General features: G+C 67.5%; 49 protein-coding genes and 1 pseudogene (1 of these 50 running past the window's edge). 19 read left to right on the top strand and 31 right to left on the bottom strand.

The window, feature by feature from the left end; translation table 11 throughout:
- Nucleotides 1–268: 268 nt before the first annotated feature.
- The 5 genes from KF941_RS04685 to KF941_RS04665 form a co-directional block, all read right to left on the bottom strand.
- The gene (locus tag KF941_RS04685; protein WP_240540218.1) at nucleotides 269–1888 is read right to left on the bottom strand and encodes a GMC family oxidoreductase N-terminal domain-containing protein; all 1620 of its coding nucleotides are present in this window, start codon (nucleotides 1886–1888) and stop codon (nucleotides 269–271) included.
- Between the two features lie 131 nt (nucleotides 1889–2019).
- Entirely contained in the window at nucleotides 2020–2991 is a 972-nt protein-coding gene (dctP, locus tag KF941_RS04680; RefSeq protein WP_214272678.1) for a TRAP transporter substrate-binding protein DctP, read from the bottom strand.
- A 129-nt stretch (nucleotides 2992–3120) separates the two neighbouring features.
- Nucleotides 3121–4587, bottom strand: coding sequence for an aldehyde dehydrogenase (locus KF941_RS04675; RefSeq protein WP_214272677.1), 1467 nt, complete (start codon nucleotides 4585–4587; stop codon nucleotides 3121–3123).
- Nucleotides 4588–4695: 108 nt separating this feature from the next.
- The gene (locus tag KF941_RS04670; protein WP_214272676.1) at nucleotides 4696–5535 is read right to left on the bottom strand and encodes an SDR family NAD(P)-dependent oxidoreductase; all 840 of its coding nucleotides are present in this window, start codon (nucleotides 5533–5535) and stop codon (nucleotides 4696–4698) included.
- A gap of 450 nt (nucleotides 5536–5985) precedes the next feature.
- On the bottom strand, nucleotides 5986–6987 hold the full coding sequence (locus tag KF941_RS04665; protein ID WP_214272675.1) for a LysR family transcriptional regulator: 1002 nt from the start codon (nucleotides 6985–6987) through the stop codon (nucleotides 5986–5988).
- A gap of 399 nt (nucleotides 6988–7386) precedes the next feature.
- Here KF941_RS04665 and KF941_RS04660 point away from each other — a divergent pair, with 399 nt between their 5' ends.
- Complete coding sequence (locus tag KF941_RS04660; RefSeq protein WP_214272674.1) at nucleotides 7387–8295, top strand: LysR family transcriptional regulator; 909 nt, start codon at nucleotides 7387–7389, stop codon at nucleotides 8293–8295.
- A 264-nt stretch (nucleotides 8296–8559) separates the two neighbouring features.
- On the top strand, nucleotides 8560–9216 hold the full coding sequence (locus KF941_RS04655) for a hypothetical protein (protein ID WP_214272673.1): 657 nt from the start codon (nucleotides 8560–8562) through the stop codon (nucleotides 9214–9216).
- On the opposite strand, the gene KF941_RS04650 is transcribed toward KF941_RS04655, so the two are convergent.
- From KF941_RS04650 to KF941_RS04615, 9 genes and pseudogenes are all read right to left on the bottom strand, one after another.
- Entirely contained in the window at nucleotides 9143–10789 is a 1647-nt protein-coding gene (locus KF941_RS04650) for an electron transfer flavoprotein-ubiquinone oxidoreductase (protein ID WP_214272672.1), read from the bottom strand. The genes KF941_RS04655 and KF941_RS04650 overlap by 74 nt on opposite strands.
- 129 nt (nucleotides 10790–10918) lie before the next feature.
- Nucleotides 10919–11074, bottom strand: coding sequence for a hypothetical protein (locus KF941_RS04645; protein ID WP_214272671.1), 156 nt, complete (start codon nucleotides 11072–11074; stop codon nucleotides 10919–10921).
- Between the two features lie 255 nt (nucleotides 11075–11329).
- On the bottom strand, nucleotides 11330–12796 hold the full coding sequence (locus KF941_RS04640; RefSeq protein WP_214272670.1) for an aldehyde dehydrogenase: 1467 nt from the start codon (nucleotides 12794–12796) through the stop codon (nucleotides 11330–11332).
- 16 nt (nucleotides 12797–12812) lie between these two features.
- Nucleotides 12813–13583: an SDR family NAD(P)-dependent oxidoreductase gene (locus tag KF941_RS04635; protein ID WP_214272669.1), complete on the bottom strand. Its 771-nt coding sequence runs from the start codon at nucleotides 13581–13583 to the stop codon at nucleotides 12813–12815.
- Nucleotides 13584–13599: 16 nt separating this feature from the next.
- Nucleotides 13600–15099, bottom strand: a complete 1500-nt coding sequence (locus tag KF941_RS04630) for an aldehyde dehydrogenase family protein (protein WP_214272668.1) — start codon at nucleotides 15097–15099, stop codon at nucleotides 13600–13602.
- Nucleotides 15100–15228: 129 nt separating this feature from the next.
- A complete protein-coding gene (locus KF941_RS27815) occupies nucleotides 15229–15546 on the bottom strand; it encodes an acyl-CoA dehydrogenase family protein (protein WP_240540217.1) in 318 nt (105 codons plus the stop codon).
- Nucleotides 15547–15671: 125 nt separating this feature from the next.
- A pseudogene (locus tag KF941_RS28510) lies at nucleotides 15672–15718 on the bottom strand (hypothetical protein); the annotation flags it as partial.
- Between the two features lie 193 nt (nucleotides 15719–15911).
- The gene (locus KF941_RS04620) at nucleotides 15912–17165 is read right to left on the bottom strand and encodes a CoA transferase (protein WP_214272667.1); all 1254 of its coding nucleotides are present in this window, start codon (nucleotides 17163–17165) and stop codon (nucleotides 15912–15914) included.
- Nucleotides 17166–17234: 69 nt separating this feature from the next.
- Nucleotides 17235–18323, bottom strand: a complete 1089-nt coding sequence (locus tag KF941_RS04615; protein WP_036759969.1) for a nitronate monooxygenase — start codon at nucleotides 18321–18323, stop codon at nucleotides 17235–17237.
- A gap of 323 nt (nucleotides 18324–18646) precedes the next feature.
- Between KF941_RS04615 and KF941_RS04610 the strand changes: the two genes are divergently transcribed.
- Nucleotides 18647–19861 (top strand): acetyl-CoA C-acetyltransferase, encoded by a 1215-nt coding sequence (locus tag KF941_RS04610; protein ID WP_036759970.1) that lies wholly within the window; start codon nucleotides 18647–18649, stop codon nucleotides 19859–19861.
- Nucleotides 19862–20390: 529 nt separating this feature from the next.
- The gene (gene leuA, locus KF941_RS04605; RefSeq protein WP_346428989.1) at nucleotides 20391–22070 is read left to right on the top strand and encodes a 2-isopropylmalate synthase; all 1680 of its coding nucleotides are present in this window, start codon (nucleotides 20391–20393) and stop codon (nucleotides 22068–22070) included.
- A gap of 33 nt (nucleotides 22071–22103) precedes the next feature.
- Here the strand turns inward: leuA and KF941_RS04600 are convergent, their stop codons facing one another.
- The 7 genes from KF941_RS04600 to KF941_RS04570 are packed head-to-tail and all read right to left on the bottom strand — an operon-like array spanning nucleotide 22104 to nucleotide 29015.
- Entirely contained in the window at nucleotides 22104–23288 is a 1185-nt protein-coding gene (locus KF941_RS04600) for a CoA transferase (protein WP_214272665.1), read from the bottom strand.
- 45 nt (nucleotides 23289–23333) lie between these two features.
- Nucleotides 23334–24524, bottom strand: a complete 1191-nt coding sequence (locus KF941_RS04595) for an MFS transporter (protein WP_214272664.1) — start codon at nucleotides 24522–24524, stop codon at nucleotides 23334–23336.
- 17 nt (nucleotides 24525–24541) lie between these two features.
- Complete coding sequence (locus KF941_RS04590; RefSeq protein WP_214272663.1) at nucleotides 24542–25333, bottom strand: enoyl-CoA hydratase-related protein; 792 nt, start codon at nucleotides 25331–25333, stop codon at nucleotides 24542–24544.
- A 1-nt stretch (nucleotide 25334) separates the two neighbouring features.
- The gene (locus KF941_RS04585; protein WP_052096235.1) at nucleotides 25335–25826 is read right to left on the bottom strand and encodes a MaoC family dehydratase; all 492 of its coding nucleotides are present in this window, start codon (nucleotides 25824–25826) and stop codon (nucleotides 25335–25337) included.
- A gap of 20 nt (nucleotides 25827–25846) precedes the next feature.
- Nucleotides 25847–26719: a CoA ester lyase gene (locus KF941_RS04580; protein WP_036759974.1), complete on the bottom strand. Its 873-nt coding sequence runs from the start codon at nucleotides 26717–26719 to the stop codon at nucleotides 25847–25849.
- 24 nt (nucleotides 26720–26743) lie between these two features.
- Nucleotides 26744–28234: a 3-hydroxyacyl-CoA dehydrogenase gene (locus KF941_RS04575; RefSeq protein WP_214272662.1), complete on the bottom strand. Its 1491-nt coding sequence runs from the start codon at nucleotides 28232–28234 to the stop codon at nucleotides 26744–26746.
- Nucleotides 28235–28244: 10 nt separating this feature from the next.
- The gene (locus KF941_RS04570; RefSeq protein WP_214272661.1) at nucleotides 28245–29015 is read right to left on the bottom strand and encodes an enoyl-CoA hydratase-related protein; all 771 of its coding nucleotides are present in this window, start codon (nucleotides 29013–29015) and stop codon (nucleotides 28245–28247) included.
- Between the two features lie 463 nt (nucleotides 29016–29478).
- On the opposite strand from KF941_RS04570, the gene KF941_RS04565 reads away from it, so the two are divergent.
- The 10 genes from KF941_RS04565 to KF941_RS04520 all read left to right on the top strand — a co-directional run bounded on the left by KF941_RS04565 (nucleotide 29479) and on the right by KF941_RS04520 (nucleotide 40505).
- The gene (locus KF941_RS04565; RefSeq protein WP_240540216.1) at nucleotides 29479–30984 is read left to right on the top strand and encodes an aldehyde dehydrogenase family protein; all 1506 of its coding nucleotides are present in this window, start codon (nucleotides 29479–29481) and stop codon (nucleotides 30982–30984) included.
- Between the two features lie 64 nt (nucleotides 30985–31048).
- Nucleotides 31049–32302, top strand: coding sequence for a CoA transferase (locus tag KF941_RS04560; protein ID WP_214272660.1), 1254 nt, complete (start codon nucleotides 31049–31051; stop codon nucleotides 32300–32302).
- A gap of 45 nt (nucleotides 32303–32347) precedes the next feature.
- On the top strand, nucleotides 32348–33502 hold the full coding sequence (locus KF941_RS04555) for a CaiB/BaiF CoA-transferase family protein (RefSeq protein ID WP_214272659.1): 1155 nt from the start codon (nucleotides 32348–32350) through the stop codon (nucleotides 33500–33502).
- Nucleotides 33503–33814: 312 nt separating this feature from the next.
- On the top strand, nucleotides 33815–34330 hold the full coding sequence (locus KF941_RS04550) for a TRAP transporter small permease (RefSeq protein WP_214272658.1): 516 nt from the start codon (nucleotides 33815–33817) through the stop codon (nucleotides 34328–34330).
- Nucleotides 34327–35616, top strand: coding sequence for a TRAP transporter large permease (locus KF941_RS04545; RefSeq protein ID WP_214272657.1), 1290 nt, complete (start codon nucleotides 34327–34329; stop codon nucleotides 35614–35616). Before KF941_RS04550 ends, KF941_RS04545 begins: the two co-directional genes overlap by 4 nt.
- Nucleotides 35617–35711: 95 nt before the next feature.
- Nucleotides 35712–36545, top strand: coding sequence for a thioesterase family protein (locus tag KF941_RS04540; protein WP_036761335.1), 834 nt, complete (start codon nucleotides 35712–35714; stop codon nucleotides 36543–36545).
- Nucleotides 36546–36624: 79 nt separating this feature from the next.
- Nucleotides 36625–36852: a hypothetical protein gene (locus KF941_RS04535; RefSeq protein ID WP_214272656.1), complete on the top strand. Its 228-nt coding sequence runs from the start codon at nucleotides 36625–36627 to the stop codon at nucleotides 36850–36852.
- Nucleotides 36853–37242: 390 nt separating this feature from the next.
- Nucleotides 37243–38073, top strand: a complete 831-nt coding sequence (locus KF941_RS04530; RefSeq protein ID WP_214272655.1) for an oxidoreductase — start codon at nucleotides 37243–37245, stop codon at nucleotides 38071–38073.
- Between the two features lie 36 nt (nucleotides 38074–38109).
- Nucleotides 38110–39126, top strand: coding sequence for a TRAP transporter substrate-binding protein DctP (gene dctP, locus KF941_RS04525; protein ID WP_214272654.1), 1017 nt, complete (start codon nucleotides 38110–38112; stop codon nucleotides 39124–39126).
- A gap of 254 nt (nucleotides 39127–39380) precedes the next feature.
- Nucleotides 39381–40505 (top strand): DcaP family trimeric outer membrane transporter, encoded by a 1125-nt coding sequence (locus KF941_RS04520; protein ID WP_214272653.1) that lies wholly within the window; start codon nucleotides 39381–39383, stop codon nucleotides 40503–40505.
- Between the two features lie 179 nt (nucleotides 40506–40684).
- On the opposite strand, the gene dctP (KF941_RS04515) is transcribed toward KF941_RS04520, so the two are convergent.
- The 10 genes from dctP (KF941_RS04515) to KF941_RS04470 form a co-directional block, all read right to left on the bottom strand.
- Nucleotides 40685–41704: a TRAP transporter substrate-binding protein DctP gene (gene dctP / locus KF941_RS04515; protein WP_214272652.1), complete on the bottom strand. Its 1020-nt coding sequence runs from the start codon at nucleotides 41702–41704 to the stop codon at nucleotides 40685–40687.
- A 44-nt stretch (nucleotides 41705–41748) separates the two neighbouring features.
- Entirely contained in the window at nucleotides 41749–43401 is a 1653-nt protein-coding gene (locus KF941_RS04510) for an acyl-CoA dehydrogenase family protein (protein ID WP_214272651.1), read from the bottom strand.
- A 10-nt stretch (nucleotides 43402–43411) separates the two neighbouring features.
- Nucleotides 43412–44638, bottom strand: coding sequence for a CoA transferase (locus KF941_RS04505; RefSeq protein WP_214272650.1), 1227 nt, complete (start codon nucleotides 44636–44638; stop codon nucleotides 43412–43414).
- Entirely contained in the window at nucleotides 44631–45452 is an 822-nt protein-coding gene (locus tag KF941_RS04500; protein ID WP_214272649.1) for a CoA ester lyase, read from the bottom strand. Before KF941_RS04500 ends, KF941_RS04505 begins: the two co-directional genes overlap by 8 nt.
- Nucleotides 45446–46300, bottom strand: a complete 855-nt coding sequence (locus KF941_RS04495; RefSeq protein WP_214272648.1) for a MaoC family dehydratase N-terminal domain-containing protein — start codon at nucleotides 46298–46300, stop codon at nucleotides 45446–45448. Before KF941_RS04495 ends, KF941_RS04500 begins: the two co-directional genes overlap by 7 nt.
- 15 nt (nucleotides 46301–46315) lie before the next feature.
- Complete coding sequence (locus KF941_RS04490; protein ID WP_214272647.1) at nucleotides 46316–47260, bottom strand: FAD-binding protein; 945 nt, start codon at nucleotides 47258–47260, stop codon at nucleotides 46316–46318.
- Entirely contained in the window at nucleotides 47260–48006 is a 747-nt protein-coding gene (locus KF941_RS04485; RefSeq protein ID WP_214272646.1) for an electron transfer flavoprotein subunit beta/FixA family protein, read from the bottom strand. Before KF941_RS04485 ends, KF941_RS04490 begins: the two co-directional genes overlap by 1 nt.
- A gap of 67 nt (nucleotides 48007–48073) precedes the next feature.
- Nucleotides 48074–49699 carry a class I adenylate-forming enzyme family protein gene (locus KF941_RS04480; protein ID WP_072464242.1) on the bottom strand — a complete coding sequence of 542 codons (1626 nt, stop codon included), beginning with the start codon at nucleotides 49697–49699 and terminating at the stop codon, nucleotides 48074–48076.
- A gap of 78 nt (nucleotides 49700–49777) precedes the next feature.
- Nucleotides 49778–50929 carry an acyl-CoA dehydrogenase family protein gene (locus KF941_RS04475; RefSeq protein ID WP_214272645.1) on the bottom strand — a complete coding sequence of 384 codons (1152 nt, stop codon included), beginning with the start codon at nucleotides 50927–50929 and terminating at the stop codon, nucleotides 49778–49780.
- Nucleotides 50919–52067, bottom strand: a complete 1149-nt coding sequence (locus KF941_RS04470) for an acyl-CoA dehydrogenase family protein (protein ID WP_214272644.1) — start codon at nucleotides 52065–52067, stop codon at nucleotides 50919–50921. The genes KF941_RS04475 and KF941_RS04470 overlap by 11 nt, the downstream gene beginning before the upstream one ends.
- Before the next feature lie 196 nt (nucleotides 52068–52263).
- On the opposite strand from KF941_RS04470, the gene KF941_RS04465 reads away from it, so the two are divergent.
- The 5 genes from KF941_RS04465 to KF941_RS04445 all read left to right on the top strand — a co-directional run.
- Complete coding sequence (locus tag KF941_RS04465; protein WP_052096306.1) at nucleotides 52264–53088, top strand: IclR family transcriptional regulator; 825 nt, start codon at nucleotides 52264–52266, stop codon at nucleotides 53086–53088.
- A gap of 143 nt (nucleotides 53089–53231) precedes the next feature.
- Nucleotides 53232–54137, top strand: coding sequence for an alpha/beta hydrolase (locus KF941_RS04460; RefSeq protein WP_036760689.1), 906 nt, complete (start codon nucleotides 53232–53234; stop codon nucleotides 54135–54137).
- A gap of 607 nt (nucleotides 54138–54744) precedes the next feature.
- Entirely contained in the window at nucleotides 54745–55890 is a 1146-nt protein-coding gene (locus KF941_RS04455) for an acyl-CoA dehydrogenase family protein (RefSeq protein ID WP_116222638.1), read from the top strand.
- Nucleotides 55891–55976: 86 nt separating this feature from the next.
- The gene (locus tag KF941_RS04450; RefSeq protein ID WP_214272643.1) at nucleotides 55977–56471 is read left to right on the top strand and encodes a MaoC/PaaZ C-terminal domain-containing protein; all 495 of its coding nucleotides are present in this window, start codon (nucleotides 55977–55979) and stop codon (nucleotides 56469–56471) included.
- A gap of 4 nt (nucleotides 56472–56475) precedes the next feature.
- On the top strand, nucleotides 56476–57671 hold the 5' portion of the coding sequence (locus KF941_RS04445; RefSeq protein WP_036761366.1) for a thiolase family protein. 28 nt of this gene lie beyond the right edge of the window; 1196 of the gene's 1224 nt are visible here — the first part of the coding sequence; the start codon lies at nucleotides 56476–56478; its stop codon lies off the right edge, out of view.

The following is a 57671-nucleotide window of genomic DNA, read 5'->3' as shown; positions in this document are numbered from 1 at the left end:
CGGGGCCTCGGTCCGATCTGCGTGACCATGGATGGCACAGATGCAGGATCTGTTCCGCCGGTTCGTCGGGCAGAGTGCATGCTGGCTTTGGCCGACATGGTATTCCGCGAGGATCTGGCGCCTGAATTCATGCAGAAGTTTCGGTGGCGTCCTGGCAGGGGATTTCTTCCTCTCGAAACCTGGTGGAGGTCGGTTCAACCGCCCAGTCCTGCGCGGTCTCCCGTCCCGGATGGGTGAATTCTGCCGTCATCCTGGTCCCTCCCGATGTTCAGCTTGCGTCGCGGCGCGGCAGGGCGTCCTGCCGGATCATGTCCGCCGCCTTTTCCCCGATCATGATGCAGGGCGCGTTGGTATTGCCCGAGGTGATCGTGGGCATGACCGAGCCGTCCGCCACACGCAGCCGCCCGATGCCATGCACCCGCAGCCGCGGATCCACCACCGACAGCGCGTCGCGCCCCATCCGGCAGGTGCCGACCTGGTGCCAGCCGCAATTGCCGTGGGCCCTGATGTGCTCGAGCAGCGCCTCGTCCTCCTGCACCGCCGGCCCCGGCAGCCGCTCGGCCACCACGCGGGCCGCCACCGGGTCGCGGGACATGATCTCGCGCATCCGCCGCAGGCCCAGGACCGTGCGCCGCCCGTCGTCGGGGTCGGAAAGGTAGTTCGGCTGGAAGGCCGGCGCCGCCAGAGGGTCGGGCGATCTCAGCGACACATGCCCGCGCGAGCCGGGGTTGAGCAGCACCACCCCGGCGCTGACGCCGGGAAAGCCGTCCACCATCACCGCCCCCTTGGGATGGAAGGTGTAGGACACCGGCCGCAGCACCATCTGCAGGTCCGGCTGCGCCAGCGCGTCCGAGCTGCGCACAAACACCGCCGAGGCCGAGACCGACAGGGCCAGCAGCCCGCGCCGCGCCAGCAGGTATTTGACCCCCTCGACGTATTTCCCCAGCCCGCGCAGGGCGTCGTTGCAGGAACTGCCCCGCGTCACCTCCCAGATCATCGGGCCGAACCAGTGGTCCTGCAGGTTCCGGCCCACGCCCGGCAGGTCGCGCGCGACCGCGATGCCCTGCGCCGCCAGCATCCGCCCCTCGCCGATCCCCGACAGCATCAGCAGATGCGGCGAATTCAGCGACCCGGCCGAGACCACGATCTCGCGCCGGGCGCGGATCACATGGCGCCGGTCGCCCTGCAGGATCTCGACGCCCGTCGCCTCGCCCCGCTCGACCAGGATGCGCAGCACGCGGGTCTTGCGCATCACGGTCAGGTTGCGCCGGTGCAGGACCGGCTTGACGAAGGCGGTGTAGCTGGTCTCGCGCCGGCCGTCGCGGATGGTGTGCTGGTGGAAATCCGCGCCCTCGTAGGGCGGGGCGTTCAGGTCGCCGACGCGCGGGACGCCGGCATTCTCGGCGGCGCGCAGGTAGTCCTCGATCGTGGGGTGCTTCTGGCGCGGGTCGCTGACCCGCAGCGGGCCGTCGCCGCCGTGGAACGCGCTGGCGCCGCGGCTGTTCGATTCGGACTTGATGAAATAGGGCAGCACCTCGTCCCAGCCCCAGCCCTCGGCGCCCAGCGCGGCCCAGCGGTCGAAGTCCAGCGGGTGGCCGCGCATGTAGACCATGCCGTTGACGGCGCCGGTGCCGCCTTCGGTCTTGCCGCGCGGCCAGTAGATGCTGCGGCCGTTGATCTCGGCGCCCGGCTCGGTGAAATAGGCCCAGTTGATCGCCTTTTCCAGGAACAGCCGCCCCATCCCGGCCGGCGCATGCACCCAGAAGCGGTCGGCATGGCCCCCAGCCTCCAGCAGCAGAACCTGGTTGCGACCATCCTCCGACAGACGGCTCGCAACCACGCTCCCAGACGAACCAGAGCCAATCACGATGTAGTCGAAACTCTCCATGGATTTTCAATACCTTGCTGCCAGCCGCTCGCGGCTATCGGCTTTTCAGGATGGATGTCGGTCCGCCGAAGCTTTCCATCGAACGACGAAGGAACCGGCATCTGGAGAGATGCCGCTCCGATGCGCCGTGCCTATTCGGCGCTGTCCCGGAAGGCTTGCAGCACCTGCGTGCCCGCCTGCCCATTGTCCTCGATTTCCTTGGCCCAGGAAACGGTGACGTCGTTGATCAGCGCCTGCCATTGTTCCATCTCCTCCGCCGGCGGGGTGGAAATCTGCCAGTCGTGGTTGGCAGCCAGGTCGTCGCGCACCCGGCTTTCCTCGGCGTCCAGCCATTCGCAAAGCGCGGTCTGCGCATCTGCGGCAGCGGTGGCGAAAATTTCCTGGTCCTCGGGGTTCAGCCGATCCCAGGCCGTCGTGCTGATGGTGTAAAGCAACGTGCCGCCGCCAAGTTCGACCCCTTCGACCGCGTTGTTCAGCACATCCTCGAGCCCGAATGTCGGCGTCGAATGATAATACCACAAGGCGCCATCGACGGTGCCTCGCGACAGGCTGTCGAACATTTCGCCGGCGGTCAGCTGGATCGGCGTCGCCCCCAATGCACGAACCGTCTTGTTCATGGCCGACCCAGCCGCGCGGAGCTTCAACCCTTTCAGGTCCGCGAGCCCCCCCACCGGCCTGTTCTTGGTCGCGATCTTGAGCGGCGGAATGGTCGAGGCGAAAAGGACGCGCATTCCCTGCCCCTTCAGTTCCAGCTCGTCCAGGATCGCGCCCGGCTTGGCCACATTCCAGAACATCCGCGTTCCCTGGCAGGCGGAGGCATACATCCCCGGCAGTTCGGCCACCGAGGAAAGCGGCAGCTTGTCGGGCGAATAGGCCGGGATCACCATGGCCAGTTCCGCCAGGCCCGACCGCTGCACCGCAATGACATCCTTGCCCAGTTGACCGGCAGGATAGACTTCGAAGGCGATCCGGCCTTCGGATGCCTTGGTGACCGCTTCCGCGAAAACCTTGCCGCCCTGCGTCCACAGATAATGATCTGCGGGAAAGACATGCGCGAACTTCAGCGTTTCCGCCTGTGCGGTGGCCGCCAGGGCAGAGGTCATCAGACCTGCTGCCAGAAGCCGGCAAATTCCATGGACCATTCCTTCCTCCCGATTTTGAAGACCGATGTGCGGTCATTATGTCCCCCTGGGCCAAGATGGCCGGGTGGGCTTTCCTTTTTGATTGCGCCGCTATTTCTCCAGCGCATCCACCATTTCGCGCGGCATGCCGATGGAGCGGCATTCGACATAGGCGTCGAAAGCCTCGAGCCCGGCCTCGCGGCCGATGCCGCTGCACTTCCAGCCGCCGATCGGGGCATGGAAACCAACCAGATTGCCGTTCAGCTCGACCACGCCGCTGCGGATGCGGCTGGCGACACCAAGCGCCCGGTCTAAATCGCCGCTGAAGACCGCACCGTTCAGCCCATAGGCCGAATCGTTGGCGATCGCGATCGCGTCCTCGTCGTCCTTGTAGGTCAGCACCGTCAGCACCGGGCCGAAGATCTCCTCCTGCGCGATCCGCATCTTGCGGTCGACATCGACGAACAGCGTGGAGTCGATGAACCAGCCCCGATCCAGCCCAAGGGGGCGGTCGCCGCCGCGAGCGATCCGGGCACCCTCGGCCTGCCCGATGGCGAGATAGTCCGCGACCCTGTCCCTTTGCCGCTTGCTGACCAAGGGCCCGATCTGCGTGGCCGGATCCAGCGGATCGCCGATCGGCATCGAATCCATCAGGGCGACGATCCGGTCGATCAGTTCGGAGGCGTGGCGTTCGGGCACCACTATCCGCGTCTTGCCGCTGCACACCTGCCCGTTGTTGCGCAGCGAGGCCGTGCGCAGCATCTCGACCGCCTGGTCGAAATCGGCATCGTCCAGGATGATCGCCGCCGATTTCCCTCCCAGTTCCAGCGAAACCCGGCGCAGATCCTGGCCACACAGGCTGGCGATCCGCCGCCCCGCCGCGGTCGAGCCGGTAAAGGAAACCTTGTCCACCGAAGGATGGGTGACGAGGTATTCGCCGATCTCGCGCCCCGCAGGGACGATGTTGATCACACCCGCGGGAAAGCCTGCCGCCGCGGCCATCTCTGCCAGCAGATAGGCATCGAAGGGCGTCTCGGGCGCCGGCTTCAGAACCACCGTGCAGCCCGCAAGCAGCGCCGGGATGATCTTGATCATCGTCACCAGCTGCGGGGCGTTCCAGGGCACGACCGCCGCCACCACGCCGATCGGCTCGCGGGTGACCAGCGCATTGCCGGTCCCCGAACGGCGGAAGCTGCGGAACGGGTAGTCGTCCACGATCTCGAGATAGCTGTCGATCAACAGCCGCGCACCGATGGACTGCATCCCTTTCGACATGGTGATCGGGCAACCCATTTCGGTGGAGACAAGTTCGGCCAGCGTATCTTCATGGGCCCGGAACTGCGCTCCCAGCCTGGCGACGGCGGCCTTGCGCTCGGCCAGCGGCATGCGGGGCCAGGGACCGTGGTCGAAAGCCTCGCGGGCCGCGGCGATGGCGCGGTCCATATCCTCGCGGGTTCCGTCGGGCACCGAACCAAGGGCATCTTCGGTGAAGGGCGAGATCACTTCGATGCGCCCGTCCGATGCGGGCTTGATCCACTGGCCACCGATATAAAGCTGATCGTATCGACCTTGCCACATGGCGTTTGCTCCTGTTTGGGATTGCCGCAGCACGGCGGATCGGCAGCGATCCGGGCACATGCTTCGGTAGACGGGAAATGATGCGGCGGGCCTTGCCTGCCGCCGCTCTCAATTGGCGAATGTGGTTGAACGGGACAGGTCGAGCCAGGCCTGCAACTCGTCCCCTACCGCGGCCAGCGTGGTGCGGCGGGCTTCGACCGCGTCCTCGCCCAAGGGCAGGCGCAATGGCGGTTTCTCTTGCGCGACGATCTTGCACAACACCGCGCCGAATTTTTCCGGATCGTTGGGTTGCCGCCCGCTTGCCTGCGACACGCCGGCCAGGGCACGGTTCAGATCGGCATAGTCCGACGCTGGATTGATCGCGCTGACCAGGGATGGGCCACGGAAATCCGTGCGGAAGGCGCCCGGCTCGACGATGGTCACCTTGACGCCGAAGGGGGCCACCTCCTTGGAAAGCGCCTCCGAATAGCCCTCGACCGCGAATTTCACGGCACTGTAGAAGGCAAAGCCCGGATATGCGCTGAAACCGGCGATAGAGGACAGGTTGATGATGTGGCCTGCGCGTTGACGCCGCATGATCGACAACACCGCGCGCGTCATCTCGACAAGCGAGAAGAAGCCCACCTCGAACAAGGCGCGATAGGTGTCGGCGGGCGTTTCCTCGGCCGGCGCAGCCACGCCATAGCCGGCGTTGTTCACCAATACGTCGATGCGATCGAAGAACGACAGGGCGCGGGCGACCACATCAGCGGTGCGGTGGATATCGCGCGCATCAAGGTGCAGCGACCGCATCCGGTCTGGAAATTCCGCGGCAAGGCCGTGATCGCCATCCTTCGCAAGGACCGTCACGACGACATTGTCGCCTTGGGCCAGGGCTACGCGTGCCGCCGCCGCCCCCAGACCCTTGTCGGCCCCGGTGATCAGCCAGGTGCGGGCCTCTTTGTCCATGTCCAGTCCTCCCCCCTTTTCATGCTCCCCTTCATCAGGCTAGTCCGGGTCAGGCGCTGGCTGTAGTCGGTTATGCAAATACAGATTGTCTCGCAAATCGTTCCAATCCCGATCAAGGACAGGCCCGATCAAGGACAGGGACGTCACGCCTTGGGCAGCTTCGATCTTGTCGGCCGGCATGGCAGGTTCTCGGCAACCGGGCGAACGCAGGGGCGAAGTTCAGCAGTTACAATCTGAAGGCCAACTGCCTAGCCTATTCGACCCGCAACCTGTGCCTGGCCAAGGCGGACCCGACGATCCAAAGATGCCGACAAGAGCGCCCAGGAGGGGGCGTCTTTCCGAAAACCCCACAAGCCGGTCCTTTTCTCTGCACGATCTGTCCGCCGCAAAGGGCGCATTCCAGGCATTGATCCAGAGCCCTTCAACGAGGCCGGATTGCCTGCAATTGCGTCAGTTGCGGCTATCCGCCGCTTCCAGCACGTGGCGGCTAGTGGAAATCACGTTGCGGATGACGTCCTCCTGCAGCCGGCCTTTGCGACAGGCGGCAATGATCCTGACCTGCTGCAGGGGCTCTTCCAGCGGTATGCAGACCAGCCTGTCCCCCTGGTAGGTGATCGCATTATGCGGCTGGAACATGCTGAAGGTGAAACCAAGGCCCTTGCCGACCGCAGACCGGACCAGCTCATAGGACGAGGACGAAAACGCTATTGGCGGCTTGATCCCCCTTGCGTAAAGCAGATCCAGCATCGTCCGTCCGGGAATTTCCCGGTCCAGCCGCACATAGGACAGCCCCTCCAGATCCCCCAGCGCAAGCCGTTTCCTGCCCGCCAAGGGACTGGAGGCGGGCAAGACCACCTTGGCCTCGACCTTGGCCAGATCGACCACGTCATAGCCCTCACGCTCGAAGCAGAGATCGTAGAGCATCATGATGTCGATATGGCCCTTGTTCAGCTGCTCCAAAAGATTGGGGTGGCTGCTCTCGACAAAGTCCAGTTCGACCTTGGGCCAGATTTCCCGGTTCCGCATCAGGATCGGAATGGCGAAGACATAGACGAGCGCGAGATAGGCTCCGATCCGGACCTTGCCGCCGGCATCGGTGCGCAAGTTGCGTGCACCCTGCGCCCATTTCTCGGCCTCGGCCAATACGCCGCGTGCCATCTGCTCAAGGATTTCGCCGGAAGGGGTCAGCTTGACGCCATGCGCGGGAAATCGGTTGAACAGCCTGGTGCCGGCGATCGCTTCGAGATTGTCGATCGCGGCAGAGATCGCCGCAGTCGAAACGCCCAGTTCCTTTGCCGCGCTGGCAATGCTGCCCAGTGCGGCCGTCGCGCGGAAATAGGAAAGTTGTCTCAAGGTGAACCGAAGCAAGGCAATCTCCCAATGTGCGGTGAAAATGCAGAACGCCGGTCGGTCGGAGCGGCCAAGGCCCCGGTCCGACGACAGCCGCAGCATCCAGCAGACAGACCGGCTTCGTCGCGTCCGGGGCAGGTTATGCCAGCGGACGCGGAGGGTTCAAGCGCAACATCCGGTAGAACGGCGTTCCCGCTCGATAAGACAGGACAGGGGCGGCGGATGTGGATTGCTGGCCCCCTGCGGCGCGACCCGCAAGCTGGAGCGATGAAAGGCGCCCGTTCGACGAAACGACCGCGGTCCCGTCGGATGGCCGTCTGCCCCCCGCAAACGATGCGCGCACCTTCGGCGCTGACATCCTGGGTGACGATCTGCATGGCGGGATCCCGCAGGTCGCTCACCGGCATCGAAACCGTCAAAGCGACGGGGCGCCGTCGTCCTCTCCGCGCAACCCGGAAGATGCATATTGTTTCATAAATGGTTCCAATTTATGCTGCGGAAATGAATTTCGAGGATCTGCGCAGCTTTGGCATGGTCGTGCAGCATGGCGGCTTTACCGCTGCCGAACGCGCCACGGGCGAGCGCAAGGCCAAGCTCAGCCGCCATATCCAGCGGCTGGAAAGCGACCTGGAAACCCAGCTGCTTTTCCGTTCGACCCGCAGCCTGCGCCTGACCGAAGCCGGCCGGGCGATCTATGAGCAATGGCAGATCGTCGAGAGCAGCCTCGAAGACGCCGAAGCCATCGCCGTCGAGTTCAGGTCGCGCGTGTCGGGCGATCTGCGGGTCAGTTGCCTGCCGGGGCTAGCGCGCTATCTTGGCCCGAAATTCGTGACGGACTTCCTCCGCGACTACCCCGAGGTGCGGCTGGAACTGCACGTGACGACGGAAAAGGTTGACCTGATCAACAAGCGTTTCGATCTGGCGATCATGGCCGAGGTCAATGAACGCAGCAATCCCTCGCTTCTGACGCGCAAGCTGGGCGAGACGCGCAGCATCCTCGTGGCCTCGCCGGCGTTCCTTGCCCGCCATCCCGGAATCACGCTGGAGGGCATAAAGCAGCTGCCGACCGTCAGCGTCGGCGGCGACTATCTTTCGGCCGGCTGGGCGGGCAGTTGGAAGCTGCGCAACGACAAGGGGGAAAGCTACACGCTGCGGCACCGGCCGGTGCTGGTGAGCAATGATTCGGCAATGATCCGGGACGCGGTCATAGAAGGCGGCGGCGTCGGCCTGCTGTCGCTCCAGACCTGCGAAACGGCCCTGGCGCAAGGCACCTTGAAGCAGATCCTGCCGGAATGGCATTCCCTCTGGGGCCGCATCAGCATCCTGTTTCCCGACAACAGGCGCATGTCCCCCGCCGCCCGAGCCTTCATCGAGCATATGTCCAACTCTGCGCGGCAGAAAATCGGCTGAGGACTCGGGGCCGCCGGAAGTCGATGCGCTGATTTCCAGCCGGATCCAGCAGGAAATCAAAGCTAAATTTTTCTTATCATATAGCAAGATATAATAATCTTTTCCTATCAATTGAAGCCCGTTAGCAATGTGATTGTGCGGGCGGGAGGGCTTTGCGAGCCATTCACCCGACGGCCGGGGACGAACAATCTGAACAACCCGACGATGCGGCCATAGCCTGCACGATCCGAAAAACATTACCCATAGCAAGGAAAATAAACCATCATGCTTGGCAAGCTAATCGCTGCGGTATCGCTTGTTTCGATGTTGAGCATCGGCGCCGCCTGCGCCCAGGACGGCACGCAACTGGAACAGTTCCCGATCCGCGACGACTGCGCGAATCCGGTCGAGCCGCATCTCAAGGAGGGCTGTGCATTTCTTGATGAGCTTCTCGCCGCGTTCATCGGAAACGATGCTGAAAAGTTCGCCGATATAAACCACTACCCCCACGTTCGGATCACCAATCAAGGCACCAAGATCTGGGACACGCGCGACGACTATTACAAGGACAACACCGCCGAGATCCTTGCAGCAAAGGAAAAATCCGAACGATTCCCAGGATGGGTCAACGGCCGATGGGAAAAGCGCCAGCTTATCCAGTTCGACGACAGCCAGATGCATTTCGCCGTGTATTTCTCGCGCCTCCCTGCGGCAAAACCCATTCGCCGCCGATCAAGTTGCGCTTACAGTCCTGCATGCCTGCCTCCTGCTGTCGGGCAAGGATTTGCCTCAAGAAACTGGCAGGATTATTCCCTATCCTCGGCGATCAGACCGCCAAGAAGGGTTGGCGATCGACAAGTTTCCCTTGTCACATATTCGGGTAGTTCGGCCCGTCTCCGCCCTGGGGTGTTGTCCAGTCGATGTTCTGGCTGGGATCCTTGATGTCGCAGGTCTTGCAGTGGACGCAGTTCTGGAAGTTGATCTGGAAGCGCGGGCCGCCCTCGCCCTCCAGCACCTCGTAGACCCCGGCCGGGCAATAGCGCTGCGCCGGCTCGGCATAGAGCGGCAGGTTCACCGCGATCGGGATCGCGGGATCCTTCAGCTTCAGGTGGCAGGGCTGGCTTTCCTCGTGGTTGGTGAAGCTGAACGCCACGTTGGTCAGGCGGTCGAACGAGAGCTTGCCGTCCGGCCTGGGATAGTCGATGGGCTGGAAATCGGCGGCCTTGCCGGTGGCCTCGGCGTCGGTCTTGCCGTGCTTCCAGGTGCCGAGCGGGTTCCAGCCGGTCAGGTTCGCCACCCACATGTCGAAGCCGCCGAGCGCCAGCGACGGCCACAGCCCCAGCTTCGACCAGAGCGGCTTGACGTTGCGGACCGGCTTCAGGTCGCGGGCGATGGGGCCCGAGCGCAGGTCGGCCTCGTAGTCCGTGAGCTCGTCGCCCGCGCGGCCGGCGGCGATGGCGGCCGCCGCCGCCTCGGCCGCGGCGATGCCCGAGAGCATGGCGTTGTGGTTGCCCTTGATGCGCGGCACGTTCACCAGTCCCGCCGAGCAGCCCAAGAGCGCCGCGCCGGGCACCGCCAGCTTCGGGATCGACTGCCAGCCGCCCTCGGAGATGGCGCGGGCGCCGTAAGCCACGCGCTTGCCGCCCTCCAGCAGCTCCGCGACCAGCGGGTGGTGCTTGAAGCGCTGGAACTCCATGTAGGGATAGAGGTAGGGGTTGGCGTAGTTCAGGTGGACGACGAAGCCGACCAGCACCTGGTTGCCCTCGAGGTGATAGATGAACGACCCGCCGCCGGCGTTCTTGCCCAAGGGCCAGCCCATGGTGTGGGTGACGGTGCCGGGGCGGGCCTTGGAGGGGTCGATCTCCCAGATCTCCTTCATGCCGAGGCCGAATTTCTGCGGCTCATGGCCGGCGGAGAGGTCGTATTTCTGGATGAGTTCCTTCGCCAGCGAACCCCTCACGCCCTCGGCGATCAGCACGTATTTGCCGCGCAGCTCCATGCCGGGCTCGTAGGCCGGGCCGGGGGTGCCGTCGGCATCGAGCCCCATCTCGCCGGCCACGACGCCGGCGACGCGGCTGCCCTCGTAGACCAACTGCGAGCAGGCCATGCCGGGGAAGATCTCGACCTCCAGCGCCTCGGCCTGCTCGGCGAGCCAGCGGCAGACATTGCCCATGGAGACGATGTATTTGCCGTGGTTGTTCATCAAGGGCGGCATCGGCCAGTTCGGCACCCGGACCTGGCCCTGCGGGCCGAGGATGTAGAAATTGTCCTGGGTGACTTCGGTGCTGACGGGCGCGCCCTTGTCCTTCCAGTCCGGGATCAGCTTGTCGAGGCCGGCGGTGTCCAGAACCGCGCCCGAGAGGATATGCGCGCCGATCTCCGAGCCCTTCTCCAGCAGCACGACGCCGAGGTCCGGGTTCACCTGCTTGAGCCGGATCGCCGCCGACAGCCCCGCCGGGCCGCCGCCGACGATCACAACGTCGTATTCCATCGACTCGCGTTCAATTTCGGACATGGCTCGGCCCCCCTGGCTGGCTGGTGGCGGTTGCGGGGTGGGGCGGGGGGCTCTGCCCCCCGCGCCCCTGCGGCCCCTCGATGGGGCCGCAGGGGCGCTCCCCCCGGAGTATTTGCGGAACAGAGAAGTTCAGAGCTTGCCGGTCAGTTCCGGCACCAGGCTGAACAGGTCGCCCACCAACCCGTAGTCGGCGATCTTGTCGGCCCGCCCTTTCCATGGCGCGGCCCGCTCGGCGAAGAGGCTGGTAATGGTGAAGCCGCCCTCCATGACCAGCCTGTCGCTCATGGCCTGGATCTCGGCATCCAACCATCGGCAGGGATTGCGCCGACCGCTGGCGCCCGCCTGGGCCATTGCGGCACGGGCATCTTGCGGCCGGGTCCGCATCGAAAGCGCCGGGGCCCGCAGGAAAGGCGGTGATCTGCCTATGCGCCAGCTTCCGCGGGATCCTATCCGCGGCGCCGGCGGCCGGGACGGCACGCGTCGGGGCCGGTGTCGAGGGGGTCAGGCGGGGCATGGTCGTCTCTTCCGAAAATGCCGCGGTCAGGCGAAGGTTTCCGCGTAAGCTGCGGGCAGGCCGATGGATTTCATCTCGACATAGGCGTCGAAGCCCTCGATCGCCGCCTCGCGGCCGATGCCGGACTTCTTGAAGCCGCCGAGCGGAGAATAGAACCCCGCCCCGGCGCCGTTGATGTCGACCGAGCCGGTGCGGATGCGGCGTGCGACCGCGACCGCATGGCCGTCGTCACCCGAAAAGACCGAGCCGTGCAGCCCGTATTGCGAATTGTTGGCGATGGCCACCGCCTCGTCCTCGCTGTCGTAGTTCAGCACGGCGAGGACCGGGCCGAAGATCTCTTCCTGCGCGATGGTCGCGTTCTGGTCCACGTCGGCGAAGATCGTCGGCTCGACGAACCAGCCGCGGCCCAGGTGGCCGGGGCGGCCGCCGCCGAGGACGAGCGTCGCGCCCTCGGCCTTGCCCCTGGCGACATAGCCCTCGACCCGGTCGCGCTGGCGGGCGCTGACCATCGGGCCGATCTCGGTCGCCGGGTCCATCGGGTCGCCCACCGGCATGGTGCCGACCATGGCCGCCAGGGCATCCAGGATCTCGTCGCGGCGCCGGCGCGGCACCAGGATCCGAGTCTTGTTGCTGCACACCTGTCCCGAATTGCGCAAGGAGGCAAGGCGCAGGTTCTCGACCGCCTTGGGGATATCGGCATCGTCGAGGATGATCGCCGCCGACTTGCCGCCCAATTCCAGCGTGATACGGCGGATCTCCTGCCCGCAAAGCCCGCCCAGGCGCTGCCCGGCGGCGGTCGAGCCAGTGAAGCTGACCTTGTCCACGCCCGAATGCAGGCACAGGTATTCGCTGGTCTCGCGGTCGGCGGGCAGCACGTTGACCGTGCCCGGCGGCAGCCCGGCCTGCTGCACCAGCTCGGCCAGCAGATAGGCGTTGACCGGGGTTTCCGGCGCCGGCTTGAGGATGACGGTATTGCCGCAGAGCAGCGCCGGAGTCATCTTCAGGATCGCCAGCAGCAGCGGCGCGTTCCAGGGCACCACGGCGGCGACCACGCCCATCGGCTCGCGCAGCACCAGCCCGTTGCCAAGCGGCGTGCGGCGCAGGTCGCTGAACGGGTATTGCGGCGCCAGGTCGAAGAACACGTCCATCAGCACCCTGGGACCGGCGGCCTGCATCCATTGCGAGGTGCTGATCGGGCAGCCGTTCTCGGTGGTGACGAGTTCCGCGATCAGATCCTGCCGCTCGGCGATCAGGTCGCGCAGCCGGGCCAGCACCTCGATCCGCTCGGCCAGCGCCATGCGCGGCCAGGGGCCGTGGTCGAAGGCCATGCGGGCGGCGGCCACGGCGCGGTCGGCATCGGCCCTGTCGCCCGAGACCACGCTGGCGACCGGCTCTTCGGTCATGGGCGAGATCACCTCGACGAAGGTGCCGGAACTGGGTGCCACCCATTCGCCGCCGATGAACAGCCTGTCGGTTCGTCCTTGCCAGATCATGTCGTCCCCCATCCCGTCAGCGGCAGGTGTAGCCGCCGTCCACCGGCAGCGCGATGCCGGTGACGAAGGACGCGTCGTCCGACAGCAGCCACAGCGCACCATGCGCGATCTCGATGGGTTGCGCGGCGCGGCCCATCGGCACGATGGCCATCAGCTTCTGGCGGTTCTCCTCGGTCTTGTCCTCGTCGCCCTTGCGGCCGAAGAACAAGGGCAGCATCGGCGTGTCGACCGGGCCGGGGCAGATCGCGTTCACGCGGATGCCGTCCGCGGCATAGCGCTGCGCCAGCGACATGGTCAGGCCGATCACGCCGAATTTCGCCATGGAATAGATCGGCGCCATTATCGAGCCGACCAGCCCGCCCACCGACGAGGTAAACAGGATCGAGCCGCCGCCGCACTGGCGCATCAGCGGGCCGGCCGCCGCGGCGCATTGCACCGCCGAGGTCAGGTTCAGGTTGACGGTAAAGTCGTAATCCGCCTTCTCCATCTCCTCGAATTGCGCGGGGCCGGGCGTGCCGGCATGGGCCCAGAGCAGGTCCAACCCGCCCAGCCAATCGGCGGCCTCGCGGATCACCCGGCCGCATTCCTCGGGCCTGGACAGGTCGGCGACGAAGCCCCTGGCCTTGCCGCCCGCTGCCAGGATCTCGTCCACCACCGCCTGCGTCCGCTCGGGGTGGATGTCGACCACCGCGACGGTGGCGCCTTCCTGCGCAAAAAGCTTGCAGCCGGCGGCGCCCATGCCCGAGGCGGCGGCGGTCACGATGGCGCGCTTGTCCTTGAGGCGCATGTCCCGGTTCTCCCCGTCAGATGTCGAGATTGAAATTGATGGTCTTCAGTTCGGTGAAGGCCTCGATGGCCGGCCAGCCGCCCTCGCGCCCGATGCCCGAGCGCTTGACGCCGCCCATCGGCGCGTTGGGGATGCTGGCATAGCCGTTGATGCCGACCGAGCCCGAGCGGATGGCGCGCGCCACTCGGAAGGCCTGCGTCACGTCGGCGGTCCAGAGCGTCCCGGCCAGCCCGTATTCGCTGTCGTTGGCGATGCGGATCGCCTCTTCCTCGGTCTCGAAGGGGATGACCGACAGGACCGGGCCGAAGATCTCTTCGCGGGCGATGCGCATGTCGTTGGTCACGCCCACGAACATGGCCGGGTTGACCCAGTTGCCGTTCGCCAGATCGCCGCCGGGCCGGTCGCCGCCGAAGGCCAGCGGCGCGCCCTCGGCCTTGCCGCTTTCGACGAAGCCCAGCACGCGTTCCAGATGCGCCCTGGTGATCATCGGCGCCGAGGTGGTGGCGGCGTCGAAGGGATTGCCGAAGCGGACGTTCCTGACCTGCTCGGTCGCGTGGTGGACGAATTCGTCCAGCACCGAGACATGCACCAGCGCCCGGCTGGAGGTCGAGCAGACCTGGCCCGACAGGAAGGTGGAACACAGCCCCATCAGCGTGGTCGCCGCGCCCGCGACGCTGCGCGCCTGCGGAAAGACGATGCCCGCGCTTTTCCCGCCCAGCTCCAGCGACAGCCGCTTCATGTTCAGCCCGCTGGCATTGGCGATCCGTTCGCCCACCGCGGCCGAGCCGGTGAAGCTGACCTTGTCCACGCCGGGATGGCCGGCCAGCGCCGCGCCGGTCTCGCCCGCGCCGGTGACGAAGTTGAACACGCCCTCGGGCAGGTCGCTTTCGGCAAGGATCTGCGCCAGCCGCGTGGCGGCGAGGTTGGTGTTCTCGGACGGTTTCAGCACCACGGTGCAGCCGCAGGCCAGCGCCGGCCCCGCCTTCATCGCGAACATCGCCAGCGGCGCGTTCCAGGCGGTGATCAGCCCGGCGACGCCCACCGGCTCGCGAAAGCTCATGTAATGGAAGTTCGAGGCGTCCGAGAATTGCGGATAGGTCTCGCCGGTGATCTTGTCGATCCAGCCGGCGTAATGGTCGAAGATGTCGGCGCAGGCCTTGCCCGACAGGCGCGAGTTGCGGCTGAAGTGATAGGGAATGCCGTTGTCCAGCGTCTGCAGCTGCGCGAGCTCCTCCTCGGCGTCGTAGATGCGTTCGATGATGCGCTGCAGCATGCGCTTGCGATCCTGCGCCGCCATGCGCGGCCAGGGCCCTTCGTCAAAGGCCCGGCGGGCGGCAGCGACGGCCATGTCCACGCCGCGCCGGCCGGCCTCGGCAAAGCTGGTCATCACCTCGTTGGTCGCGGGACTGACCTGGTCGAAGCGCGGACCGTCCCAGTCCACCCACCTGCCGCCGATGAACATGCGCCCCGGTTGCACCCCAAGCCGGTCCCGGACATCCAACAGACTGAAAGACATGGTTTCCCCTCCCCCCTGCAAGCCATGCCCGGTCTGCCGGGGGACACCCCTGCGGCCAGCACATCGATCTTGCGAATTCCCCATGCGCGGCCCTGCGCCGCACCCTCGCGCAAATCTACTTTTAGGAATTTAATTTTGCAATACGAAATTAAAACATGCCCCGGAAATCCCGCTGGCCGCCCCGGCGGGCGGTGCCCTCAATACGACTTCGGCAGGCCGAGTCTCTTCTCGGCGATGTTGGACAGGATGAGCTGCGAGGTGATCGGGGCAAAGGACCATCACCTCGCGCATGAAGCGCTCGACACGGTATTCCTTGGCATAGCCATAGCCGCCATGCGTCAGCATCGCGTTCTGGCAGGTCGCCACCGCCGCCTGCAAGGCCAGAAGCTTCGCCGCATTCGTCTTTGAAACCGCAGGGCTTGCCTTCGTCCCACAGCCTTGCGGCATGCAGCATCATCAGCTTCGCCCAGTTCTGCGCCAAGGGATGCCGGATGCCCTGGTTCTGGCCGATGGGCCGGTCAAACACCGCCTGCACCGCGCCGCCCGCTTCCGCCATGGCCTGCAAGAAGACCGCCGCCTCGGTGATGCCGATCCCGGCCCCGCCATAGGCCTCGGGCATGGCGATGCCCAGCCGCCGCCGCACAGGCGCCGAAGACCTCGGGGAAGCAACCCTAGCGACCACGTTCCGGCCAGCAGTCGGGGCCGAATTTCGACGCGATCCGCAGCCCCGCGTCCCGGACCGCCTGCTGGTCCGGGACCGGGATGGTCGCCATGGGGGCGCTCGCAAGCCGGCGCGCGCCCCTGGCGCAAGATCAGATCACCTTGCGCGTCTTGAGTTCGGCCAGGGCGGCATCATCCAGCCCCAGCAACTGCCCCAGCACCCCGGCATTGTCCGATCCCAGCAGCGCCGCCGGCCGTTCCAGCCCCACGGCGGAACCCGACATGTGGATCGGCACCCCGCCCCCGACGGCGTCGATCTTGCCGTCCACCGGATGTTCCAGCTGCTGCAGGGTGCCGGCGGCGAAGAACGCGGGGTCGGACAGGCTTTCCAGCGCCGTGCGCACCGGCACACAGGGCACGCTGCGTTCGGTCGCCAGCATGCGGATCACCTCCTCCGAGCCGTGCTGGCTGGTCCAGTCCTCGATCAGCCGGTTCAGCACGTCCGCATTCGTCGCCCTGGGCCCGCGCGAGGCAAAGCGTGGATCCTCGATCAGCTCCGGCCGGCCCATCGCCTCGAAGATCGAGCGCGTCCAGGCATCGTTGGCCGCGGCGATCGAGACATGGCCGTCGCGGGTCGCATAGACGCCGAAGGGCGTCAGCCGGTTGTGATAATTCCCGGACCGCGCCGGGAAGCCGTGGCGCTGGAACACGTCGAAATGCTCGAAGGCCAGCAGCGAGCTGAGGCATTCCAGCATCGAGACGACGACATGCTGGCCCTTGCCCGTCCGGTCGCGCTGGCGCAGCGCCGCCTGCACCCCGATCACCGCGTAAAGCGGCGCCAGCAGGTCGCTGATCGGCAGGCCGAAGCGCATGGGCGGGCCGTCCTGGTAGCCGGTGGTGTCCATCGCCCCGCTCAGCGCCTGCACGGTGATGTCCATGGCCTTGACGCCGGGATAAAGGCTGGGCCGGCCCAGCCCGGTGACAGAACCGTAGACGATGCGCGGGTTGATCTTGCGCAGCGTCTCGTAATCGACGCCCAGCCGCTCGACCACGCCGTCGCTGAGGTTTTCGAAGACCACATCCGCATGCTTGACCAGTTCGTGGAAGATGCGCCGGCCGTCGTCGGTCTTGAGATCCAGCGAGACCGATTTCTTCGAGCGCGCGCGGGCAAGGATCGAGAGCGAGATGTCGCCATCCTCCAGCGCGTCGAAATGGATGCCGTCCTTGCCGTGGAAGGGCGGGTTGAAGCGGGCGATGTCGCCGCCCTGAGGCGCCTCGATCTTGATGACCTCGGCCCCCAGCCCCGCCAGCAGCAGCGTGCCGTAAGGCCCCGCCAGCGCAACGGTCAGGTCGAGAACCCGCACCCCTTCCAGCGGGCGCGGCGCAATCGCAGTCTGTTCGGTCAAGATAATCCCCCCTTCGCTCGATGCCCGTTCCGGCCGCGCGATCCCCGCGGCCGGAACGATGCCTGTTTCTCAGCCGAACTGAACCCGGTTTTGCAGGCTCGAAAGCTGCGCCACGGTTTCCTCGACCAGCCGCTCCAGCACCGCGCCCGCGGGCAGGATGTCGCGGATCACGCTGGACCCCTGCCCCGCCGGCAGCGCCTGGTGGTCCTTGAGGTCGGCGGCGGCGGCGGCAAAGCGCACCGGACCCTGCGCCTTGCGCTGCAAGGGATAGGGCAGCATCTCGTCCTCGTGGCCTTCCCAGACCTCGGTGTAGCGGTTCTTGATCTGGCGGACATAGAGGCCGTCGAACAGCAGCGAGCGGATGGTCTGGTCGTAATCGGCCTCGACGATGGACTGCTTGTAGTTCGGGCCCACGCTCGATTCCGGGGTGGCGATGAAGCGGGTGCCGACCCAGACGCCCTGCGCCCCCGCGGTCAGAAGGCCGGCGATCTGCGCGCCGTTGACGATGCCGCCCGCCGCCACCACCGGCACGGTAGCGAATTCCAGCACCTCGGCCAGCAGGGTGTTCAGGCCCACGTCGCCGGTATGGCCGCCGCCCTCGGTGCCCTGCACCACCACCACGTCGGCGCCGTTGCGGATGGCCGAGCGGGCATGGCGGGCCGAGCCGACGACGCTGATCACCTTGGCGCCGTTTTCATGGCAGGCCTCGACCGCCCATTTCGGCGTGCCGAGCGCGCAGGCCACCACCTCGACCTTGTGACGGAAGCAGATCTCCAGCTTTTCCTTGGCGTCCTCGATGCTCATGGCCTGGTCGTCGACCGGCTTCACCTCGACGCCCAGTTCCTCGATCTCCTTTTGCAGCCGTTCCAGCGGTTCGGGCATCTTGTCCAGCTGGACCTCGGACAGATCCTTGGGCGCGCGGGCGGGAAAGCCGATGTCGACGCAGAGCGGCTTGTCGGTGATGCTGCGCACCAGCTTGATCTCTTCCTCGACCCGCGCCGGCGTGGGCGAGATCGCGGCGATGGTGCCAAGCCCGCCCGCCTTGGACACGGCCGCGGCCAGCGGGCCGAAGGCGACCCCGCCCATGCCGGCCTGAAGGATCGGCACCTCGATGTTCAGCAGGTCGCAAAGCGGGGTGCGCAGTTTCTTGTTCGCCATAGGACGAATCCTCCCAAAAGAAGCGGCGCGGGGCCGCGATGAACGATCCGGGCTTCGCGGCCCGGCTTGGCGGATGCACCGGCGCATGGCGCCCGATTCTCTGCCGGAAATGCCGCGATCATGCCCTCCGCGGCACGATTTATATTTCGTATTGCGGAAGATGATTTCGTTCTATAGTTTATTCTTCGAGCCGTGGCAAGGGCGCAGTTGCCGCCGGACAGACGGAAAAGGGCGCCCCGCCATCGCGGCCAGGGAATTCGGAAGCGGCAACGGCTTGCGGCGGCAATCGCAGGCCAGACAAGCGTCAGGAGAAAGAACAAGCGATGAAACGGGTTGTGATTTGCGAGCCGGTGCGCACGGCGGTGGGCGGCTATGGCGGCATGTACAAGGGCGTTCCGGCCACGCATCTGGGCCGGACGGTGATCGAGGCGGTGCTGGCCCGCACCGGCATCGACCCGGAAAGGATCGACGACGTGATCTTCGGCCAGTGCTATCCCAATGGCGAGGCGCCGGCCATCGGCCGGGTCGTGGCGCTGGACGCCGGCCTGCCGATCCGCACGCCGGGCATCCAGATCGACCGCCGCTGCGGCTCGGGCCTGCAGGCGGTGATCGACGCGGCCATGCGGGTGCAGACCGGCGCGGCCGAGATCGTGCTGGCCGGCGGCTGCGAAAGCATGAGCCGCGCCGAATATTACACCGAGGACATGCGCTGGGGCACCGGCGGCCGCCCGGCGCAGTTGCATGACCGGCTGGCGCGCGGCCGCGTCACCTCGGGCGGCTATCGCTATCCGGTGCCGGGCGGCATGCTGGAGACGGCCGAGAACCTGCGCCGCGAATATGCGATCCCGCGCGAGGAGCAGGACGAACTGGCGGTGAACTCGCATCTGCGCGCGGCCGCCGCGGCCGATGACGGCCGCTTCGCCGAGGAAATCGTGCCGGTCACGGTCAAGGACAAGCGCAAGGGCGAGATCGTGCTGGACCGCGACGAACATGTCCGCCCCGACGTGACCCTGGAAAAGCTGGCCTCGCTCAGGCCGGTGATGCTGGGCTCGGACCCCGAATCGACGGTGACGGCCGGCAATGCCAGCGGCCAGAACGACGGCGCGGCGGTCTGCGTCGTCACCGACATCGACACCGCCGAAAAGCTGGGCCTGCGCCCCTATGGCGAGCTGGTGACATGGGCCGTGGCCGGGGTCGAGCCGCATCGCATGGGCATCGGCCCGGTGCCCTCGACCGCCAGGGCGCTGGCCCGCGCCGGGCTGGAGATGAAGGACATCGACCTGATCGAGCTGAACGAGGCTTTCGCCGCCCAGGCCCTTGCCTGCACCCGCGAATGGGGCTTCGGCAAGGCGGATTTCGAGCGGATGAATGTCAACGGCTCGGGCATTTCGCTGGGCCATCCGGTCGGCGCGACCGGGGTGCGCATCCTGACCACCATGCTGCGCGAGATGCGCCGGCGCGAGGCGCAATACGGGCTGGAAACCATGTGCATCGGCGGCGGCCAAGGCCTGACCGCGATCTTCAAGCGGGTCGCGTGAACCGCAAGCCGGGGCGGCACCTTCGCCCCGGCCCCCCAGGCTCGGCCTGCGATGAACCGGCCGCCGATCTGCTCGGCGACCACACTGGCCAGCGCCAGATTGCGCCGGATCGCGAGGACGTGGCGCGGGATGTCCAGCGCGGAGGAGCCGTTTTCGCGAACTGCGCGAGCGGCTTTCGACCGTGGCCGGCATCTTCCGCGGCAGCCAGATGGTCGCCATCATCCGCGCGCTGATCTCGGCGCTGTGGCTCTTGCGCTGGACGAGCCGACGGGGTGGCGCATCCGATCCGCGAGTTCGCCGGCATGGGCGTGGCACCCTGCCGATCGAACAGAATGCCGAAATCGCGCTTTCCCTTGCGGATTACGGCCATGTCCTTGAAAACGGCCGCGTTACCCGGCAGGATCGCGCCGATGGCCCTGGGCCGATTCCGCCGTGCAAAACGCCGGTCTTGGCGTATGATCGCAAGGGAAAAGATGAATACCGCCTCGGAGGAATGCAGATGACCGCGCCAGCAAGCGCACCGGCCGGCATGGCCAACGCCCCGGTCAAATACGAACCCTATCCCCGCATCGAACTGGCCGACCGCACCTGGCCGGACAAGCGGATCACCCAGCCGCCCACCTGGTGTTCCGTCGACCTGCGCGACGGCAACCAGGCGCTGGTGAACCCGATGGGCCAGGACCGCAAGGCGCGGATGCTGGCCCTGCTGCTCGACATGGGCTTCAAGGAGATCGAGATCGGCTTCCCCTCGGCCTCCGAGACCGATTTCGGCTTCACCCGCTGGGCGATCGAGCATGGCAACGTGCCCGAGGACGTGCGCATGCAGGTGCTGGTCCAGTGCCGGCCCGAACTGATCGCCCGCACCTTCGAGGCGCTGGAGGGCGCCAGATCGCCCATCGTGCATTTCTACAACTCGACCAGCGAACTGCAGCGCCGGGTGGTGTTCGAAAAGGACGTGGCCGGCATCAAGCAGATCGCCACCGACGCCGCCAAGCTGATCACCGACATGGCGGCGAAGGCCGGCGGCGATTTCCAGTTCGAATATTCGCCCGAAAGCTTCACCGGCACCGAGCTGGAGGTGGCGCTGGAGATCTGCAACGCCGTGACCGAGATCGTCCGGCCCACGCCCGAGCGCAAGCTGATCCTGAACCTGCCCGCCACCGTCGAGATGTCGACGCCGAACCTTTATGCCGACGCCATCGAATGGATGGGGCGCAACCTCGACCGGCGCGATTCGATCACGCTGTCGCTGCATCCGCACAACGACCGCGGCACCGCCGTCGCCGCCACGGAACTGGCGCTGATGGCCGGGGCCGAGCGGGTCGAGGGCACGCTCTTCGGCAATGGCGAGCGGACGGGCAACGTCGACCTGGTGACGCTGGCGCTGAACATGTACACGCAGGGCGTCGATCCAGGGCTGGATTGCAGCGACATCAACCGGCTCAAGGACGTCTACGAATATTCCAACCAGATGCCGGTGGGCGAGCGTCACCCCTATGTCGGCGAGCTGGTCTATACTGCCTTTTCCGGTTCACACCAGGATGCGATCAACAAGGGGATGAAGGCGCTGCGCAAGGCCAACAAGCCGCAATGGGAGGTGCCCTACCTGCCCATCGACCCGCAGGACCTGGGCCGCAGCTACGAGGCGATCATCCGCATCAACTCGCAATCGGGCAAGGGCGGCATCGCCTATGTCATGCAGGCCGACTACGGCTTCCACCTGCCGCGCGGGCTGCAGGTCGAATTCGCCGGCGAGGTGCAGGCCGTGACCGATGCCGAGGGGACCGAGCTGACCTCGGAGCAGATCCACGGCCTTTTCACCCGGCATTATGTCGACCAGCCGGCGGGACGGCTGAAATTCGTCGACCACGTCACCATCCCCGCCATGTCGGCCGACAAGGGGAATCGCCGCCTGGTCGAGGCCACGATCCTGGACCGGGGCAATCCGGTCAAGATCTCGGGCTCGGGCACGGGGCCGGTCGATGGTTTCGTGCATGCCCTGTCGACCTGGCTCGGCACCGAGATCACCGTGGCGGATTATTCCGAACATTCGATCTCGGGCGGGTCGGATGCGAATGCGGTGTGCTACATGGTGATCGAGCATCCGCAGGGCAAAACCTGGGGCGTCGGGATCGACAGCAATATCGTCGCCGCCTCGCTGGCCGCGGTGGTGTCGGCGGTGAACCGCATCCTGCCGGGCCAGCGCTGAAGCATCGGGCAGGGCCGGGCGCCCTGCCCCTTCCTAGACGATGCCGTCGCTTCTGAGCCGGGCGATCTCGGCTTCGGAAATCCCCAGCTGGCCCAGCAGTTCATCCGTATGCGCGCCAAGCGCCGGGGCGGGGCGGACCGCGGTCGCATCCATGCCCGTGACCGTCGCCAGCGGCCGGGCGACGGGCAGCGGGCCCGGCAAGGCCGGGTGATCCATCCAGTTCAGGAACCCTTCGGCCAGGCCGAACTCGGGTTCCAGCACCTGCGCCGGGCGCAGCAGCCGCGTGACCGGGATGCGCGCGGCCTGCAGCGCCGCCAGGCATTCCTCGACCGTGCGGGTGGCACACCAGGCGCCCATGATGCGGCTGAGTTCCTCGCCATTGTCGCCACGCAGGATGTCGGTGGCAAAGCGCGGATCGTCCAGCAATTCGGGGCGCCCGACCAGCCTGGCCCAGCGGCGGAACATGCCTTGCCCGATCACCTGGGTCAGCACCCAGCCGTCCCTGGTCGCGAACAGGTCCGAGGGCCCGGCGATGGGGCTGCGGTTGCCGGTCGGCACCCGGCTGCGGGCGCCGGTGGCTTCCTCCATCAGCATCGGCGTGGTCATGGTCAGCGCCGTGCCGATCAGCGAGGTCTCGACCAGGCTGCCCTGCCCCGTGCGCAACTTGCGGATGATCGCGCCCAGCGTGCCATAGGCGCAACTGATCGCGGTGCCGTAATCGACATAGGAGGTCGCGGCACGGAACGGCTGGCCCGGCTGGCCCGACAGCCAGATCGCGCCGCTGACCGCCTGCCCGGTGCCGTCGAAGCCGCTGGCATTGCGGTTCGGGCCGGTCAGGCCCCAGGCCGTCGCCACGGTCAGGATGACGTCCGGCTTGACGGCGCGCAGGCTGTCGTAGTCCAGCCCCTGCTGCGCCAGCGCGGCGGGCGGGGCGTTGGCGATGACCACGTCCGCCGTCTCGACCAGCCGGCGGGCCAGCGCGCGGCCCTCGTCCCTGGTCAGGTCCAGCGTCAGCGACCGCTTGCCGCGGTTCGACTGCAGGAACAGCGCGCCCTCGCCCTCGGGCGTCACCGGCATCAGGTAGCGGTCGTCGGCGCCGGCAGGGGGCTCGATGCGGATCACCTCGGCCCCCATGTCGCCCAGCATGGCGGCGCAGAACGGGCCGGCGATGTAGCGGCCGAAATCCAGCACCCGGATACCGTCGAGAATGGTCGTCATGTCTGCGTGTCCTTCATGCAAGATCAGGTGGATGCGGGCGGTTCCTCATGGCTTTCGCGACAGCCCTATCGCCCCCAGCATCAGCAGGGCCAGCATCCAGGACATGACCGCGCCGCCCAGCCGGGCCGCAAGCAACCCCAGCCCCAGCGGCATCAGCGTCTGGATGACATTGGTCAGGGTCATCGACAGGCCGATGGCCTCGTTCACCCGGCGCGGCGGCGCGACCGAATAGATCACGCTCAGCACGAAAGGCACGCTCATGCCCAGCACCAGGCCCAGGGCGGCATTCAGCGCGGCAAAGGAGGCAAAGCCCGCCATGGCCGGTAGCGCTGCGTAAAGGATGGCGCCGACCCCCAGCATGGCCGAGATCGCGACATGCGCCCGGACATGGCGGCTGATCGGCCCGGTCAGCAGCCGCGAGACCACGGTGCCGATGGCGAAGGCGCCAAGCGCCAGCCCGGCCTGCGAGGCCGACATGCCGATCTCGGCCGCGTGCAGGGCGACGATGAAGGGAAAGATCGTCACCACGCTGCTGGTCACGCTGCTGACCGCCAGCCAGCGCATGAGGCTGGGCACCCGCACCAGTTCGCGGATGCGGGGCCGGGCCGCGGCCGCGTCGCGCAAGGTGGTCCAGCACGTGAACAGATGCCCCGGCAGCATCAGCCCGCAAAGCGCCAGGACGGCGAAGGCGCCGATCGACAGCACCGCCCAGTCCTTGCCGTAATGCTCCAGCGTGACGCCCGCGACCATGGGGCCGACGAACTGGAACACCGAATAGGCCGCGATCAGCAGGCCCAGGTTGCGGGTGCGCTGTTCGGGCGGACCGATCTCGCCCACGGCGCGGGTGGTGGCCACATGGGAAAACACCGTGCCGCAGCCGATCAGCCCAGCCATGGCCAGCAGCATCGCCGGCCGGCCCCACAGGATCGGCAGCAGGCTGGCGACGCCGATCAGCAGCGAGGCCAGCACCATCGGCACCAGCGTTCCCGAGCGATCCACCCACCGCCCGAAACCCACGTTGAAGACGATGGGCAAGGCGGTAAACATGGCGGCGATAAGCCCCACGAAGCCGGGGCTCGCGCCCGCCTGCATGGCGATCATCGGCAGGATCAGCCGGGCCGTCATCAAGGGCGCGTTGTTCATGCAGCCGATGAACACCGTCAGCAGGAAGCCCCAGGGCCCGCCACCCCGCCGCGAGGCCATGGGCGGCAGGCTCTCATCCATCATCGCCGTCATGCGCCGCCTTTACCGCCCTACCATTGCCGGAAGTCCGGCTTGCGCTTTTCGCGAAAGGCGCGGCCGCCCTCCTTGGATTCCTCGGTGCGGTAGTAAAGGCTCAGCGCCTGCATCCCCAAGGCGCCGATGCCGCGGATGTTCTCGCTGTCGGCGTTGAAGCTGCGCTTGGCGATGGCGATGGCGGTGGGGCTGTGGCCCATGATCTCGTCGCACCACCGGCGCACCTCGGCGTCCAGCTGGTCGTCGGGGACCACGGCATTCACCAGCCCCATCGCCAGCGCGTCCTGCGCCTTGTAGCGGCGGCACATGTACCAGATCTCGCGCGCCTTCTTCTCGCCGACGATGCGGGCCAGATAGGCGGTGCCGAAGCCGGGATCGACCGAGCCGACCTTGGGACCGACCTGGCCGAAGACCGCGTTCTCGGACGCAATGGTCATGTCGCAAAGCGTCGCCAGCACGTTGCCGCCGCCGATGGCATAGCCGCGCACCTTGGCGATGACCGGCTGCGGCACGTCGCGGATCAGCGATTGCAGATCCTCGACCGGCACGCCGATCACGCCGCGCCCGCCATAGCCGTCGCCGTCACCCTCGCCATGCGCCGACTGGTCGCCGCCGGTGCAAAAGGCGCGGCTGCCCGCGCCGGTCAGCACGATGACGCCGACATTCCTGTCGGCGCCGGCGCGGGTGAAGGCGTGGATCATCTCATCGACGGTCTGGGTGCGAAAGGCGTTCATCACCTCGGGGCGGTTGATGGTGATGGTGGCCGCCCCGGCCTCGACCTCATAGAGGATGTCCCGGTAATCGCCCATCTCAGGCGGCCTTTGCCGGGCGCTTGGACATCAGGCCCTGGCGGCGCAGGACGGCGACCGTCTCGCCGCGCTGGTTGATGCCGCGATGCTCGAAATCGACGATGCCGGCATCGGGGCGCGACTTCGATTCGCGCCGGCCCAGGACTTCGGTCTCGACATAGATCGTGTCGCCGAAGAACACGGGCTTGGGGAACTTGATGTCGGAAAAGCCCAGGTTCGCCAGCGTCGTGCCCAGCGTGACGTCGGCGACCTGGATGCCGCAAAGCAGCGACAGCGTGAACATGCTGTTCACGATCCGGGTCTTGAACATCTGCGTCTTGCAATATTCCTCGTCCAGGTGCAGCCAGGCCGAGTTATGCGTCAGGGCGCTGAACAGCAGGTTGTCGGTTTCCGTCACGGTGCGGGTGATCGCGCTCTTGATCACCAGGCCCGGCTCCAGATCCTCATACCATTTCCCGGTGGCGAGGGCGGCGTAATCGACTTGATGCGACATGATGGGTTCCTTTCGTTGGATTACTTGAACGAGCCGGCGAGTTCGATGATCTCGCGCGCGGTTTTCACATGGGCGATGTCGATATGCTCGCCGTCATACATGACCGAGGCGCGGCCCTGCGCCATCGCCGCGTCCAGCGCGTCGATCATGCCCTGGTAATAGGCGACCTCGTCGGCATCGGGGGTATAGGTGCGGTTCACCGTCTCGACCTGCATCGGGTGCAGCACCAGCTCGCCCGACATGCCCAGCTGGCGGTCCAGCCTGGAGGCCTTTTCCAGCCCCTCCAGATCCTTGATCTGCTGCCAGATGCCGCCGATCGGCTGCTTGCCGGCGGCGCGGGCGGCCATGACGACGCGCGATTTCAGGTAATCCGACTCGCGTCCGTCGGCGGTCCAGACGAAGCGCAGGGCACGGGCCATGTCGGCATTCTTGGCGGTGGCGCCGACGATGGCCGCGACGCGCGGATGCTCGGCGATCTCGAAGCACAGCTGCATCGAGCGCGCGGTCTCCAGCAGCGGGATCAGCTTGACGGTGCCGATCTCGATATTCGCCCGCGCCTCGGCCTCGGCGATCATGCACGAGGCCATGTGGATGTCCTCGGGGCCCCAGGGCTTCGAGATCACCAGCCCCTCGACGCCGGGCTGCACCACGGCCAGGATGTCGTCGAGGTCGTAGATATGCGCGCTGCGGTTGATGCGCACCCAGATGCGATGGCCCTGCGCGACCAGCTCCGGGATCTTGCCGGCGACCAGGGCGCGGGCGGCCTGTTTCTCGGCATGGGGCACCGAATCCTCGAGATCGAGGATCAGCGCGTCGGCGCCGGCCTTGGCGCCTTTCTCCAGCATGGATTCCTTGTTGCCGGGGACGAAAAGCAGCGAGCGGATGGGTTTCATTCGGGTCTCCTCCTGAAGGACGGTTTACGGCCGGGCCTGCAAAGGCAGGTCCAGGAATGCGCGGCGGCGCAGCCACAGGCTGGGGCGATAGCGGTCCGATCCGGTGACGGCTTGCAGGTTTTCCAGCGTCTCCAGCACCTTGCCCGCACCGATCCGGTCGCCCAGCTCCAGGGGGCCGAAGGGATAGTTCAGCCCCAGCTTCATCGCGGTCTCGATGTCGGCGGGCGAGCCGACGCCGGTCTGGGCCATTTCGCAGCCCAGGTTCACGATCATCGCCAGGATGCGCTGCGCGACGAAGCCCGGCGAATCCTGCACGATCTCGACCCGGTAGCCGACGGCGACCAGCCACTCGGCGACGGGTTGCAGCGCGGTCGAGGCGACCGGCGGCGTCATCAGCGTCAGCACGCCGCGCTCGGCGCCCGAGAAATCCACCGCCACCACCCGCTCGGCCGGCAGGCGCAGGCGGGCGGCGACGGTGGTCGCATCCTCGCCCCAGGGGCTGACGAGGATCGGGTCGGCGTCAGCGGCACTTTCCAGCCCGCGCGCGGCCAGCGCATCGAAGCCCGGATGCGCCTCGGCGACATGGGCGCGAAAGGGGGCACGGCCCGGCTCGGGCGGTTCGGGCGCGGCAGGCTTCGCGGCGCCTTCGGAATAGTCGTAGAAGCCGCGGCCCACCTTGCGGCCGTAAAGCCCGGCCTCGAACATGCGCTCGTGGCGCGGCGCGGTCTTCAGGCGCGGGTCGTATTGATGGCCCTGGTGGATGAAGCCGGTGACGGGAAAGTTCACGTCGATGCCGGTCAGGTCCATCAGCGCGAAAGGCCCCATGCGAAAGCCGCAGCCCGCGGTCATGATCCGGTCGATCTGCTCGGGGGCGGCCACGCCTTCGGCCTCGATATGCAGCGCCTCGGTATAGAAGGCGCGCCCGCCCAGGTTGACCAGGAAGCCCGGCCCGTCCTTGGCCACCACCGCGACCTTGCCCATGCGGCCGACCAGGTCGGTCGCCAGCTGCATGACCTCCAGGCGGGTCGCGGGGCCGGCGATGACCTCGACCAGCTTCATCAGCGGCACGGGGTTGAAGAAATGCATGCCGCAGATGCGCTGACGATGCCGGCAGGCCCGGCCGATGGCGGCGATGGACAGCGACGAGGTGTTCGAGGCCAGCACCGCCGTTTCCGGCACGACCTCTTCCAGCTGCCGGAACAGGGCCTGCTTGACCTCGAGGTTCTCGACGATGGCCTCGATCACCAGGCCCGCGGGGGCCAGATCGGCCAGGTCGCTTGCGATGCGCAGGCGGGACTTGGCATGGGCCGCGTCCTGCGCGCCCATCTGGCCCTTTTCGGCCAGCCGATCCAGCCGGGCATGGATGTCGGCCTGGGCCTTGGCCAGGGCCTCGGGGCGGGTGTCGTAAAGCACGGTCTGAAAGCCGCTGGCCGCCAGCACCTGCGCGATGCCGGCGCCCATGATGCCGGCGCCGATCACCCCGACGACGGACAGGCCAGAAACAGAATAAGTCATCGCAACCCCATCATTTTCCGGTAAAGCTCGGCTCGCGCTTCTCAAGGAAGGCGCCCATGCCCTCGCGCTGGTCGGCTGTGGCGAAAAGCATCTGGAACAGCCGGTTCTCGATCATCAGCGCGGTCTCCAGCGGGGCGTTGTCGCCGGCGCGGATCGCCTCGCGGATCGCCGTCACCGCCTTGGCGGGCTGCGCCGCGATCTTGCGCGCCAGGACGACCGAGCGTTCCATCACCTGATCGTCTGGCACGACTTCGGAAACGATGCCCATGGCCTCGGCCTGCGCGGCCGTGAAGGCCTCGCCCGTCAGCAGCCAGCGCAGCGCCCGCGCCTTGCCGGCCGCCCGCAGGAAGCGCTGCGTGCCGCCCGCGCCGGGCATGATGCCCACCCGCACCTCGGGCTGGGCGAAGATCGCCCCCTGCCCGGCCACGACCAGGTCGCACATCATCGCCAGTTCGCAGCCGCCGCCCAGGGCATAGCCGCGCACCGCCGCGATCAGCGGCTTGCCGCAGGCGTCGCAGGCGCGGCGCATCACCGCCAGATCCTCGAACCGCGGGTCCAGCGGCACCATGTCGGCCAGTTCGCCAAGATCGGCCCCGGCCGCAAAGGCCCTTTCATCGCCGCCGATGACGATGGCCCGGATGTCGTCGTTGGCATCCAGCGCCTGGACGGCATCCGCAACGCCCTTGCGCAGGGAAATGCTCAGCGCGTTGCGCCGGGCGGGACGGTTCAGCAGGACCAGCCCCACCCTGCCTTCCAGTTTCTCGACTTGCACTTCGGACATGATGCCTCCGCTTGAACCTCCACGCCCCCGAGGCGCCGAAGACGCCCGTTTCGTTTTCCGGGGTCACTTTTCCGGTGAATCCCATCCGGGCCGCAGGGAACGCGGGATCATTCCGGCGCCCGTTCATCACCATATATTTCGAAATTATCTTCTGCAATGCAAAACTAAGATCAAGCGAAATCCCGCCTCACTTTGCAGAATTTAGTATTGCATAGCGGAATATCTACAGGCAATCTTGCAATCAAGCGGAAATCGTCGGGCATGCGATTCGCAAGAACGCAAGCGCCGGCGCATCCGTTTGCGCGCCGATTACAGGCAAGGATCACGGGCGGGCGCGGCTCGCAGCAGGCCGGAGGATCTTGGGGAGAGATCATGGATCTGTCGCAAGGCAGCCGCCTTCGACGCCCCGGCCCGCTGATCACCGCGGCGGCCAAGGCCCCGCATCCGAACATGGGAGGATAGGATGACACTCGCGAACCAAGCCGATCTGCACCCCGAACACCCCGGCATGAAGGCCGCGCGCCGGTGGCTTGCCGGCGGCGCCAAGAAGCTGCTGATCGACGGCAACTGGGTCGAGGCGCAATCGGGCAGGACCATCGAGGTGCTGAACCCCGCGACCGAGGAAGAGCTGGCCCGCATCGCCGAGGGCGACAAGGCCGATGTCGATGCCGCCGTCGCCGCCGCGCGCCGCGCCTTCGACGCGCCGGAATGGAAGGGCATCTCGCCCCATGCCCGCACCCGCGTGTTGCTGGCCATCGCCGATGCGGTGGAGCGCCACAAGGACGAGCTTTCGGCGCTGGAGACGCTCGACAACGGTATGCCGACCTGGTTCAGCGGCGCGGCGGTGAACATGTGCATCGACGCCATCCGCTATTACGCCGGCTGGCCCAGCAAGATCCTGGGCACCACCAACCCGACCGATGCCTCGAACTTCATCTATACCCTGCGCGAGCCGGTGGGGGTCTGCGGCCAGATCAACCCCTGGAACGTGCCGCTGCTGCTGGTGGCGCTGAAGATCGCGCCGCCCTTGGCCTGCGGCAATACCGTGGTGCTGAAACCCTCGGAACTGGCCTCGCTGACCTCGCTGCGCATCGCGGAACTGGCTCAGGAAACCGGGCTGCTGCCGCCGGGCGTGCTGAACGTCGTGACCGGCTATGGCCAGACCGTCGGCGCGGCGATTTCCGAACATCCCGGCATCGACAAGGTGTCCTTTACCGGCTCGACCGCGGTCGGGCGCTCGATCCTGCTGGCCTCGGCCGGGAATTTCAAGCGCGTGACGCTGGAGCTGGGCGGCAAGTCCCCGAACATCATCTTTCCCGATGCCGACATGGACAAGGCCATCGCGGCGGCGGTGAACGGGTTCACCCGCAATTCCGGGCAGATCTGCTCGACCGGCAGCCGGCTCTTCGTGCATGAAAGCATCCATGACGAGGTCGCGCAGGAGATCAGCCGCATCGCCGGCGGGCTGAAGGTCGGCTCGCCCTTCGACGCCGACACCAAGCTGGGCCCGGTGATCTCGGCCACGCAGCGCCAGCGGATCATGGGCTATGTCGATTCCGGCAACCAGGACGGCGCCAGCCTGATGACCGGCGGCTGCACCCTGGGCGAGCGCGGCTATTACGTCGCGCCCACGGTGTTTTCCGGCGTGACCAACCGGATGAAGATCGCGCGCGAGGAAATCTTCGGCCCGGTCGTGGCGATCATCCCCTTCAAGGACGAGGATGACGCGGTCTTCCAGGGCAACGACAGCACCTATGGCCTGGCCGCCGGCATCTGGACCCGCGACATCGGCCGCGCCCACAAGGTCGCCCGCGCCATCCGCGCCGGCCGCGTCTGGATCAACACCTTCGGCGAGACCGACCCGGTGATGCCCTTCGGCGGCTTCAAGCAATCAGGGATCGGGCGCGAGTTCGGCATCGATTCGATCATGGCCTATACCGAGACGAAATCGGTGCAGGTCCGCTTCTGACGGCCGCAAGCCGCCGCCGGATTGAACCGCCCCGCAAGGGGCGCAGAGAACGAAAGACGACGCCATGACCGACCTGAACACCGCCGCCGCCGGATTGTCCTCGATGCTGGGCATGCGCCCGCTGGAGGGCATCCGCGTGCTGACCGTCGAGAATTTCCTGGCCGCGCCCTATTGCTCGATGTGGCTGGCCGATGCCGGGGCCGAGGTGGTCAAGGTCGAGACCCGCGACGGCGGCGACATGGCCCGCCGGACCAGCCCGGTCCGGCAGGACGCCCAGGGCAACCCGCGCGGGTTGTCTCTGCTGCGCTCGAACCGCAACAAGAAAAGCATCACGCTGGACCTCAAGCACCCCGAGGGCAAGGCGCTGTTCACCGAACTGGCCAAAGAGGCCGACATCGTGGTCGAGAACCTGCGCGCCGGGGTGATGGACCGGCTGGGCATCGGCTATGCCGAGCTGAGCCGGATCAACCCCAAGCTGATCTATGTCGCCATTTCCGGCTTTGGGCAAAAGCATGTCCTGCCCAGCCCCTTCATCGACTATCCCGCCTTCGACATCGTCGGCCAGGCGCTGAGCGGGCTGATGAACCGGCCCGAACGCCAGGGCGACCGCCCGACCTACCTGGGCTTCTCGCTGGCCGACATCGAGGCTGGGATCCTGGGCGCCTATGGCGCGCTTCTGGCGCTGATCCAGCGCGGGCGCACCGGCAAGGGACAGATGATCGACATCTCGCTCTACGACGCCTGCCTGATCCTGAACGAGATCTCGGTGGCGATGTATTCGGGCCAGAAGACCAAATCCGCGCCGGGCCTGCATGCGGTGACTGCCCCCTTCGGCAGCTACGAGACGAAGGACGGCTATATCGTCATCGCGGTGCTGGGCGAGCATATCTGGCACCGCTTCTGCGAGGCGATCGGCATGCCCGGCCTCAAGGACGATCCGCGCTTCAAGGACGGCGTGTCGCGCAACCGCGAGAACGCGGCGCTGACGGCCGCCATCTCGCCCTGGCTGCTGGCCCGCACCCGGCGGGAGGCGCTGGACACGCTGCTGGCGGCGGGGGTTCCGGCGGCGGCGGTGAACGATGTCGAGGACGTGTTCGACTGCCCGCATGCCGCCGCGCGCGAGATGCTGGTCACGCTGGACGATCCGGTCTGGGGCAAGGTGCAGGTGGTGGGCAACCCGGTGAAGATGTCCGGCGTGCCGCCCATCGAGACCCGCCGGCCCCCGGCGCTTGGCGAGAATACCGACGAGGTGCTGCATGGCTGGCTGGGCGTGGACGACGCCCGCATCGCCGAACTGCGCGCGCGCAACGTGATCTGACCCCGCGGGCCTGGCGGCCTGCGGCAAAGCAAAGGGAATAGCGACATGACACAAGCAAAGGGGCCGCTGGCCGGGGTAAGGATCGTTCTGCTGGGCGGCATCGGGCCCTCGCCCTTCTGCGGGGCGCTGCTGTCGGACCTGGGCGCCGACGTGGTGCGCATCGACCGCCTCACCGCGACCGACGGCGGCTTGCCGGTCGATCCGCGCTTCAACCTGCTCAACCGCGGCCAGCGCAGCATCGCCATGGACCTGAAAAAGCCCGAGGCCATCGCGGCGGTCATGCGGCTGGTGGCCGGCGCCGATGCCGCGATCGAGGGCTTTCGCCCCGGCGCGGCCGAGCGGCTGGGCATCGGCCCCGACGCCTGCCTGGCGGTCAATCCCCGCCTCGTCTACGGCCGCATGACCGGCTGGGGCCAGGACGGCCCGCTGGCGCAGGAGCCGGGGCACGACATCAACTACATCTCGCTGACGGGCGTACTGCACGCCATCGGCCGCGCGGGCGAGGCGCCGGTCCCGCCCCTGAACCTGGCCGGGGATTTCGGCGGCGGCTCGCTCTACCTGGCGCTGGGGCTGCTCAGCGGCATCATCGAGGCCCGCAGGTCCGGCAAGGGCCAGGTCGTCGATGCGGCCATGGTCGACGGCTCGGCCTCGCTGATGGGGCTGATCTACGGCATCCATGCCGCGGGCTATTGGCAGGACCGGCGCGGCGTGAACCGGCTGGACGGCGGCGCGCCCTTCTACAACGTCTATGAGACCGCGGACGGCAGGCATGTCAGCATCGGCGCCAACGAGGAACGGTTCTATGCCAATGCCGTCAGGCTGCTGGGACTGGAGGATGCCGGCCTGCCCGACCAGCACGACCAGTCGGGCTGGCCCCTGATGCGCGAGAAATTCGCCCAAGCCTTCAAGACCCGGACCCGCGACGAATGGGTGGCGCTGGCCGCCGGCAAGGAAGCCTGCATCACGCCGGTCCTGTCGCTCTCCGAGGCGCCGCAGGCGCCGCACCTGCGGGCGCGGGGCACCTTCGTCGAGGTCGAGGGCGTGACCCAGCCCGCCCCGGCGCCGCGGTTCAGCCGCACGCCCGGCGCGATCCAGCGCCCGCCCGCGCGGCCCGGCCAGCATTCGGACGAGATCCTCGACGACTGGGGCTTTTCGGCCGCAGAGATCGACGGGCTTCGCCGCGCCGCGGCCGTCGGCTGACAGCTTGTCCGGGCAGCAAGTAATTTCGCTATGCGATACTTATTTCTGCTTGACGGATCACCTTGCCCGCATGTAGCTTTTGCAGCAGGGAGAGCGTGGCATCGCGCAAGGGATCGCAGCCCGTCGGAGGATCGGCAAGGCGCCGGCGTGCCATTCCATGCTTTTGAAAGGAACTGACGCAGGACGACGTCAGCCCGCGAACCGGAGGCCGCTGCCTTCCGACCAGTCGATCGGAGCCCTGCATCAATCACAATCACCCGGCCATGCCCCGCGCCTGGCCGCTTCAAGGGGGGAGTTTCGTTGGGAAACGTCTTGTCTTGGCTGGAGCGACTTAGCCTGTCGCTCGCAGTCTTGTCCGTCACCCTGATCATGTTCATCGTGTCCTATGATGCGTTCTCGCGCTATGCGCTGCACGCGCCCTTGCCCTGGGCCTATGAGCTGATCACCTATTACCTGATGCTGGCCGGCACCTATTTCGCGGTCTCGGCCACCTTCACCGCCGGCGACCACATCAATATCGACCTGTTCCGCCATCTCATCGCCCCGCGCCTGCGGGCGCGGCTGGATGCGGCGTGGTCGCTGCTGGGCGTGGTGATCTTCGGCATCGTCGCCTACGGGTCGTGGAGCGAGATGGCCCATGCCTATACCCGCAACGAATTCCTGCCCGGCTACATCACCTGGCCGGCCTGGATGTCCTACCTGCCCATCGTGCTGGGCTTTGCCCTGCTGGTGGTGCGCATGGCGCTGCATGCCGCGCTGCTCATCGTCCATGGCCGCGACCCCCATGTCATCGAACATGGCAACGAACTCGAGGAGCATCACGAATGATCACCGGAACCATCCTGCTCCTGATGTTCGTGCTGCTGGCGGCGGGCATGCCGGTGGGCTTTACCCTGATCGCCTCGGGCGCGCTCGGCATCCTCTGGATCGGCGGCCCCTCGGCCATGATGGGCATCCTGGCGAGCATGCCCAAGGACAGCGCCTCGTCCTATGAATTCCTCGCCATCCCGATGTTCCTCTTGATGGCCGAATTCGTGCTGCGCTCGGGCGTCGCCGACGACCTGTTCCAGGCCGCGGCCGCGTGGTTCGGCCGCGTCCGCGGCGGGCTCGGCATCGCAACCGCGCTCGCCGGCGCAGGCTTCGGCGCCATCTGCGGATCCTCGACCGCATCCGCCGCCACGCTCGCCTCGACCTCGCTGCCGGCCATGCTGAAATACGGCTACGACAAGCGCATGGCATCGGGCGTCGTCGCCATCTCGGGCACGCTCGCCATGCTGATCCCGCCCTCGATCGCCATGGTGGTTTATGCGCTGCTGGCCGATGTCAGCGTCGCCAAGATGCTCATCGCCGGCGTCGTGCCCGGCATCCTCGTCACCCTCACCATCGCGCTGACCGTCTATGTCCTGGCCGCGCGCAACCCCGAGCACGCGCCGCTGAGCCAGGCCTTCCCGCTGCGCGAAAAGCTGGCCCTGCTGCGGCTGATCCTGCCCATGGTGCTGCTGATGCTGGTCGTCACCGGCGCCATCTACACCGGCATCACCACGCCGACCGAGGCCTCGGCCGTCGGCGCCTTCGCCGCGGGCCTGCTCTATCTCAGCCGCCGCCACAAGGACACCTCGCTCGCCGAGATCTACGCCATCATCGCGCGGGCCACCCGCACCTCCTGCATGCTGGCGATCATCATCCTGGGCGCGCATGTCTTCACCACCTTCTTCGCGCTGACCCAGACCACCGCCATGATCATCGACTGGGTCGGCGCGCTGAATGTCAACCGCTGGGTCATCATGGTGCTGCTGATCGTGGTCATCCTGATCCTGGGCTGCTTCATGGACCAGATGGCGATCCTGGTGCTGACCGTGCCGGTGCTGGCGCCGCTGCTGACCTCGATGGGCTTCGACCTGGTGTGGTTCGGCGTGGTGCTGATCGTCACCGCCGAGGTCGGGCTGGTCACGCCGCCCTTGGGGCTCAACTGCTTCGTGGTGTCGAAATACGCCCGCATCCCGACCGGCGACGTGTTCTGGGGCGTGCTGCCGCATGTCTGGGCCCACCTCATCGCCATCGCCATCATGCTGGCCTTCCCGGCCATGGTCATGTGGCTGCCGAACCACATGTGACGGGGGGCCAGCCCGGAAAGCCATGACGCGCGTCCCGGCATGCCGGGGCGCGCGCGCACTGCCCGAGAACCAAGGAAAGGCTGGGAAGCACCGGCATGGATGACAACACCGACCCGGCCGCATTCGCCGTCCCGACATTGCAGACCCGCGTCGAAAGCTGGGAATGCGACTTCAACGACCACTGGAACGCCCGCTACTATTCCCGCAGCTTCCAGATGGCGGCCGAGACCGTCGCGGCGCTGGCCGGCGGCGAAAATCCCGGCATGGCGGCCATCGCCCTGCGCGTGATCCGCTTTCACCGGGAACTTCGCGCCGGCGCCGCGGTCGAAATCCGCTCGCTGCGGGTGGCGGATGGCCCCCATGCCGGTGCCGCGGTCCATCTGCTGTCCAGCGCCGGCGCGCTTTCGGCCACCGCCTTCGACCTGCCCGGCACCGGCGCAAGCCGCCTGCCGGCCATCCGGTCCGGCCTGCTGGCCACGGCCCTGCCGCGCGGCGACATCCTGGCCAAGCTGGCGGCGACGAGCCGGCCGGGCGACCACCTGACCATGTCCGGCCCGGTGCGTCCCGACGACCTGGACCACAGGGGCGCGCTGCTTTACGAAACCATCATCCGGCGGGTCGGCCACGGCATGTATGACCGGCTGGCCCTTGCCGGCCTGACGCCGGAGTTCACCCGCGACACCGGGATCGGCCGGATGGCGGCGCAAAGCTCGGTCCGGCCCGTTCACCGGCCCTGCCCGCCCGGAACCGTCCTGCGCGTCCGCTCGCGCATCTCGCAGGTGGGCGCAAAGATCTTCTCCACATGGCATTGCCTGGAAGCCGCGGATGGCACGGCGCTGGCCCATGTCGCGCATGACATGCTTGCCGTCGACCTGGAGCGGCGCCGCGCCGTCACCCCGCCCGCCTTCTTGCAGGATGCGGTCGGCTGAGAAGGCGGCCGCCGCAGGCCCAGATTACCGGCCCGGCCACGCGCCTCGCCCGCCTTTCGGCCCTTCGCAACCGGGTCGCATGGGGCGCAGCGGCGGGGTGGCGACCAGCCTGGTGCAGGCCGGGCTGGGCATGACCATCCAGCCCGAATGCCTGATCTATCGCGACATGCTCGACCAGGTCGCGGTCGTGCGGCTGGACGAGCCCTGGGCCAAGCGCCCGATCCTGATCGCCACCGCACAGGGCAGGGTGCCGGGGCGCGCGGCCTCGGTGCTGACGGCGCAGCTTCTGGCCCCCGCCTCGGCCTGATCGCGGCCCCCAGGTTTTCCCGATAGCCTGCATCGCTTCGGCCTGCCGAGATTGTTCTGGCCTACAGCGCGGCATTTCCACGAAAATCGGTGGCGATACCAGACGCAGGGGCGGGACCGACCCCTGTGCATGAAAATCGCGACGATCCGCGAAGCGGGAGGAAACGACATGAAACCGAGCAGCCTGGCGCTGGCCGCCGCTTCCTGCTTCCGACCCCGGCGGCAGAGGGCAAGCCGTCGTGCCGGCTAGGTTTCCTCACCCGCAAATTTGCAAGAACAGATTCTGCACAGCAAAATTAACTATTGACTCGCGAAACGATTCTGCTAATCAATCTGTCCAGGGACGCAAGCCGGCTGGAAACGCATCGGCACGCCTCGGGGGAGGGATGAAATGAAAACCTGGCTGATCACCGGCGCCGACAAGGGGCTGGGCCATTCGCTGGCGCAGGCCGCGCTGGCGCAGGGCGACAATGTCGTCGTCACCGTCCTGGCCGCCGACGGCCAGAGCCCGCTGGCCCAGGCATTCCCGGACCGTTGCCGGTCCTTTCACCTGAACGCCGCCGACCATGCCCGCTTTCCCGCCGTCGTCGCCAAGGCCGAGGCGGCCTTCGGCGGCATCGACGTGCTGGTGAACAATGCCGGCTACGGCCTGGCCTCGACCGCCGAGGAAACCCCGGCCGAGAAATACCGCCCGCTCTTCGACGTGAACTTCTTCGGCACCACCGAGATGGTGCGCGCCGTGCTGCCCGGCATGCGCAAGCGCCGGCGCGGCCATGTCATCAACTTCTCCTCGATGGTCGGCTTCGCGGCCGCGCCGGGCTTCTCGTTCTACAGCGCGGCGAAATTCGCGGTCGAGGGCTATTCCGAGGCGCTGGCCAAGGAGGTGGCGCCCTTGGGCATCAAGGTGACGATCGTCGAGCCGGGCGGCTTTCGCAGCGATTTCGCCGGGCCGTCGCTGGATACCAGATTCTCGCAGATCGAGGATTACGCCGAGCTGGGCGCGGCGCTGCGCGGCTATACCGCGGCGCGGCACGGCAAGCAGCCCAACGATCCGGCGCTGCTTGGCCCCGCGCTCTGCCGCATCGCCGCCGAGGCCGAGCCGCCCCTGCGCCTGCCGCTGGGCCGGGACGCGCTCGACTACATCCGCGCCGACATCGCCCAGGTCCTGGCCGAGTTGGAGCGCTGGGAAGACATCGCAGGCTCAACAACCAGAGAGCCCTGAAAAGGGGCCGCATCGCGACAACAATGGGAGGTCGTCATGTCGCACAAGTGTTTCGGTTTCATGGTCGCAGCCATGATGTCGGTGTCCGCACCGGCCATGGCGCAGGAAACCACCTTCAAGTTCGCGCATTTCCTGCCCGCCAGCCATCTGATGTGGGAGGAAGGCGGCAGGATCTTTACCGATGCGGTGGTCGAGGCAAGCGGCGGGACGGTGAAATGGAACGTCTATCCCGCCGCCCAGCTGGGCAAGGATTCGCTGGCGGTGCTCAGCTCGAACCTGGCCGATGTCTCGCTGATCGCGCCCTCCTATGCGCAGGAGAAGTTCCCGCTGAGCGCGGTGGTCGAGCTTCCCGGCGGCTATTCCACCTCTTGCGAGGGCACCGCGAAATTCTGGCACCTGAGCCAGCCCGGCGGCTTCCTGGCACAGGAAGAGTTCGACGCGCTCGACATCCATCCGCTGTTCGTGCTGACGCTGTCGCCTTACAAGGTCATGACCTCGCAAAAGCAGGTCGAGCGGCTGGAAGACATGGCCGGCCTCAAGCTGCGCGTGACCGGCGAGGCCATGGACAAGACCGTGCGCGCCCTAGGCGGCGTGCCCGTCCGCATCCAGTCCAGCGAGATGTATGATTCGATCAGCCGCGGCACGGTCGACGGCGCGCTTTACCCCTTTGGCGGCGTCACGCCCTACAAGCTGGAAGAGGTGCTGCACAACGCCGTCGGCGGCCCCCGGCTGGGCTCGGGCATCGTGATCTACGCGATGAGCAAGAAGGGCTGGGACCGGCTGCCCGAGGACATGAAGGCCATCTTCACCGAGGCGGCCGCCATGGCCCAGGAGGCGGCCTGCGCGGCGCAGGATCGCGAGGACAGCCAGATCCGCGACCAGATCGTCGCCAATGCCGGCTTCAAGGCGGTGGACCTGCCCGCCGAGGAAAGCGCCCGCTGGGACGCGGCGCTGGAGCCGGTCGTCCAGGACTGGGCGGCGCGGATGGACGCGCAGGGCAAGAAAGGCTCGCAGGCGCTGGAAGCCTATCGCGCCGCAAGCCCCGAATTCTGAAAACCGCGATCCCCCCGACCCTTCCGGGGCCAGGGGGACCGCATGGCCAGGCCTGCCTGTCCCGGACGCTTCCCCGCCGCGGGGAATGACGGGGGCAGGCAAAGCGCCCGGCCCGCCGCAGGACGGCACCCTGTCCGGCCTTCCCCACGGGATCGCCGCGGGTCGCCTGCCGGCACAGCCCATCGTTCGAAATCCCGCAACCGGCCGCACCTGCGGTGCGGCGCGATGCATCACCAGGCTCAGGGAGGAGCACCATGAAGAAGACCCATATCGGCGGGCTTGGCCTCGCCGCGCTGGCGGCCGGGCTTGCCGCCCTGCCCGCCGCCGCGCAGACGCTGGAGGACCGCGTCGCCGCGCTCGAGGCGCGCCAGGCCCAGCCGGCCGGCCTGACCACGCCCACCGGCTTCACGCTGAACTTCTACGGCTACGTCAAGGGCGACCTGATCTACGACAACAGCCACGACCTCGGCATCCATTCGGGCGGCATCGCCGGCATCACCGCCGCCAGCACCGAGGATGCCGCCAGCCGCGCCCATGCCTACCAAAGCCGCATCGGCATCCGCGGCGCCCAATCCACCGACATGGGCGAGCTGAAGTTCAACCTCGAGGGCGACTTCCTGGGCGGCGGCGGCGGCACCTTCCGCCTGCGCCACGCCTTCGGCGAGCTGAACGGCCTGCTCGCCGGCCAGACCTGGAGCCTGTTCACCCCGGTGGGCGAGCTGCCGGCCTTCATCGACGCCAACGGCCAGACCGGCGCCCCGGCCTATCGCGTCGGCCAGGTCCGCTATACCGCCGAGTTCGGCGACACCTCGGCCGCGCTCTCGCTCGAAGAGGACAACTCGGCGCTCAAGGACCGCGTCGCCATCGCCGCCGCGGTGACGCAGAAATTCGCGCAGGGCAGCGTGAAGCTGGCCGCGATCTCGCGCAGCCTGGAGCATCCGGTCAACGGCGTCGAATCCAGCTGGGGCGCGACGATCAGCGCCAATGCCAAGCTGTGGGAGGGCGGGCTGATCCAGGCCTCCTACACCCAGGGCGACGGCATTTCCTCGCTGCTGCCGGCCTGGAGCGCGACCTATGCCCCCGAGCTGGACGCGAATGGCCAGGCCATCGGCGCCAAGGGCTACGGCATCGCGCTGAGCCACGCGATCACCCCGCAGTTCGAGATCGGCGCGGGCTATGGCGTCAACGACTACGACGATCATGCCGGCGCGGCCGCGGACGGCACCGACAAGCTGAGCGCGGTGCATCTGAACGTCAAGTACAAGCCGGTCAAGCCGGTGACGCTGGGCCTGGAATACATCAGGGCCGAGCGCCGCCAGTTCGACGGCGCCAGGTTCGACAACGACAGGATCCAGTTCGCCGCGCAATACAGCTTCTGAAAATAGGCAAACCCGATCAATCTCTCTCTCGTGGAAAAAGGCCGCTGGCGTCCGAAAGGATGCCAGCGGCCAACTCGTCCAGGCGGGCCGGGAAAGCCGGGGATCGCGGCTTGCGACCGGCAAAGGAAAAAGGCCGCGACCATCGGGTCGCGGCCTTTTCCTGCGGCTCTCGGCCCGGCTCAGTTCGTGGGCTGCTCGCCCATATAGGCCTGCAACAGCGCCTCGCCGTCCTTGCCCACGGCCTTCAGCTCGTCCAGCCAGACGCTGGCGACCGTCGCCAGCCGCTCGTTCCACTGCGCGGCCTCTTCGGCCGAAAGCGTGTTCACGGTAAAGCCCTGCTCGGCCACCAGCCTGTCGCGGACCTTGGTTTCCTCGGCATCCTGCCAGGCGCAAAGTCCCTCTTGCGCGGGCAGCGCCGCCTCGGTCATCGCCGCCTTCACGTCTTCGGGCAGCCGCTCCCAGCCGCGTTCGCTCATGGCGAAGACGATGCCGGGCGAGCCGATCTGCACCCCGTCGACCGCGTGGTGGAAGACCTGGTCCAGCTTGAACTCCGGCAGGCTGAGATAGGAATAGACGCCGCCGTCCACCGTGCCGCGGGTCAGCGCGTCATAGGCCTCGGGCGAGGGCACGCGCACCGGCACGCCGCCAAGCGCCCGCACCGCCTTGTCCATCGCCGCCCCGTTGGCGCGCAGCTTGAGCCCGGCGACGTCGCCAAGCCCGGCCACCTGCTTGCCGGTGGTCATCACCGTATAGGGGCGCAGCGACGAGACGAACAGCACATGGATGCCCTGGGGCTTGTATTCCTGTTCGTTCAGCAGCCCGCCTTCCTGCGCCAGGTCCCAGAACCGCGCCGTCGCCTCGCAAGAGGTCTTGTAGGGCGAGGGCAGCTCGACCACCGAGGTCAGCGGGAACTTGTCGGGCGCATAGTTCGCCACGAAGAACACCACGTCGGCAATGCCCGAATTCAGGATCGAGATGTAATCCTTGCCCAATTGCCCGGCCGGGTAGACGTCGAAGCGGACGCGGCCCCCGGTGCTTTCCGTCACCGCCTCGGTAAAGGGCTTCGCGCCCTGTTCCCACAGGTAATGCGTCGCCGGCGCGATATGGGCCAGCTTCAGCGTCATCTCCTCTTGCGCCATTGCGGGCGCGGAGAATGCCAGGACGCCAAGGGCGGTCGTGGCGATCAGTTTCCTCATCATCAGTTGGTCCTCCATCCGGCCGCCGCAGGAGCGCGGCAGCATCGTCAATTCCTCGTCGCCAGCAGCCCCCTGCCGACGACCTGTGCCTGGATTTCGGCGGCACCTTCGAAGATGTTCAGGATGCGCGCGTCGCACAGCACGCGGCTGATCTCGAACTCCATCGAATAGCCGTTGCCGCCGTGGATCTGCAGCGCCGCGTCGGCATTGGTCCAGGCGACGCGGGCGGCCAGCAGCTTGGCCATGCCGGCCTCGATGTCGCAGCGCCGGCCCTTGTCCTTTTCGCGGGCCGAGAAATAGGTCAGCTCGCGCGCCAGCACGATCTCGACCAGCATCATCGCCAGCTTGTCCGAGATGCGCGGGAAGCCCGCGATGGCGCGGCCGAACTGCTTGCGGTCGAGCGCATAGCGCAAGCCCAGCTCGAAGGCCGAGCGCGCCACGCCCACCGCGCGGGCGGCGGTCTGGATGCGCGCGCCCTCGAAGGTGCGCATCAGCTGCTTGAAGCCCTGCCCCTCCTCGCCGCCCAGCACGCCGTCCGCCGGCACGCGGAAGCCGTCGAAGGACAGCTCGTATTCCTTCATCCCGCGATAGCCCAGCACCTTGATCTCGCCCCCGGTCATGCCCTCGGCCGGGAAGGGGTTGTCGTCGGTGCCGCGCGGCTTGGGCGCCAGCAGCATCGACAGCCCATCATAGCTCTTGCTGTCCGGGTTGGTGCGCACCAGCATGGTCATCACGTCGCTGCGCGCGGCATGGGTGATCCAGGTCTTGTTGCCGTTGACCACCCAGCCCTCGCCGTCGCGGCTGGCGCGGGTGCGCAGGCTGCCCAGGTCCGAGCCGGTGTCGGGCTCGGTGAAGACCGCGGTCGGCAGCACCTCGCCCGAGGCGATCCTGGGCAGCCATTCCGCCTTCTGCTCGGGCGTGCCGCCGCCAAGGATCAGCTCGCCCGCGATTTCCGAGCGGGTGCCCAGCGAGCCGGCGGCGATCCAGCCGCGGCTCAGTTCCTCGGTCACGACGCACATGGCCAGCTTGCCCAGGCCGAGCCCGCCATATTCCTCGTCGATGCAGACGCCGAAGGTGCCAAGCTCGGCCATTTCGGCCACGATATCGTCGGGGATCAGCACATCCGCGAGATGCCATTGATGCGCCGAGGGGGCGATGCGTTCCTCGGCAAAGCGGCGGTAGGTTTCGCGGATCATGTCCAGGTCGGCGTCGCCAAGCGCGTCCGAGACCTGCTCGCCCGACTGGATCAGCTCGACCAGCCGCGCGCGGTTGGCGGGCGTGTTGCCCCCGGCGATGAACCCGGCCACCGCCGCGTCCTGCGCCAGCGCATCGTTTGAGACCCCCAGGTCGGCGGGGCGCAGCATCTCGTTCGGCCCCATCGGGATGCCGCCCAGAAGCTGGGCGAGGTATTCGCCGAAGCCGATCTCGATCACCAGCCGCTCGGCCTCGCCCAGGGTGCCGGCCGCTTGCAGGCGGCGGCCCCAGGATTCGGTCTGGGCCAGCGCCTCGACCACGGTCGCGGCCCAGGCAAAGCCGTGGACGGCGCGCTGCTCCTGGTCGACGCGGGCGGCCTGCGGGCGGCCGTCGACGGTGACGCGGCCGGCCACCTCGTCCTTCACGCGGTCGAGATAGAGGCGCATGGCGGCAACGGCGGCGGCGGCGCGGTCCAGAAGATCGGCAAGATCGGCGGTGTCGGACATGGCGGTTTCCTCAACTCTCGGGGCCGGCGACGATCCGCTGATCGTGCAGCCGGGCGATTTCATGGGCGGGAAGGTCCAGCAGCTCGGCCAGGATCTCTTCGGTATGCTCGCCCAGGCGCGGTGCGCGCGGGGCCGGATGGCGCGGCAGCGCCGGGAAGGTCGCGGGCGCGCCGCCCGTCGGGTAGCTGTGGCCGGACGGATGGGTCTGCTGGTTGAAGACCGGATTGCCGCTGATGAAGCCGGGCTCCTCGGCCATGGATTCCTGAAGGCTGCGATAGGTCTCCCAGCAGATGCCCTTTTCGTTCAGCAGCGCGGCGGCCTCGGCATAGCTCATCGCGCCGATCACCTTCTGCACCATGTCGAACAGCGGCTTGCGGTGGAGAAAGCGCGGGCCTTCCTGGTCGAAGGACACGCCCAGCCGGTCTTCCAGCGCCGCCACCTCGGCCCCGATGCCGAAGGTCTCGATCACGCCCTTCCATTGCCGGGCGGTGATGCCGACCAGGATCAGCCGCTTGCCGTCGGCGGTGAGGAAGTCGCAGCCGAAGGCGCCGAAAAGGTCGTTGCCGCTGCGGATGCGCGGCGGGCCGTCCGCTGTTACCTCGGCGATCTGGCCCAGATGGCCCAGCGTGGTCGCGGCGATGTCGACCAGCGGGATGCGGATCTCGCCGCCCTGGCCGGTCCGGCGGCGGTTGCGCTCGGCCGCCATCAGGGTGAAGGCGGCATAGGCGCCGGTGATCAGATCCCAGGCGGGCAGGACGTGGTTGACCGGCACGTCGGGCGGCAGATCCTCGGGGCCGGTGATCAGCGGCAGGCCGGTGATCGCGTTCATCGTGTAATCGACCGCGTTGCGGCCGCTGGCCCAGCCCATGACGCGGGCGGTGATCAGGTCGGGGCGATGCGCCGCCAGCCGTTCATGCGACAGGAAGCCCGCGGCCGGGAAGTTGGTCACGAAGAGCCCCGCATCCTCGCCCGGCGCGGTGATGATCTGCGTCGCCAGTTCGCGCCCGGCGGGACTGTTCAGGTCGATGGCGATGGATTTCTTGCCCTTGTTCAGCCCTTCCCAGAACAGGCTGCGGCCCGCCCCGTCGATGGGCCAGCGGCTGGCGTCCAGCCCGCCGCCGATATTGTCGAAGCGGATGACCTCGGCCCCCAGCCCCAGCAGGTGCTGGCCGCAAACCGGGCTGGCGACGAAGGACGAGCCCTCGATGACGCGGAGGCCCTTCAGAATGTCATACATGGTTCACCCCGTCTTTTCTGCCGCTCCGGCGCAGGATCTGTTCGGCGCGCATCCGCACGGGCGGGTCGATCATCGCCCCGTCCACCATCGCCGCGCCGCCCCGATCGGCGGCCACGACCCTGGCGGCCCATTCGACCTCGGCCGCCGAGGGGGCGAAGCCGCGCAGCACCGGCGCGACCTGGCGCGGATGGATGCAAAGCTTGCCCGAAAAACCCAGGGACACCGCGCGGCGCGCATCGGCCTCGACGGCGGCCTCGTCCTCGATGGCCAGCGTCACGCCGTCGATGGGCGCGGCCAGCCCCGCGACGCGCGAGGCCAGCACCATCTGCGAGCGCGCCAGCAGCAGCGGCTCGGGCTCATGAGCGCAGCCGATGTCGGCCGAGAAATCGACCGAGCCGAAGACCAGCCGCGCCACGCCCGGCGCGGCGGCGATGGCGGGCAGGTTGGCGATGCCGCGCGCGGTTTCCACCAACGCCAGGACGGCGTGGCCCGCGGCCTGATGCACCACCTGGGTCTGCGCCGCGTCTTCGCTTTTCGGCAGCATGATCCCGGCAAGGCCGATGCGCGCGGCCAGCGCCAGGTCGCCTTCGTGCCAGGGCGTGCCGATGGCGTTGATGCGCAGGATCATCGGGAAATCCGGCAGGGCAAGGCCCGCCAGCGCATCGCGCGCGGCCTGCTTGTCGGCCGCCGCCACGGCATCCTCCAGGTCGATGATGATGGCATCGGCGCCCGAGGCGGCCGCCTTGGCCACCCGCTCGGGTCTAGACGCGGGCACGAACAGCGGCGCGGTGATCGTGGACAGCGCCTCTACCATGTCGCGCTTCCCGACATGGTGGTGCGGCCGTCGGCGCCCGCGATCCACAGCTCCAGCCCGGTTTCCGAGGGCGCGGCGTTCACGGTAAGGGCGGCGCCGTCGAACAGCGGGCTGGTGCCGCGGAAATCGAAGGTCTTGGGCATCCCGCGCAGCTCGCCCGCCAACGTCAGCAGCAGCGTGGCTTGCAGCGGCCCATGCACGACAAGGCCGGGATAGCCCTCTTCGCCCGTCGCATAGGCGCGGTCGTAATGGATGCGATGGCCGTTGAAGGTCAGCGCGGAATAGCGAAACAGCAGCACCGGGTCTGCCATGACGCTGCGGCTCCATTCCGCCCTGGGGCCGGGCGGCGGGACCGCCGGTTTCGCGGGCGCGGCCCCGGTCTCGGCGCCGCGATAGACGATATCCTGGCGCTCGTTGATCGCCGGGCCGCGCGGGGTCGAGACCTGGTGCCGCACGGTCACGAAGCACAGCGGGCCGGTACTGCCCTGCTTCAGCCTGACATCCTCGATCCGCGACAGGCGCGTGACCCGGTCGCCGACGCGGATCGGGTCCAGGAACTCCAGCCGCCCCCCGGCCCACATCCGGCGCGGCAGCGGCACGGCGGGCAGGAAGCCGCCGCGCTCGGGGTGGCCGTCCGCGCCGATGGCGCGCATCGGCACGGTGGGCGGGGCAAGGCACCAGTGGATCGAAAGCGGCGCCGCGTCCCCCGGCTGCGGCGGGGGCGCGTCCTTGTCCAGCGTGGCGTTCAGCGCAAGGCATTGCTGCACCGTCACGATGTCCGAGGCCGAGCTTTCCCGGCCGATAGCCTTGCGCAGATCCTCGATGTCGACGGCGGGCTGGTCGGTCATCTTCCCCCTCCAGCCTCAGCCGCGCGCGGCCGCGACGGCCTGGGTCAGTTCGGGCAGGACGCTGAACAGGTCGCCCACCAGGCCCAGGTCGGCGACCTGGAAGATCGGCGCCTCTTCGTCCTTGTTGATGGCGACGATGATCTTGCTGTCCTTCATCCCGGCCAGGTGCTGGATCGCGCCCGAGATGCCGACGGCCACGTAAAGCTCGGGCGCCACCACCTTGCCGGTCTGGCCCACCTGCCAGTCGTTCGGGGCATAGCCCGAGTCGACCGCCGCACGCGACGCGCCCGCCGCGCCGCCGAAGGCATCGGCCAGCGGCAGGATGAATGCGTCGAACTTTTCCTTGGAGCCAAGCGCGCGGCCGCCCGACACGACGATCCTGGCGCCGGTCAGCTCGGGGCGCTCGGAAACCGCGACCTCCTGGCCGACGAAGCTGGACACGGCCGGATCGTCGGCTGCCGCCACCGGCTCGACCGGGGCGGAGCCGCCCTGCCCCGCCGCCTCGAAGGCGGTGGTGCGGATGGTGGCGACGATCTTCGCCGACAGCACCTCGACCACTTGCAGCGCGTTGCCGGCATAGATCGGGCGCTCGAAGCTCTTGGGCCCATGCACCGCCACCACGTCCGAGACCTGCACCGTATCGAGCAGCGCCGCGACCCGCGGCAGCACGTTCTTGCCGGTGGTGGTGGCCGGGGCGAGGATGGCGTCATAGCCACCGGCCAGCGAAACGATCAGCGCCGCCAGCGGCTCGGCCAGCGCATGGGCGTAAGCCGGCGCATCGGCCAGCAGCACCTTGTCGACGCCCGCCAGCGCGGCGGCGGCATCGGCCACCGGCTGCGCGCCCGAGCCGGCGACCAGCACATGCACCGGCCCGCCGATCCTGGCCGCGGCCGTCAGCGCCTTGGCGGTGGCATCGGACAGGGTGGAATTGTCGTGATCCGCGATCAGAAGAATGGCCATCAGAGAACCCCCGCTTCCTTGAGTTTGCCGACCAGCTCGGGCACCGAGCCGAGTTTGATCCCCGCCTGCCGCTGCGCCGGCTCGCTGGTCCTGACCACCCTGAGGCGCGGCGAGATGTCCGCGCCAAGCGCCTCGGGCGTCGTCTCATCGACCGGCTTCTTCTTGGCCTTCATGATGTTCGGCAGGCTGGCATAGCGCGGCTCGTTCAGCCGCAGGTCGGTGGTGACGATGGCGGGGGTCTTCAGCCGCACGGTCTGAAGCCCGCCGTCGACCTCGCGCGTGACGGTCACTTCGCCCTCGCCGATCTCGACCTTGGACGCGAAAGTGCCCTGCGCCCAGCCCAGCAGGGCGGCCAGCATCTGGCCGGTCTGGTTGTTGTCGCCGTCGATGGCCTGCTTGCCCAGGATGACCAGGCCGGGGCCCTCCTTCTCGGCCAGCGCCTTCAGCACGCGGGCGACGCCCAGCGGCTCGACCGCCTCGTCGGTCCTGACCAGGATGCCGCGGTCCGCGCCCATGGCCAGCGCGGTGCGGATGGTTTCCATCGCCTGCGCGGGGCCGACGGAGACGGCGATGACCTCATCGGCCTTGCCGGCTTCCTTCAGGCGGATGGCTTCCTCGACGGCGATCTCGTCGAAGGGATTCATCGACATCTTGACGCTGGCGGTATCGACGCCCGAGCCGTCCGCCTTGACGCGGACCTTGACGTTGAAATCGACGACACGTTTGACGGGGACAAGGATTTTCATGTCCGGGATTGTCTCCATGACGGGCACCGGCAAACGCCGGCGCGGGTTGCAATGGGATGCGCCTGGCCTAGCCGTCGCGGGCGACGACCTGCTTGATCAGCTCATGGCGCTGGAACTTGCCGGTGGGCGTCATCGGGAATTCCTCGAAGATCTCCAGCCGTTCGGGCAGCTTGTAGATCGCCACCTCGTTCTTGAGGAAATCCACGAATTCCTGCAGCGTGGCGCTCTCGCCCGGACGCGGCACCAGGCAAAGGCAGTTCGACTCGCCCAGCCGTTCGTCGGGCAGGCCGATCACCGCGCAATGCAGCACCTTCGGATGGGTGTAGAGGATCTCCTCGACCTCGCGCGGATAGTATTTCTTGCCGCCGCGGTTGATCATCTCCTTCAGCCGCCCGACGATGCGCAGGTTGCCGTCCGCGTCGATCATGCCCAGGTCGCCGCTGCGGAACCAGCCGTCCTCGGTAAAGGCCTCGGCATTGGCCTCGGGGCGCTTGTAATAGCCCATCTGCGTGGCCGGGCCCTGGCTCTGGATCTCGCCCGGCTCGCCCTGCGGCACCGCGCCGGTGCCGCCGATGGGCGAGATCCTGAGCCGCATCTCGGTGCCGCATTTGCCGACCGAGCCCGCGACCTTTTCCGGGTCGTCGCTGCGCCGGGTATAGGTATGATAGCCGCCGCATTCCAGCATGCCGTAAAGCTCGATCAGGTCGCCCTGGATGCGGGCGCGAAAGGCGCGGATGGTTTCCAGCGGGCAGGAGGTGCCGCCCGAGATCACAGTCTTCAGCGAGGAGAGGTCGTATCGCTCCTGCCCCGGCACGTTCAGCATGGCCACGATGGACGCCGGGGCGGTGGCGACATAGGTCACGCGCTCGGCCTCGATCACCTGGAGCGCGGGCTCGGCGGCGAATTTCTCCATGATGACCAGCTTGCAGCCCGCCAGCACGGTCTGCAGCACCGAGAGATAGCCCCAGTTCAGCGCCAGCGGCAGGTAGAGGAGCATCACGTCGTCCTCGCCCACCTCCATGTCCATGTTCAGCATCCGCGCCGGCCATAGCGAGGTATTGTGGTTATGCGTCACCCCCTTGGGGCTGCCGGTGGTGCCCGAGGTGAACATCATCCGCATCATCGCGTTCGGGTCGGTCCCGACCTCGGCAAAGCCCTGGGGCCGGCCCGAGGCGGAGATCACCGGGTCCAGCGCCACCGCATCCCCGGTCGGCTGCCCCCGCACCACGCCCAGGAATGCCAGTTCGGGCAGATCCTTGCGCAGGGCGTGGACCATCGCCTGGTGGTCGAACTTCTTGTATTCGGCGCAGGTGATGATGCCGCGCGCCCCGGTGGTGCGCAGGACGTAATCGACCTCGCGGGCGCGGAACTCGATGCTGACCGGCACGCCGATGGCGCCGATGCGCTCGATGGCGAAATAGGCCGGGATGAACTCGATCCAGTTGGGCAGCTGCACCGCCACGATGTCGCCGGGACGGATGCCGCTGCGGGCCAGCAGGTCGGCGACGCGGATGATCGCATCCTCCAGTTGGCGATAGGTCAGCCGGGCCTTGCCGTCCGTCACCGCCTCGCGGTCGGGATGGGCGGCGGTGCGGGCGCGCAGCACGTCGGCGAAGGTCTCGTCGGGCCAGACGCCGGTCGCGCGGTAATGCTGCTGGTCGGCAGGGCTCTGCCTCAGAATGACGTCCTGCATCCAAATCCTCCCTCTCCAGGCTTCGCAGGGCCTTGGACGCGGCCCCGGCAGGTCATTTCACGGCCTTCGCGCAACGTGTCAGCCGGGCATTCCCAGCAGGGTCTTGGCCAGGATGTTGCGCTGGATCTCGCTGGCGCCGCCGTAGATCGTGGTCGGCCGCGACAGGAAGTAATAGCCCAGCGGGTCCACCTCGGCCCCGCCGAACCGGGTCGGGCCAAGGGCCGAGCCGTTCTCCTGCGCCACGTCCAGCATGAATTCCGAGATGCGCTGGTAGAGGTCCGGCCCCCAGAGCTTGAGGATCGAGATCTCGGGTCCCAGCGCGCCGCCGCCCTTCAGCGTCTCGGCAAAGCGGGCATAGGTGGCGGTCAGGTCGGCCACGTCCAGCGCCAGCGGGGTATATGTCGCGGCAAAGGACGGGTCGTCGAAGATGCCCAGCTCGCGGCCCATCGTCTCGAGCCGCAAGAGCGCCATCTGCGCGAATTTCGGGCTGCCATGGGTCAGGCGTTCGAAACCCAACAGCGCCTTGGCCATGGTCCAGCCGTCATTGACCGCACCGACGATATTGTCCCTGGGCACCCGCACGTCGTCGAGAAAGACCTCGCAGAACTCGGCATCGCCGGCCAGGGTCTTGATCGGGCGCACGGTGATGCCGGGCGTGTCCATCCGCGCCAGGAAGAAGCTGATGCCCTGCTGCTTCTTGGCCGCGGGATCGGTGCGCGCCAGGATGAAGATGTCGGTCGAATCCTGCGCCAGCGTGGTCCAGATCTTTTGCCCGTTGATGACCCAGTGATCGCCGTCCAGCACCGCCGAGGTCCGCAAGCTGGCAAGATCCGAGCCGGCGCCCGGTTCGGAATAGCCCTGGCACCAGACATCCTCGCCCGCCAGGATGCGCGGCAGGTAATGCGCCTTTTGCGCCTCGGTGCCGAAGCGGACCAGCAGCATCCCCAGCATGACGATGCCGATGTCGGGATGGCGGGCGACGCCGGCGCTGTCGAATTCGTCGTGATAGGCCAGCATCTTCTCGACGTTGAGGCCCATGCCGCCATGCTCGACCGGCCAGGCGGGCGCCAGCCAGCCCTTGGCCGACAGCTTCAGGAACCAGTCCCTCGCCTCGTGCCAGTTGACGCGGCGGGCCTGGTTGATCAGGTGCGGCGGGCATTCGGCGGCGATGAAATCCCGCAGCATCCTGCGGAAATCCTGCTCGTCCATCGCATTGTAATCAATGGCCATTGGCTTGCCCCCCGGCGTTGTGCAATTCGAACCAGCGCGCGCGATGGGCGCGCGGATTGCCGAGCCATGCCGCCAGCGCCAGCGCCCGGTTGACGTAAAGGCTGAGGTCGCATTCCTCGGTATAGCCGATGGCGCCATGCAGCTGGATGCATTCCTTGACCACCAGCTGCGCGGCATCGCCCGCCCGGCTTTTCGCGGCCGAGACATGGGCGGCCCGGCTGGCCGCATCGGCATGAGGATCGTCCATCGCCGCCGCGGCCCGCAGCAAGGCCGAACGCGCCATCTCGATATGGACGTAAAGGTTCACCGCCCGGTGCTGGATCGCCTGGAACGAGGCGATGGGCTTGCCGAACTGCACCCGCTGCTTCATGTAGTCCAGCGTCATCTGGAACGCCGCCTCCATCACCCCCTGCAACTGGGCCGCGACGGCCAGCCGGGCGATGTCGAGCAGCTGGTCGAGGATCGCCGCCCCGCGGTCGGGAAAGGCGATGACTGCGCCGGGATCGACCTTGACCCCGTCGAGATCGACCGTCGATTGCCGCGATCCGTCGGTGTGGGCGGTGGTCTGCACCACCTTGGGCGACTGGTCGATCCAGGCCAGCAGGATGCCCGCGCCGGTATCGGCAACCACGGCATAGCCGCCGGCCTCTTGCGCCAGGGGCACGAACAGCGCCTGGCCCGACAGGGTCCAGCCCTCGCCCTCGGGCGCGGCCTTGGGCCCCACGGCGCCCGAACCCATCGCCCCGGCGCGGCCCTGCCAGGCCAGCGTCGCCAGCAGGGCGCCGCCCATCAGGCCGGGCAGAAGCCTGTCCTTCAGCGCCTGATTGCCGCCCAGGACCAGCGCCTGCATCGCAAGAATGCCAACGCAAACAAGCGGCTCCGGCAGGGCCGCGCGCCCGGCCTCGTGATGCAGCGCCGCCAGATCCGCATGTTCCATCGCCAGGCCGCCGTCATCCTCGGGGACCAGGATGCCGGTCCAGCCCAGCTCGGCCATGGTCTTCCAGCGTTCATGCGAAAAGCCCGCCTGCGTGGCCAGCCCCGTCCGAGTCGCGGCAAGCGTGGCCTCTCGATTGGCGAAATCCGCAACGCTTTCCCGAAGCTGTTGCCTGTGGTCGGGTTCCTCCGGCCTGCTGAACAAATCGCGCCTCCCGCAGCATGGGTTGATGTTGACAGGCTGTTTAAACCAATCAATCTGGTTTTGCAATGCAGAATTACATTTTGCATACTGGCGCAGCCCGCGACCCCCGGCTGCGTCTTTCGCCTGGCAGAAGCTTGTTTCTGGCAGAAAACCGACTAACGTGGGACAGAAGCCCGCAACAAAGCAGGAGTTCAGCTTGGCCAGGTCTTTCAAAACCCTCTTGTCCCTGCCCGGTCCCGACGAGGAAAAGACCGACCGCCAGTTCATCACCGCGCTGGCGCGCGGGCTGGAAGTCCTGCGCGCCTTCGAACCGGGCGACGGCTTCCTGGGCAACCTCGAGATCGCGCAGCGCACCGGCCTGCCCAAGCCGACCGTCGCCCGCATCGCCCATACGCTGACCACGCTGGGCTATCTGGAATACAACGCCCGGCTGGAGAAATATTCGCTGGGCACCCCGGTCCTGTCGCTGGGCTACGCCTATCTCGGCAGCATGAGCCTGACCCGCGTCGCCCGCCCGCACATGCAGGAGCTGGCGAATCACGCCAATATCTCGGTGGCGCTCGGCAACCGGGACCGGCTGAACCTGGCCTATCTGGAACTGGCGCATGGCAGCGCGACGGTGTCGCTGCGGCTCGAGGTCGGCGCCCGCATCCCCATCGCGCGGTCCGCCATGGGCATGGCCTATCTGCACGCCCTGCCGGAAAGCGAGCGGGATTTCCTGGTCGAGGCCATCGAGAAACACGACAAGGCCGACTTCCCCAAGTTCAAGAAACGCCTCGCCACCGCGTTCAAGGAACTCGACGCGCATGGCTATTGCGTCTCGCTGGGCACTTACGAGCGGACGGTGAACGGCGTCGGCGCGGCGCTGAAGACGCGCGACGGCGGGGTCTATGCCTTCAACTGCTCGGGCCCGTCCTTCCACCTGACGGAAGAGATGATTCGCAGCGACGTCGGCCCGCGCCTGGCCGTCATGGTCAGCCGGATCGAGGCGGAACTGCTGGTGCATCCGGTCCGGGTCTGAGCCCGGCCCTGGGCCCTCGTCCCTTCGGCGCGGCGAGGGCGCATTCATAAGGCCGGCTAATCACGGCATCCCGATTGAGCGGTCTAATTGCGACTCGTCGCCGGCGCTATCTTCGTCCCCATCGCATGACAGAGGAGACGAAGATGAAATCCGTGACCTTCAGGAACGGCGCGCTCGAGATGGCTGCGCATCTGCACCTTCCCGCCGGCTTCGACGAAAGCAAGACCTATCCCGCCATCGTCGTCACCCACCCCGCCGGCGGCGTGAAGGAGCAGACGGCGGGCATCTATGCCGACAAGCTTGCGGCCGAGGGCTTCGTCGCCATCGCCTTCGACGCCTCCTGTCAGGGCGAAAGCACCGGCGAGCCGCGCCAGCTTGAAAACCCCCATGCGCGGGTCGAGGACATCAGCGCCGCGGTCGATTACCTGACGACGCTGCCCTATGTCGACCGCGACCGCATCGGCGCCATGGGCATCTGCGCCGGCGGCGCCTATACCGTGACGGCGGCGATGAGCGACCGCCGCATCAAGGCGGTGGGCGCGGTCAGCGCCACCAATTACGGGGCGATCCTGCGCAATGGCTGGGAAGGCCGCGACGACCTGACCGGCGCCTTCGCCATGCTGGAAAACGCCGCCAACGCCCGCACCGCCGAGGCGAACGGCGCCGAGACCGGCTATTACCCGATCGTGCCGCAGAAGCCGGAGGACGCCCCGAACGCCGACCTGGCCGAGGCGGTCGAATATTACCGCACCCCGCGCGCGCAATGCGCCAGCTCGCCCAGCATCGCGCCGGTGCGCAGCCTGGCGCAGCTCGTCACCTTCGACGCCTTCCACCTGGTCGACCTGTTCCTGACCCAGCCGATCCAGATCGTCGCCGGCGAGGATGCTGGCACGCGCTGGATCAGCGAAGACCTGTTCCGCCGCGCCGCCAGCAAGGACAAGCACCTGCACATCGTTCCGGGCGCGTCGCACCTGGGCCTCTATGACAAGCCCGACCTGGTGGGCGAGGCGATGGCGAAGCTCGGCCCCTTCTTCAGGGCCAGGCTCTGAAACACCGGCGCCGCCCTGGCATCATGCCTGGGCGGACTTTCCATGCGGGGCCGAAAGCCCCGGAACCTGCCGCCGAGGCGGCGCGCCCCGACCGGCATCGCCGCCTCGCGCCGAACCGGCTTGCCTGTGCCGCGCCGCCGGAATGGTTCGACCAGGCATCCGCGGCCGGTCGCGAACACATGCACACCACGGCAGAGCCCGGACGATCTCGCGGGGCTTCCGACCCTGCCGACCCTGCCGACCCTGCCGACCCTGCCGACCCTGCCGACCCTGCCGACCCTGCCGACCCTGCCGACCCTGCCGACCCTGCCGACCCTGCCGACCCTGCCGACCCTGCCGACCCTGCCGACCCTGCCGACCCTGCCCGGAAGGTCGCGGCCCGCGGCCCAAGGCGCAAGAGCAGCCATCGGCGCCGGGCATGGATGCCGGCAGCCGCAGCCCCATGCGGAATGCCGGCCGGCCGAACGCGTCAATTCGGCTCTGCCGAAGCGGCGGTTGGGAAAATGTCAATTGGCTTCGCACCGCCCCGATCCTAACGTCAAAAGCAGAATCTGATTTTGCACACCGGAATAATGGCCCGCCTTACTGTGGATTTCAGGAGGATGGAATGGACAGGAATTTTCTGGACGAGGGGCAGGCGCTTTGGCTTGAGACGGTGAACCGTTTCATGGATGACGAGGTGACTGTCGAATATATCCGCAAATGCGACATGAACCGCGACTATCCCTATGAAGCCTATGACAAGATCGCCAGGCAGGGCTGGCTGGGGCTGCTGTTCAAGGAAGAGGACGGCGGCGCCGGCGGCGACATCTTCGACTACACGCTGATGGCCGAGGGCCTGGGCAAATACGGCTTCGACTTCGCCGCCGCCATCCTGGTGCCGACCTTCACCGCGATGAACATCCAGAAATACGGCAGCGAAGAACAGAAGGCGCAATACATCAAGCCCTTCATCGACGGCAAGATCCGCTTCTCGGTCTCGATCTCGGAACCGGGCGCGGGGTCGGACGCCTCGAACACCGCCACGCGGGCGCGGCGCGACGAGAACGGCGACTGGATCGTCACCGGCTCGAAGCTGTGGTGTTCGGGCGCGGCGGCGAACAACACCGTCATCGCCATGCTGGTGCGCACCGATGCCGACGACAAGCATGGCGGGCTGTCGATCCTGCTGATCCCGAACGACACGCCGGGCATGGTCATCAACAAGCTGCCGACGCTGTCGCGCCACGCCACCGGCACCACCGAGATCTTCCTCGACGAGGTCAAGGTGCCCGGCAACGCCCTCCTGGGCAAGGAAGGCCAGGGCTGGGAAATCATCCTGGCGCATCTGGAGCTGGAACGCTGCTCGGTCGCCGCCGCCTATGTCGGCAACGCCCAGACCGCGGTGAACAAGGCCACGCAATACGCCCATGAACGCATCCAGTTCGGCCGCCCGATCTGGGACTTCCAGGTGCTGCGCCACATGCTGGCCGAGCGCCAGACCGAAGTCGATGCCGCCCGCCTGCTGTGCTATCGCGCCGCCCGCATGGCGGCGGCCAAGATCCCCTGCTCGCGCGAGGTGTCGATGGCCAAGCTTTATGGCTCCGAGACGCTGAAGCAATGCGCGCTGACCGGGATGCAGGTGCTGGGCGGCCACGCCAACCTGCCCGAGGCCGACATGGAGCGCTACCTGCGCGAAAGCGTGCAGTCCACCATCGGCGGCGGCACCTCGCAGATCCAGAAGACGATCATCTCGAAGTCGATGCGGCTCTGACCCGCGTCGCGCGGCGCCGCCGGCCGCCTCCCCGCCGCGGCGCCGCCTCCCCCAAGGAGGATGCAACCCATTGAAAGGATGAAGCCATGATTGCGGACAATCGCGTCAACACCCCGCTGGACGAGCTGGAAATCGGCCATGTCTTCCGCTCGCCCGGCCGCACCGTGACCGAAACGGATGTGGTCAATTTCTGCATGCTGACCGGCAACTGGATCGAGATCCACTCGAACACCGAATATTCGTCCAAGACCCGCTGGGGCGAACGCATCGTGCAGGGCCAGCTGACCTTCTCGCTGATCTCGGGGCTCCTGCAGTTCGGCCCGGCGATCCAGGCCAATTACGGCGTGGACAAGCTGCGTTTCCTGCACCCGGTCAAGATCGGCGACACGGTCTATGCCACCGGCGAGGTCATCGCCAAGAAGGACAAGGACGACAAGTTCGGTGTCGGCACCTTCCTGATCAAGGCCTATAATCAGAACAGCGACGTGCTTCAGCGCAGCGAATGGTCGATCCTGATGCTGCGCAAGCGTGCCGACCTGGAAGAGCTGATGGCCCAGGCCACGCCGATCTTCAAGGACTGACGCCATGAGCCCCAGCCCCGCCACCGGCCCTGTCGCCGCCATCGTCGGCATGGGCGATGCCTATGCCAGCCGCGACAACCGCAAGGATCCGATGCGGCTGGCGGTCGAGGCCGCCCGCGCCGCGCTGAAGGACGCCGGCATCGGCCGGCAGCAGGTCGACGCGGTCTTCACCGGCCGCTCGCCCTGGGCCGACAAGCGCTCGCAATGGTCCAACATCTTCATCTCGCACATGCAGATGCCGGTGACGATCAACAGCGAGCTGACGATGCACGGCGCGGGCCTGACCGCCAGCCTGGGCATGGCCGCGCAGATGATCGCCGCCGGCAAGGCCGAATACGTGCTCTGCCTGCAAAGCGACGCCACCGAGCTTTTCGTCGATGCCGTCGCCATGGGCGCCGAGGCCGATGCCGACCCGCAGTTCGAGATCCCCTACGGCCCCACCATCCCCTCGCTCTATGCCCAGGCGGCCTGCCGCTACATGCACGAGTTCGGCGTGACCGAGGAGGATTTCGCCCAGGTCGCCATCGCCAACCAGGCATGGGGCGTGAAGCACCCCCATGCCGCCAAGGCCCGCTTCGGCGAGATCGACGCGCAGAAGGTGCTGGCCTCGCCCTATGTCTCGAGCCCGCTGCGGCGCTGGATGTGCTCGACCTGGGGCGGCGGCACCGGCGGGGCGCTGGTGGTGACCTCGGCCGGGAACGCCCGCAACTTCGCGGCGCCGGTCTACCTGCTGGGCTACGGCTCGGCCTCGACCCATGAATACCTGGGCGACCGGATGAACATGCGCCGGGCGCGCTTCGACACGCTGGGCCCGCTGCCCAACATCACCCATACCGCGACGGCCGAGGCGGCGCGCCAGGCCTTCGCCCAGGCCGGCATCGGCCGCGACGACATCGACATGGCGCAGATCTCGGTCAATTTCGCGCATATGGGGCCGATCATCCTCGAGGACCTGGGCTTTGCCGAAAAGGGCAAGGGCGCGCGGCTCTACCGCGAGGGGCGCACCGGCATCGACGGCGACCTGCCGCTGGACACCAACGGCGGCTGGCTGTCCTTTGGCCAGCCGGGGATTTCGTGCAACATGGACAGCTATGTCGAGGCCATCCGCCAGCTGCGCGGCACCGCGCTGGGGGCGGCGCCGTCGAAGCGGCCGCAGACGGTGCTGGTGCAGGGCTCGGGCGGCATGCTGGCGGCCGGCGC

It is taken from the genome of Paracoccus sp. pheM1 (genome assembly GCF_018499825.1).
GTDB classification, from domain to species: domain Bacteria; phylum Pseudomonadota; class Alphaproteobacteria; order Rhodobacterales; family Rhodobacteraceae; genus Paracoccus; species Paracoccus versutus.
This window is presented reverse-complemented; position numbering and strand designations above follow the sequence as displayed.

Coding starts and splice junctions, on each gene's coding strand:
- KF941_RS04685 (WP_240540218.1), bottom strand. CDS start 1,888: ATGGAGAGTTTCGACTACATCGTGATTGGCTCTGGTTCGTCTGGGAGC.
- dctP (WP_214272678.1), bottom strand. CDS start 2,991: ATGACCTCTGCCCTGGCGGCCACCGCACAGGCGGAAACGCTGAAGTTC.
- KF941_RS04675 (WP_214272677.1), bottom strand. CDS start 4,587: ATGTGGCAAGGTCGATACGATCAGCTTTATATCGGTGGCCAGTGGATC.
- KF941_RS04670 (WP_214272676.1), bottom strand. CDS start 5,535: ATGGACAAAGAGGCCCGCACCTGGCTGATCACCGGGGCCGACAAGGGT.
- KF941_RS04665 (WP_214272675.1), bottom strand. CDS start 6,987: ATGCTGCGGCTGTCGTCGGACCGGGGCCTTGGCCGCTCCGACCGACCG.
- KF941_RS04660 (WP_214272674.1), top strand. CDS start 7,387: ATGAATTTCGAGGATCTGCGCAGCTTTGGCATGGTCGTGCAGCATGGC.
- KF941_RS04655 (WP_214272673.1), top strand. CDS start 8,560: ATGCTTGGCAAGCTAATCGCTGCGGTATCGCTTGTTTCGATGTTGAGC.
- KF941_RS04650 (WP_214272672.1), bottom strand. CDS start 10,789: ATGTCCGAAATTGAACGCGAGTCGATGGAATACGACGTTGTGATCGTC.
- KF941_RS04645 (WP_214272671.1), bottom strand. CDS start 11,074: ATGAGCGACAGGCTGGTCATGGAGGGCGGCTTCACCATTACCAGCCTC.
- KF941_RS04640 (WP_214272670.1), bottom strand. CDS start 12,796: ATGATCTGGCAAGGACGAACCGACAGGCTGTTCATCGGCGGCGAATGG.
- KF941_RS04635 (WP_214272669.1), bottom strand. CDS start 13,583: ATGCGCCTCAAGGACAAGCGCGCCATCGTGACCGCCGCCGCCTCGGGC.
- KF941_RS04630 (WP_214272668.1), bottom strand. CDS start 15,099: ATGTCTTTCAGTCTGTTGGATGTCCGGGACCGGCTTGGGGTGCAACCG.
- KF941_RS27815 (WP_240540217.1), bottom strand. CDS start 15,546: ATGCCGCAAGGCTGTGGGACGAAGGCAAGCCCTGCGGTTTCAAAGACG.
- KF941_RS04615 (WP_036759969.1), bottom strand. CDS start 18,323: ATGGCGAACAAGAAACTGCGCACCCCGCTTTGCGACCTGCTGAACATC.
- KF941_RS04610 (WP_036759970.1), top strand. CDS start 18,647: ATGAAACGGGTTGTGATTTGCGAGCCGGTGCGCACGGCGGTGGGCGGC.
- leuA (WP_346428989.1), top strand. CDS start 20,391: ATGGCCAACGCCCCGGTCAAATACGAACCCTATCCCCGCATCGAACTG.
- KF941_RS04600 (WP_214272665.1), bottom strand. CDS start 23,288: ATGACGACCATTCTCGACGGTATCCGGGTGCTGGATTTCGGCCGCTAC.
- KF941_RS04595 (WP_214272664.1), bottom strand. CDS start 24,524: ATGACGGCGATGATGGATGAGAGCCTGCCGCCCATGGCCTCGCGGCGG.
- KF941_RS04590 (WP_214272663.1), bottom strand. CDS start 25,333: ATGGGCGATTACCGGGACATCCTCTATGAGGTCGAGGCCGGGGCGGCC.
- KF941_RS04585 (WP_052096235.1), bottom strand. CDS start 25,826: ATGTCGCATCAAGTCGATTACGCCGCCCTCGCCACCGGGAAATGGTAT.
- KF941_RS04580 (WP_036759974.1), bottom strand. CDS start 26,719: ATGAAACCCATCCGCTCGCTGCTTTTCGTCCCCGGCAACAAGGAATCC.
- KF941_RS04575 (WP_214272662.1), bottom strand. CDS start 28,234: ATGACTTATTCTGTTTCTGGCCTGTCCGTCGTCGGGGTGATCGGCGCC.
- KF941_RS04570 (WP_214272661.1), bottom strand. CDS start 29,015: ATGTCCGAAGTGCAAGTCGAGAAACTGGAAGGCAGGGTGGGGCTGGTC.
- KF941_RS04565 (WP_240540216.1), top strand. CDS start 29,479: ATGACACTCGCGAACCAAGCCGATCTGCACCCCGAACACCCCGGCATG.
- KF941_RS04560 (WP_214272660.1), top strand. CDS start 31,049: ATGACCGACCTGAACACCGCCGCCGCCGGATTGTCCTCGATGCTGGGC.
- KF941_RS04555 (WP_214272659.1), top strand. CDS start 32,348: ATGACACAAGCAAAGGGGCCGCTGGCCGGGGTAAGGATCGTTCTGCTG.
- KF941_RS04545 (WP_214272657.1), top strand. CDS start 34,327: ATGATCACCGGAACCATCCTGCTCCTGATGTTCGTGCTGCTGGCGGCG.
- KF941_RS04540 (WP_036761335.1), top strand. CDS start 35,712: ATGGATGACAACACCGACCCGGCCGCATTCGCCGTCCCGACATTGCAG.
- KF941_RS04535 (WP_214272656.1), top strand. CDS start 36,625: ATGGGGCGCAGCGGCGGGGTGGCGACCAGCCTGGTGCAGGCCGGGCTG.
- KF941_RS04530 (WP_214272655.1), top strand. CDS start 37,243: ATGAAAACCTGGCTGATCACCGGCGCCGACAAGGGGCTGGGCCATTCG.
- dctP (WP_214272654.1), top strand. CDS start 38,110: ATGTCGCACAAGTGTTTCGGTTTCATGGTCGCAGCCATGATGTCGGTG.
- KF941_RS04520 (WP_214272653.1), top strand. CDS start 39,381: ATGAAGAAGACCCATATCGGCGGGCTTGGCCTCGCCGCGCTGGCGGCC.
- dctP (WP_214272652.1), bottom strand. CDS start 41,704: ATGATGAGGAAACTGATCGCCACGACCGCCCTTGGCGTCCTGGCATTC.
- KF941_RS04510 (WP_214272651.1), bottom strand. CDS start 43,401: ATGTCCGACACCGCCGATCTTGCCGATCTTCTGGACCGCGCCGCCGCC.
- KF941_RS04505 (WP_214272650.1), bottom strand. CDS start 44,638: ATGTATGACATTCTGAAGGGCCTCCGCGTCATCGAGGGCTCGTCCTTC.
- KF941_RS04500 (WP_214272649.1), bottom strand. CDS start 45,452: ATGGTAGAGGCGCTGTCCACGATCACCGCGCCGCTGTTCGTGCCCGCG.
- KF941_RS04495 (WP_214272648.1), bottom strand. CDS start 46,300: ATGACCGACCAGCCCGCCGTCGACATCGAGGATCTGCGCAAGGCTATC.
- KF941_RS04490 (WP_214272647.1), bottom strand. CDS start 47,260: ATGGCCATTCTTCTGATCGCGGATCACGACAATTCCACCCTGTCCGAT.
- KF941_RS04485 (WP_214272646.1), bottom strand. CDS start 48,006: ATGAAAATCCTTGTCCCCGTCAAACGTGTCGTCGATTTCAACGTCAAG.
- KF941_RS04480 (WP_072464242.1), bottom strand. CDS start 49,699: ATGCAGGACGTCATTCTGAGGCAGAGCCCTGCCGACCAGCAGCATTAC.
- KF941_RS04475 (WP_214272645.1), bottom strand. CDS start 50,929: ATGGCCATTGATTACAATGCGATGGACGAGCAGGATTTCCGCAGGATG.
- KF941_RS04460 (WP_036760689.1), top strand. CDS start 53,232: ATGAAATCCGTGACCTTCAGGAACGGCGCGCTCGAGATGGCTGCGCAT.
- KF941_RS04455 (WP_116222638.1), top strand. CDS start 54,745: ATGGACAGGAATTTTCTGGACGAGGGGCAGGCGCTTTGGCTTGAGACG.
- KF941_RS04450 (WP_214272643.1), top strand. CDS start 55,977: ATGATTGCGGACAATCGCGTCAACACCCCGCTGGACGAGCTGGAAATC.